The sequence below is a fragment of the Mycobacterium sp. AZCC_0083 genome (assembly GCF_014202335.1).
GTDB lineage: Bacteria > Actinomycetota > Actinomycetes > Mycobacteriales > Mycobacteriaceae > Mycobacterium.
Window position 1 is genome coordinate 1 of record NZ_JACHGP010000013.1, and the last position, 56,880, is coordinate 56,880.

Consider the following 56,880-nt stretch of genomic DNA (forward strand, 5'->3'; position numbering starts at 1 on the left):
ACACTGTGGGGCACCCTGTTCGCCACCGACGCCGCTGCGTTCGACCAACGACTGGACGCGCTGGCCTCCACGGTGTGCGACGACGACCCCCGCACACGCGATCAACTCCGCTCCGACGCGATGGGCGCCCTAGCGCACCGGCAAGACCGATTGGCCTGCCTCTGCGGCAACCAGCACTGCCTCGGCGGCATCGCCACCCCCAGCACCGTCGTCGTTCACGTCGTCGCGCACGCCGACTCCGTCGACACGCCCCTGGCCCAGCCTGAGCGGTCCGATGGTGGTGGCGCCCCGGCCAATTCGCCCACCGGTGTCGACGGCGGCACCGCCACACCCAGCGATGCCCAGGCCGAGTCTGGCGAGATGGCTGCCCGTGCGTCCGCGCAGCACGCCTCCCTGGACGGCGAATCACCCCCAATGTTGAGCAAGCCACTGCGCGAGATGACGCTGGCCGAGGTCATCACCGAAGCCAACGCCGACCCCGGCGAACCCCTGGCCACCCCGCCCGGAGTGATCATCGGCGGGCCGCTGCTGCCCGGACCCGTCGTGGCCCGCGCCGCCCTGCACGCCAAAGTCGTACCGGTCGTGCACCCCGGCAACGCCCCACCCGAACCCCGCTACACCCCCTCCAGGGCGCTAGCCGACTTCGTCCGCTGCCGCGACCTGACGTGCCGCTTCCCGCACTGCAACGTGCCCGCCGACCGGTGCGACACCGACCACACGATTCCGTACCCGAACGGGCCCACCTGCGCGTCGAACCTCAAGTGCCTGTGCAGGTTTCACCACTTATTGAAAACCTTCTGGGGCGGGCCACGGGGTTGGCATGACCGACAGCTACCCGACGGCGACGTCGTCTGGACCTCGCCGTCCGGGCAGAGTTACACCACCCGGCCGGGCAGCCGACTGCTCTTCCCCAGCCTGTGCCTGCCCACCGCACCAGTCACCGTCACCGAGACCCCCACCGCACACACCGCCGGGCTGACCATGCCACGGCGCACGACCACCCGCAGCCAAGACCGCCGCCAACGGATCGACGACGAACGCAGACGCAACGAAGCCGAGAACGAAGCCGCAGCATTCGACTCGATACCACCATTCTGAGCGCCGGGGTCGGCGAGCGTGTCCCTACCTCGCTCGGTGGGGTTCACTCGTGAGCTGCTTGTAGATCGTTCCGTTCTTCATGATCACGAGCAGGGTTCGGTCCGGGTCAGCGAGTAGCTGGAGGTCTTCGAGCGGGTTGCCGTCAACGAGAAGGAGATCGGCGAGAGCTCCCTCTTCGAGGACGCCGAGCCGCCCCGGGTAAGGGTTGCGCTGACCGGACATCGCACACAGTGCCGCATTGTCCGACGTGGCCATCTTGAGCACCTCTGCCGGTGTGAACCACCGCGTCATCTTGGCCAACTGGGCACCCTGCCGCGCGGCGAGCCCGCCGTCGAACAGCGTGTCCGTACCCCACGCGAGCCTGACCCCGTGCTTCTTGGCGAGTCCATATGCCTGGTCGGTTCCCGCGGTTACTTGGCGTAGCTTGGCTCGCTTCGCCTGCTCGGAGAACTGGATCGCGTCTTCGTCGTCGAGCATCGGCTGCAAACTCCACCAGGCGTCGCGCTCGGCGATCATCGCCGCCGTGGCGTCGTCCAGCAGGAATCCATGCTCGATGGACCGCACCCCAGCCCGCAGCGCCTGCTGCACGGCCCGCGGTGTGAAGGCATGAACCAGGACGTAGGTGCCCCAGTTCTCGGCCGCCTCCACGCCGGCGCGCAACTCAGCCTCGGTGTACTGCGTGACATCAACCGGGTCGTAGCTGGACGACACACCGCCGCCTGCCATCATCTTGATCTGCGTCGCCCCGAGCATCAATTGCTCGCGCACTGCCCGCAGCACTTCGTCGACGCCATCGGCGATCGTCGATAGACCCATGATTTCGATGTAACTGAGGTGGCCGCAGATCCCGCGTGGCACTGCGTGTGGCATGCGGAAGTCCCCGTGACCGGACGTCTGTGAGATGAACGCGCCTGACGGATAGATCCGCGGCCCCGCTACAGTTCCGTCGTCGATCGCCCGCTTGAGCCCGAACGATGGGCCCCCTGCGTCGCGCACGGTGGTGAATCCGCGGTGCAGCGTGCGGGTGGCCTGTACACCGGCGACGAGGTTGAGATACCCGACATCGGCGGTCATCATCGCGGCGATCGGCATCGACGCCAACATCGCGTGCCAGTGTGCATCGATCAGGCCCGGCATCAGCACTCGTCCACCGCCGTCGATCTCCACTAGATGCTCGCCGTGGACAGGGTCGATGGAATGGGTGGAGATCGACTCGATCGTCGAGCCGCGGACGAGGACGTTCGAGCCGTTCGACAGCACCGGAGATCGACCGTCGAAGATCCGGACGTTGCGGAACACCGTGGTGTTCTGTTCGCTTGACGACATCGACTGAGTCCTTGACCACTAGGCGTTCCCGTACGAAGCTCTCGTCAGAAAACAGTACCGCTCGACGCTTCATCGGTCCGGAATTATCTGGTTCACAACACGTTTCAGCGCACGTCCACGTCCACACCCGTCGCGAGGTCACCGCATTCGACGGCAACGACGTCGGAGCGGCCTGCGAGAAAGCGTCGGCCACCCTCGTCGCCGTGCAGGGTCTCCATCAGCGCCGCGACATGACTGCGTTCGATCACCACCGGGTGGCCGGGCCGCCCGCCGAAGGTCGCCCTGGCCAGGCCGGACACCGCAGACTGGGCCGCCTCCAGCACCCGCGCGATCACGTCGGCACCGACGTCGGGGGTGTCGACGAGGTGCAGCACCACGTACCGAGCACCGTCGGCTGCTGCCAGGCCGACGCGCAGCGAGCAGCCGATCCCCGAGGCCCAGTCCCGCGCCAGGACCGCGCGCGCCGGGCTCGGCACGTCGACCACGGCGGCGCCAAGCACCACCACGACGTCGCCACATCCACCGCGGTCCAGCGCGTCGACCGCGATCCGCAGCCACTCCCCTTGCTCGGCAAGGACTTTCGGCATGCCGTACCGCGTTCCCGCCCCCGCGGCAAGGAGAATGCCGACGACCCGTTGTTCCTCCGACATGCGAATAGTGTGAACCTGGCCGATTCTTGGAGGCATGCCCGCCCCATCGGCCGAGACGGCCGCGAAGCCCAAGAAGCGCGTGCACCCCGTCGACGAGGTGCTGCCGATCCCCAAGCTGGCGACATACGGCTTCCAGCACGTCGTGGCGTTCTACGCAGGGGCGGTGCTGGTCCCGATCCTCATCGCCAGCGCGATCAACTTGCCGAGCGAGGAACTCGTCAAGCTGATCACCGCCGACCTGTTCACCTGCGGCATCGCCTCGATCATTCAGGCCGTCGGGTTCTGGAAGATCGGCGTGCGCCTGCCGCTTCTGCAGGGCGTGACGTTCACCGGCGTCTCCCCCATCATCGCGATCGGACTCGCACACGGCGGCGGAGCCGCGAGCCTGCTCTACGTGTACGGCGCGGTGATCGTCGCGGGCGTCTTCACGTTCCTGATCGCACCGATCTTCGTCAAGCTGCTGCGGTTCTTCCCACCGGTCGTCACCGGCACGCTGATCACCATCATCGGGTTGTGTCTGGTGCCCGTCGGCGCCCACGACGCCGTGACCAACCCGCACACCGGCGAGATCGACGCATCGAACCTGCGCTGGCTGCTGTACGCGGCCGGCACGATCGCGATCATCGTCGGGATCCAGCGCCTGTTCCGCGGGTTCGTCGCCACGATCGCCGTCCTGTTGGGGTTGGTGATCGGCTGCGCGGCCGCGTTTGCGCTTGGCGACATGAGCTTCGAGAAGGTGGGCGCCGCGTCCGCGATCGGCTTCACCGAGCCATTCGTGTTCGGCATGCCCAAGTTCGACGTCGTCGCGTGCCTGACGATGATCATCGTGCTACTGATCACCGCCGTGGAATCCACCGGGAGCACCATGGCCACCGGCGAGATCGTCGGCAAGCGGATCAAGGCCTCCGACATCGGCAACGTGTTGCGCGCCGACGGCCTCGCGACCGCGATCGGTGGCGTCTTCAACTCGTTCCCGTACACCGCGTTCTCCGAGAACGTGGGCCTGGTCAGGCTCACCGGCGTCAAGAGCCGCTGGGTGGTGGCCGCCGCTGGCGTCATCATGATCCTGCTCGGCTTCCTGCCGAAGGTGGCGGCCGTCGTCTCCTCGATTCCGCAACCCGTGCTCGGCGGCGCGGCGCTGACCCTGTTCGCGACAGTCGCCGTCGTCGGCATCCAGACCCTCGGCAAGGTCGACTTCACCGACCACCGCAACCTGATCATCGTCACCACCAGCATCGGATTGGCGCTGTGGGTGACGTCGTATCCCGATGTGGCCAAAGCACTTCCGTCCGGCCTCGACCTGCTCTTCGGCAGCGGTATCAGCATCGGGGCCATCGCGGCCATTGCGCTCAACATCGTGTTCTTCCATCTGGGGTCGCGCGGCCCCCGGGTGGCGGGTGGCGGGTCGATCACCCTCGACGAAGTCAACGCGATGACCAAGGAGCGGTTCACCGAGGTGTTCGGCAGCGTGGTGCAGAACGTGCCATGGGCCGTGCAGCGTGCAATCGAACAGCGCCCGTTCGCCGACACCACGGCACTGCGCGAGGCATTCCAGGACGCCGTCCTGACCGGTTCCTCCGAACAACAGCTGCAGTTGATCCGGGCGTTCCCCGACCTCGGCGCCGAGGACGAGACCGGCCACGCGCTCGCCGTCGACCACGTCGCCTTGTCCAACCTCGACGAGGACGACCACGACGACGTCGTCGAGCTGTCCACCGCGTACCGGGAGCACTTCGACTTCCCGCTGATCATCTGCGCCAAGGAGACCGAACGCTTCGACCGGGTGCTGCGCAACGGGTGGTCTCGGATGGACAATTCGCCCGCCGCCGAGAAGGCGTTCGCACTGATCGAGATCGCCAAGATCGTCAACTACCGGTTCAGCGACCTCGTCGCCGACGCCAACCCCATCGCGGCCGCGCGGTTCAGCCGGTTCAGCGAGTTGCCATAGTTCACATCGATGACCACTCAACCCGCGCTCGGTCTCGACGGCTTCAATCGCAGTACCGAGCGCCAGCGCATGCACCTGCTGTTCGGCGTGTGCTCGTCGCCGATCTGGGCCCGCCGTGTCCTGGCTGGGGCGCCGTTCGCCGACGTCGACGCCCTGCTCGACCGCGCCGACCGGGTGCTCGCCGAGCTCCCGGACGCCGAGATCGACGCCGCGCTGGACGGACATCCCCGCATCGGGGCAAAGGTCGACAACGCCTCGTCAGCCCGGGAACAGGCAGGCATGACGGCGGCGGGCGACGACGTGCGCGCCGCCCTGGCCGTCGGCAACCGGGACTACGAGGAGCGGTTCGGCTACGTCTACCTGGTGTGCGCCAGCGGACGCTCCGCCGACGAACTTCTGGCGATCCTCACCGACCGACTCGGCAACGATCCCGACACCGAACGCCGCGTCATGCGCAACGAACTGGCCAAGATCAACCGGCTTCGCCTGAATCGGCTGCTGAGCGAGCCACCCGGCGAGGCAAGATCGAGCACATGAGCCTCTCCACGCACGTCCTCGACGCCGTGTCCGGCAGGCCCGCCCCGGGAGTGCCCGTGACGCTGCGCGACGCCAGCGACGTGGTACTTGCCAGCGCGGTCACCGACGCCGACGGGCGCATCGCGAACCTCGGCGACGACCTGGCCGCCGGTATCTTCCGGCTGCGCTTCGACACCGCGACGTACTTCGCCGCTAAGGAGATCACGGGGTTCTACCCGGAGATCGTCATCGCGTTCGAGATCACGGATGCCTCGGCAAGACATCACGTTCCGGTTTTGTTGTCGCCGTATGCGTATTCCACCTACCGAGGGAGCTGACACGTGTCGGGCATCATCCTGGGCAAGAACCAGTACGGCAAGGCCGAGAACCGCCTGGTGCGGATCTACCGCGATACGCCGCGCCACGAGATTCACGACGTGAACGTATCCGTCTGTCTGCGTGGCGATTTCACTGCGGCTCACCTGGCGGGCGACCAGTCCGAGGTGCTGCCCACAGATACCCAGAAGCAGACCGCCTACGCCTACGCCAAGGAGAAGGGCCTGCAGTCGATCGAGGACTACGCGCTCACCTTGGCCCGGCACTTCGTTGGCGACGTCGAGCCGGTTCTCGGCGCGCGGATCGAGATCGAGGAGTACGCCTGGGAACGCGCGATCGTTGACGGCACCGAGCACGACCACACCTGGGTACGCAAGGGCCAGGAGGTGCGCACGGCCGCGATCACCGTCGACGGCACCGACGAGTGGGTGATCGGCGGCCTCAAGGACATGGTGATCCTGAAGTCGACGGGGTCGGAATTCGCCGGCTTCCTGACCGACCCGTACACCGTCCTGGAACCCACCCACGATCGCGTGATGGCGACGTCGTTGGTGGCTCAGTGGAGGTATCACCGCACCGGCCCTGACTGGGACATAGCTTGGGAGGCGACCTACATCGGCGTCAAAGCCCAACTGGTGAAACAGTTCGCGGTCGTCCAGTCGCGCGCCTTGCAGCAGACGCTCTACGAGATGGGCAAGGCCGTGCTGGAGACCTACCCCCAGATCGCCGAAATCAGGCTGTCGGCGCCCAACAAACACCACTTCGTCTACGACCTGTCCCCGTTCGGGCTGGAGAACCCCAACGAGGTGTTCCACGCCGACGACCGGCCCTACGGCCTGATCCAGGCCACCGTCACCCGTGACGATGCGCCCGCACCTGGGCCGGCGTGGGATCTGCAGCGCGGCTGGCTGGGCTGAATCATTAGATTCGTCTTAGTTAGCAGGTCAAGGTATCCGGATCGGCGTACCGTTTGTGCAGGTTGGACAAACAGCCGAGCAAGAGCGTCATCCCACGGCTTTGAGACGCAGGGCCCATCGATTCCTTGGCGTGCCACGTCCCACTGATGGAGTCAGAGTGTCTTCGTTCGAATCGCCCCGCCCGGCCAAGCCGGACTCCGTAACCGTCTGTCATAGCGCCCAATTCGCGACGCGCTGGCTGCATCCCTCCATCCTCATCGTCTCCGCGCACGGCGAGCTCGACGCGGCCAACGCACAGGAGTTCGCCGAGTACGCAATCCGGCACACCGACGCGGTGAAGCGCCTGCTGCTAGACCTCAAGGGCATCGAATTCTTCGGCACGGCAGGCTTTTCGGCGCTGCACAGCCTCAACGTGCGGTGCGCCGCGATCGGCGCTGACTGGGCGATGATGCCCAGCAAGGCGGTGACGCGGTTGCTGGGTATCTGCGATCCGGACGCGACGCTGCCGGTGGCGCCCACCATCGAAACCGCGCTCGCCGTCATTCACGGTGAACCGCGGCAGCCGCTACTGCAGCTGGTCCCGGAGCCGCGCTAGCGACTTGGCCAGCAGCCGGGATACGTGCATCTGGGAGATGCCCACCCGCTCGGCGATCTGAGTCTGCGTCAGCGACTCGAAGAACCGCAGGACCAACACCGTGCGTTCCCGCTCGGGCAGCGCTTCCAGCAGGGGCCGCAACGCCTCCCGGTTCTCGATCCGGTCCAGGTTGGTGTCGACGTCACCGAGCGTGTCCGCAATCGCGGGAGCGTCTTCGGTACCGCTGCCGCCGTCGATCGACATGGTGTTGTACGAGCTCCCGGCGATCAGACCCTCGACCACCTCGTCGCGATCCATCTCGAGCTCCGTGGCGAGCTCCGACGGAGTGGGGGCGCGGCCGAGCCGCTGCGACAGATCCGCCGTCGCGGCACCCAACCGCAGATGCAGTTCCTTGAGCCGACGTGGCACCTTGACCGACCAGCTGTTGTCCCGGAAGTGCCTGCGGACCTCGCCCATGATGGTCGGCACCGCGAACGATACGAAGTCCGATCCTGCGTCTACGTCGAACCGGATCACGGCGTTCACCAGGCCGACCCTGGCGACCTGCACCAGATCGTCGCGGGGTTCACCGCGGCCGTCGAACCGCCTGGCGATGTGATCGGCCAGGGGCAGGCACCGCTCGACGATGGCATCGCGCTGGCGGGTGATCTCAGGGGCTTCGGGGGTCTCGGAGGCGTCGCCGCCGAGTTCCTGCAGTTCGCGGAACATGTCGATGACGTCGGCGTATTCAGAGTTCGATCGCGCCGACGAACCCCGAGGGGACGAGGTCGTCACCGCAGCGAGCTCGCTCGTCTCGTCGTCATGGAGATGCCGAACACCGCGCCCTCGTCGAGTGCCTCGCCGTTCTGGAACGTCGTCACGTCGTCCATCAACGAGCTCAGTACGTGCCAGCTGAAGCTGCCGGGCGCCATGATGTCGGGTGACGTGCACGTGGTGGACGCATCGATGACCACGTCGTCGTCCTGCGGGCGGACCACGACGATGAGCGTGGAGCCCGGAACGGCCGACCGGATCAAGCGGGTGCAGGCTTCGTCCACCGCCAGACGCAGATCGGCGACGGTGTCCATGTCGAGGTCTTCGAAGGTACCGACCGCCCCGATCAGCGTGCGCACCACGGCTAGGTTCTCGAGCTTGGCCACAACCCGGAACTCGACCTCGTTCTCCACACGACCTCCTGCTGCTGTCGGGATGAGACTACCCTCGGAATTCCAGCTAACCATGAATGCAACGATCACCAGCGCTCACGGTGCTGAGGCAACGGCACCTGTTCACGAGTTCCGCAACTTGGAGTCAGCTTCTGCTTGGAATCGCCCTGCCGACGCAGGTCCTCGTTCGACTTCTCGTGCTTGATCGACGCTCCTGGCATGTCACGACCTCCTAGTGGAAACTGCAGCAGGGGTGCCCGCACCCGTGCCAGCCGAAACCCACTTGTCGAATGTCGTTGGCCGTGGCCAATGGACCCCACGAACTGCCTTGACCAGCAACGTGATTGGCTCTAGATGCGGAGATGTGCGGTCAGGAGCAACCGGTCGTATTCGACACGGCTGGGCAGCACCTCGTCATAGGTGAGTCCGAGGAAGTCCTTCACCACCTGCTCGGCCAGCACCCGCAGCTTGACGTTGGCCTCCTGCGATCGCCACTTGAGCAGCTCGAACGCCGAGTCCGCGGTGATCTGATAGATCAGCATCAGCATGCCCTTGGCCTGCTCTATGCCCCCGCGGGCCTCGGCGATCTCGGCGACCGCTTCGGTGACGCGTTCCTCCCTGGCTTCGGTGATCGACGGCGTGACGTCGACGTAGTAGCCGTCGGAGCCGATCACCGTGTCCGCATCGTCACGCATCTGCTGACCGATCACCACCACGTGGTGGATCTGGCCCTTGGTGTCGACGATCCGGTGTCGGGTGCTGAAGGCGCCGGCGGTCAGCCGGATCTGCTCGATGGTGGCGGCCACCTGGCCGTAGTCCTCGGGGTGTTTGTGCGACAAGACCAACGCCGTGGTGGGCTGTACCGAGCCAGGTTCGTAGCCGTGCATCCGCTCGACCTGAGGCGACCACTCCCACCGCTCGTCGGCGAAGAAGAAACGGAACCAGCCGACCCGCTGCGGCGCACCGCCGGCAAGTGCGTACTCGACCGGCGGTAGCTCGGCGTCACCATCTGGATCTCGCCCCTCGAAGTCGGCGAGTTCGTCCGTCATGACCAAGAGATTAGCGTTCAATCCGCCGTTTCGGCGATGCGCTTGATGGCATCGAGGCGCCGGTCCCAGCGTCTGCCGATGACTTCGAGATCATTTGCCAGAGCGCTCAGGCGCGCACCAAGCGCGCGGTACCGGATTTCCCGTCCGGCACGGACAGACTCCACCAGACCGGCCTCGGCCAGCACGGCGAGGTGCTTGGCGATGGCCTGCCGACTGACGGGCAGCCGGCCGGCCAACGCACTGGCGGACAGATCCGCGGCGCCGATCTCGGACAGGATCCGCCAGCGGGTCTCGTCGGCGAGCACCGACAGCACCCCTGGCATCGTCACGGTTTCGTCAGTCACCGGGATTCCAGGAACTCCACGAGTTCGCCGAGCTCGGCCAGCCAACCGCCGGTGTTGTCGTCATGCGCGGACTGCGGGTCGGCGAGCTCGTCGAATCCCGTTTCGAGAAGCGTGAGCCGGGTGCCGCCCGCGGATTCGGTGAGGTCGAACCGCACGACGGTCGAGTTGCCAGGTACGGGGTCGACGCCCTGTTCCCTGGCCCACCGGTAGATCAGCGTCTTGGGCCGGTCGGCGTGTTCGACGACCACGCGGAACGTGCCGTGCGCCGTCCAGCCGAATGAGCCGGCGCCACCAGGTCTCGGGTCGAATTCGCACGTGTCGCCGAACCACTGGGCGATCAGATCGGGCTCGGTGAGCGCTGCCCACACCTTCTCGGCTGGCGCATTGATGTCGATGCTGCGGGTGATTTCGAGCGTAGTCACGGGTGCCTCTCGGGGTCGGATTGATGTGCAACTTCAGAATTGCACATGGTGCGAGTTGAGCGCAACCCCTCGGTTGCACTTGTATTCCATGGCCGGGTCGGACATGCGCAGGCGGTGATGCTTGACTACCGTCGATCGGTGGACCTGAACACCATCGAGGCGGTCGTCACCCCGCACCGCCGCGACGAGGTGTGGCCGCTGGCCCCCGGCGACGCGTTGCTGGCCGGCGGCACGTGGCTGTTCTCCGAACCACAACCACATCTGCGCCGCTTGGTGGACATCACCGGCCTTGGCTGGCCACCGATCACCTTGGGCGACAACGAGATCGAGCTGAGCGCGACCTGCACCATTGCCGAGTTGTCGGCGTTGTCGACCCAGCTGAGATCGAGCAGACCGGACTGGCAGGCGGCACCGCTGTTGCACCAGTGCTGTACGGCACTGCTGGCGTCGTACAAGATCTGGAGCACCGCTACCGTCGGCGGCAACATCTGCCTGTCGTTTCCCGCGGGCGCGATGATCTCGCTGGCCTCCGCCCTCGACGGCGAACTGGTGGTGTGGCGGCCCGACGGTGGCGACTACCGCCTGCCGGTCACGGAATTCGTCACCGGGAGTTCTGCGAACGTGCTGGCCGGTGGCGACGTGCTGCGCTCGATACATCTGACGACCACGGCACTGCGAGCGCGCACGGCCTACCGCAAGATCGCCCCGTCGCCGCTCGGCCGGTCCGGTGTCGTGGTGATCGGCCGCCGCGACATCGCTGCCGACGGAGGCCGTTTCGTGCTGTCGGTGACGGCGGCCACCGTGCGCCCGTTCGTCTTCGAGTTCGCGTCCGTCCCCAGCCCCGACCAACTCCTCACAGCCCGCGACGGCATACCCGATACCGCCTGGACCGACGATCCACACGGTGACCCCGACTGGCGAAGGGCCATGACCCTGCTACTCGCCGAACAGGTGCGGGTGGAGCTGTCGTGACGATCATCGTGAACGGCGAAGAGCTTCGGGATGATCCGTGGCCGGGGCAATGCCTGCGCACGTTCCTGCGCGAACACGCCCACTTCGATGTGAAGAAGGGCTGCGACGCGGGCGACTGCGGCGCCTGTTCGGTGCTTGTCGACGGCGCCGCCGTACATTCGTGCGTGTTCCCCGCGTTCCGCGCGGCTGGTCACGTGGTCACCACCGTGGCGGGACTGGGGACCCCCGACGACATGCATCCGATGCAGCGCAGGTTCGTCGAGGCTGCGGGGTTCCAGTGCGGCTTCTGCACCGCGGGCATGGTCACCACCGCCTCGGCACTGTCCGAGGACCAACTCGCCGATCTGCCACAGCAGTTGAAGGGCAACCTGTGCCGGTGCACGGGCTATCGGGCCATCACCGATGCGCTGGCCGGGCGGGCCAACACCGAGAAGTCCGGCGGGACATCGGATGCCGGCCGATCGATCGGCGCGCCCGCCGGTGTTCGGGTCGTCACCGGCACCGAGCAGTACACCATGGACCACCTGCCGCAGGGTCTGCTGCACATGGCCGTGCTGCGCAGCCCGCTCCCCCACGCCCGGATCCTCTCGATCGACACCTCGGCAGCCGAACGGATGCCCGGCGTGCAGCTGGTCCTCACCCATCGCGACAGCCCGGCGGTGGCGTTCTCGACCGCCCGGCACGACAATCGACTCGACGATCCCGATGACACCTACGTGTTCGACGAGATCGTTCGGTTCATCGGGCAGCGGGTGGCCGCCGTCGTCGCCGACAGCGCGGCCATCGCGGAAAATGCCTGCCGCGCAATCGCCGTCGAGTATGAGCGGCTGCCCGCGGTGTTCGATCCCGAGGCCGCGCGGTCACCTGGCGCACCGTTGGTGCACGGCGACAAGGGCAGGGACGCCCGCATCGCCGACGTGTCCCGCAATGTCGTGGCCGAACTGCACGGCGGGGTCGGCGACGTCGACGGCGGGTTGGCGGCCGCCAGCGCCGACGGCGGCGCAGTGGTCACCGGGCGCTGGACGACACAGCGCGTTCAGCATGCGCACCTGGAGACACACGGCTGCACCGGATGGCGGGACGAGCACGGCCGCTTGGTGATTCGCACCAGCTCGCAGGTGCCCTTCCTGGTCCGCGACGAGTTGTGCCACGTGTTCGGCCTCGACCGCGCCGAGGTCCACGTCTTCACCCGGCGGGTTGGCGGGGGCTTCGGCGGCAAGCAGGAAATGCTGACCGAGGACGTCGTCGCGCTTGCGGTGCTGCGGCTCGGCAAGCCGGTGCGCTACGAGTTCAGCCGAACCGACGAGTTCGTCGCGACACCGTGTCGTCACCCCTTCCGGGTCGATGCCACGGTCGCCGCGGGGGCTGACGGGGTGCTGACCGCGTTGGCGGTGGACGTGCTGCTCGACGCGGGCGCGTACGGAAACCACAGCCCCGGCGTGATGTTTCACGGCTGCAGCGAGTCGATCGCGGCGTACCGGTGTGCGAACAAGCGCGTCGACGCCCAGGCCGTGTACACCAACAACCTTCCGTCGGGCGCGTTCCGCGGTTACGGACTGGGGCAGATCATCTTCGCGGTCGAATCCGCGCTTGACGAACTGGCGGAGCGGCTCGGCATGGATCCCTTCGACCTGCGGCGCCGCAACGTCGTGGTGCCTGGCGACGCGTTCACCGACTCCCACGTCGCCGACGACGACCTGACGTTCGGCAGCTACGGGCTGGACCAGTGCCTCGACCTGACCCAGCAAGCACTTTCGACGGGCAACGGGGTGGCGGCACCCGACGGCCCGCAATGGCGGGTCGGCGAGGGCATGGCGATCGCGATGATCGCGACCATACCTCCACGTGGTCACTTCGCCGAGGCGTCGATCTCGGCGGATGCCGACGGCCAGTACACCCTGTCGGTCGGCACGGCGGAGTTCGGCAACGGCACCTCGACCGTGCACGCCCAACTCGTCGCCACCGCGTTGAACACCACGGTCGAGAACGTGCGGATCCACCAATCCGACACAGATGCAACGGGTTACGACACGGGCGCGTTCGGTTCGGCAGGCATCGTGGTGGCCGGCCTTGCGGTGCAGGCCGCGTGTGGTGACCTGCTGGCTCAGATCGCGGCTGGCGGCACCGCACCGCTGGTCGGCCGGGGCCGTCACGACGGCACCCCACGGTCGGTGGCGTTCAACGTGCACGCGTTCCGGGTCGCGGTCAACGTCGAGACCGGCGAGGTGACGATCCTGCAGTCGGTGCAGGCCGCCGACGCAGGCGTGGTGCTGAACCCCGAACAGTGCCGCGGGCAGGTCGAGGGCGGCGTGGCGCAGGGGATCGGCTCGGCGCTCTACGAGGAGATGCGAGTGAGTCCCGACGGTGTGGTGATCACGAAAGACCTTCGCAACTACCACATTCCGCAACTGGCCGACGTGCCTGTGACGGAGGTCTACTTCGCCGACACCTACGACGCGCTCGGGCCGCTTGGTGCGAAGTCGATGAGCGAGTCGCCGTACAACCCGGTCGCTCCCGCGCTGGCCAACGCCATCGCCCGCGCGTGCGGTGCCCGGTTGCATCAGCTGCCGATGACACCGGCGCGGGTGTGGCGCTCGCTGCAGTAGCTTCTGGCACGTGGGCCATCTGCGCCGAAAGTACGGTTGTTGTACTCAAAACCCGAGTGACCCCGCGAACAACCGTACGTTCGGTGAGGCTCTAGTCCGGAAATCCGCGCTGCACTAGTGCCAGGCGCGCGCGCTGAACTACCTCGGCACGCTGGTGACGCAACTGCGTGGCGCTCACTCGCACGATCGTCCACCTCTTCGAGGCGAGGAACTCCAGGCGCTCGATGTCCTTGGCGTAGTCGTCGGGGTTCGTGAAGTGCTGCTCGCCGTCGTACTCGACGCCCACCATCCATTCCGGCCAGCCCATGTCGATTCGCCTGACCACTCGCCCCTTCTCGGCGGTCACCGGGATCTGCGTCACCGGCCGCGGGAGCCCAGACTGCACGAGCAGCAGTCGCAGCCGCGTCTCCTGCGGAGATTCAGCACCCGCGTCGACCAGGTCCAGCGCCATCAACAACCGCCGTATGCCCCGTGCGCCGCGATGGCATTGGGCAATTTCCTCGACGGACTCCGGCGTCGTCGCGGTCGCATTGAGTAGGGCATCCATGCGAATCACCGCCGTCTCCAACGGCAACCTGCGGCCCAGGTCGTAGGCCGTTCGGGCGGCAGTGGTGCAGGTGATGCCGCCGATCGTGCGAACGTCGTTGACCCGAAGCTCGTCGCTTCGCACAATGATGCCTCGGGGCGCCGCCCTGCGTGAGTGGGCGATTTCAACGGGGGCATCAGTCGGTATCCAGCGACTGCCCAGCAGCGCCGCCGCCGAGTGCCCGACCAGCGTCGCCGTCCGCCCCGACCACAGCCACCCGGCGTAGGCCCAGTCGAGTGCCGTCAACTCGGCTCCGTTGCGGACGTACACATTGCGGTAGAGCTTGGTGTACCGACGGTTCAAGTCGCGACGGGTGAGCTGTCCCGAGGCAATGACCTCTGTCGCGACGACGATCTGCGGTGGGCACTGCTGCACCAGGCAATCGTCACCCGGGCCAGACTGCCCTCATGACACCAATTCAATCCCTGCCGAACGTACGCATGTTGTACGCATCGCCCGAGAGGCCCCGCGAACAACCGTACGTTCGGCGGGGTCGGGCTCGCCGCGCAGTGACCACGCCTGTCGGTGCGGCCGCTTAGGGTTCGCACCGTGTGGAAGCTCTACGGAATCCTCGGTGTCGCCGCGGGACTCACGGCGTACCTGAGCGGCCTTGGCCTACCGTGGAGCATCGCGATCGGCGTGCTGGCGTCGGCGGCGCCTGCCTTCCTCGTGGGCGTTCTGCGCGGCGCGGCCACACCCGCTCCCGACGAGGACCCCGCGGCCGCGCTGTCGGAGATGTCGGGCACCGACTTCGAGGATCACGTCGCGAGGATCGCCAGAAAATCCGGTGTCCCAGTCATCATGACCCCGCTGACCGGCGACTGGGGCGTTGACCTCATCGTCGGGCGCCGACCGGATCGGCTTGCCATTCAATGCAAACGGCAGTCCCGCCCGGTTGGCGCTGGCGCCGTGCAGGAGGTGGTGGCCGGCGCGCCGATGCAGGACTGCACCCAGACGATGGTCGTGACGAATCACGAATTCACGCCTGCCGCACGCAAACTCGCCGAGTTGCACGGCTGCATCCTCGTCGGAGGCACGGAACTCGCCCGGTTGGGGTCGACGATCCGCCGACTGGTCACGCCGGACGGCGTCAGATAGGCATCTCGGTCAGCACGGCGCGCACGGCGTCGACGGCGGCGTCGATCTCGTCGCGTGACACGGTGAGCGCGGGCCGGAAGCGCACGCTGTCCGGTCCGCTGGCCAACATGATCACCTTCCGGTCCCACAGCCGGGAGACCAGATCGTCGCGCAACGCGGCTGTCGGCATGCTGAACGCGCACATGAGTCCACGGCCTCGGGGGTCGAGCACCACTGCAGGGAACTCGGCGGCCAGCTCGTCGAGCCGGTCTTGCAGGTGGCGGCCGGCCTTCGCCGCATTGGCCAGCAGGCCGTCGGCCTCGATGGTCTCGAGAATCCGCCGGGACCGCACCATGTCGGTGAGGTTGCCGCCCCACGTGGAGTTGATCCGGGAACTGACGGCGAAGACGTTGTCGTGCACCTCGTCGACGCGGCCACCGGCCATCACGCCGCACACCTGGGTCTTCTTGCCGAAGGCGACCACGTCGGGCTTGACACCCAATTGCTGGTAGGCCCAGGCGGTTCCGGTCATGCCGCAGCCGGTCTGCACCTCGTCGAAGATCAGCAGCGCGTCGAACTCGTCGCACAGCTCGCGCATCGCGGCGAAGAACTGCGGCCGGAAGTGCCGGTCGCCGCCCTCACCCTGGATGGGCTCGGCGAGGAAGCAGGCGATGTCGTTCGGGTACGCCTCGAAGGCGGCCCGCGCCTGGCGCAGCGACTCGGCCTCCAGCGCGTCCATGGCTTCATCGGTTAGGCCAGCCTGGAACACTGGCGCGTCGATGCGCGGCCAGTCGAACTTGGGGAACCGTGCCACCTTGTTCGGGTCGGTGTTGGTCAACGACAGCGTGTAGCCGCTGCGGCCGTGGAAGGCGCCGCGCAGGTGCAGCACCTTCGTGCCGAGCTCCGCATCGACCCCGCGGGACTCGTTGAGTCGGCTCTTCCAGTCGAACGCAACCTTGAGTGCGTTCTCGACGGCGAGGGCGCCACCGTCGACGAAGAACAGGTGCGGCAGCGCCGGGTCGCCGAGGACTCGCGCGAAGGTGTCGACGAAACGGACCATCGGCACGCTGTAGACGTCGGAGTTGCTCGGCTTGTTGACCGCGGCGGCGGCGAGCTCGGCGCGGAACGCCTCGTCGCCTGCGAGCGCCGGATGGTTCATGCCCAGCGCAGACGACGCGAAGAACGTGAACATGTCCAGGTAGCGCTCGCCGGTGCGGGCGTCGACGAGGTAGGAGCCTGCCGACCGTTCGACGTCGAGAACGAAGTCGAGGCCGTCGGCCAGGATGCTGCGACCCAGCACCTCGCGGACGTTGTCGGGGGCGATGGCCAGTTCAGCGCGGGTACGCGGCGAGAGGACAGCGGTCATGCTGCCATCTTAACGTATTTTTTACGGCCTCTGCCAGCCCCGGCAGGATTATCTACGGTATGGAATCGCGTCCTTCGTAAAAAGTCTGTAAGATTATGGTGCTTCGGGTGCGCACGTTCGCCGCCGTGCGGATCTGTTGCAGCAGGTCTTCGAGCGCGCGCGCCGACCGGACGCGCACCAGGAGCACGTAGCTTTCCTCGCCAGCCACCGAGTGACACGACTCGATGGCCTCGATGTGTTCGAGCCGGTGGGGTGCATCATCGGGTTGAGACGGATCGATAGGGGTGATGGCGACGAACGCCGAAAGCATGTTCCCGACGGCCTCGGGGTCGATCCTCGCGCGGTACCCGGTCACCACGCCGCGGGACTCGAGCCTGCGCACCCGCGACTGCACCGCCGACACCGACAGGCCTGCGCTGACCGCAAGATGGGCCAGCGTGGCCCGCCCGTCGGCGACCAGCTCACGCGCCAGGGTCCGATCGATGTCGTCGAGCTCTTCGCCGGCTTCGGTCATGGCCGGAGACTATCGCAGCGACTTACCGCTTCGGGGCGCCGAATGAGTGCATCTGCGAACTTCACGGAAACCTGGCGCCTGCGGGCCGGATTCGCCGCCGCGCTATCGCGGATGTACGGCGCCGAAGTTCCCGCCTACACCACGCTGGTGGACGTCGCCACGGCCATCAACCGAGACCACACAGGCGACGAGCGACTTGGCTCGCTGAACCGGGTCACCGCCGAACGTCACGGCGCCATTCGCGTGGGCAGCGTTCGCGAACTCGCGGAGGTGGCCGATCTGTTCGCCGCATTCGGCATGTACCCGGTGGGCTACTACGACCTACGTGAGGCCGCCTCACCGGTCCCTGTGGTGTCGACGGCGTTCCGGCCGATCGACGCGGACGAGTTGGCCCACAACCCGTTCCGGGTCTTCACTTCGATGCTGGCCACCGCCGACCCCCGGTTCTTCCCCGACGACCTGCGCTCCCGAGTGGAACGGTTCGTCGGCGACCGACAGCTCTTCGATCCCGCCCTCATCGCCGACGCGCGCCGTATCGCGGCGGCAGGTGGTGTTGCCGCTACCGAAGCGGACGACTTCATCGCACGTGCGACGGCCGCGTTCGAACTGTCCCGCGAGCCGATCGACACCGGGTGGTACACCGAGTTGTCGCAGGTGTCCGCGGTCGCGGCCGACATCGCCGGCGTGGGGTCGACCCACATCAACCACCTCACGCCGCGGGTCATCGACATCGACGAGCTGTACCGGCGCATGGTCGCCAAGGGCACCGTCATGACCGGCAAGATCGAGGGGCCACCTCGGTGGGACGGGCCCGACGTGCTGTTGCGCCAGACGTCGTTTCGGGCGCTGGGAGAGCCACGCTGGTTCCGCGACTCCGAGGGCACCGTCACGAAGGGCAGCCTGCGGGTTCGGTTCGGTGAGGTCGAAGCCCGCGGCGTCGCGCTGACGCCCAAGGGGCGGGAACAGTACGACGCGGCGATCAGTGCCCCGGATCCGGCGGCCACCTGGAGCCAGTACTTCCCCGACACCGATGCCGGCATGGCCGCTCGGGGCCTGGCCTACTACCACGGCGGAGATCCATCGAAACCCGTTGTCTACGAAGACTTCCTGCCCGCATCGGCGGCAGGCATCTTCCGGTCCAATCTGGACACCGACGGCGCTGCCGTCACCGCGCCCGACGATTCCGACTACAGCCTCGACTGGATGGCGGGCTCCATCGGCCACCACGTCCACGACCCTTACGACCTCTACCAGAAAGCGGCATCATCATGACCACCATGCAAACTCCGACGACCGCACTGCCCTCCGCGGACGACCTGCGGATGCGGGTGCGCACCGCGCTGCAGGCCATCGGCACGCATACCGAGCTCGGTGAGCCCGGCGTACTCGGCGTGCCCGCGAGCACCCCGATCACCGGTGACGTGCTGTTCAGCGTCGCTGAGACCACCACCGAGCAGACCGACGCGGCGATCGCCGACGCGGCAGCCGCCTTCGCCACGTGGCGGATCACACCTGCGCCGGTGCGCGGCGCGCTGGTGGCCCGGCTCGGTGAGCTGCTCGTCGAGCACAAGGCCGATCTGGCGACGCTCGTCAGCGTCGAGGCGGGCAAGATCACCTCCGAGGCCCTCGGCGAGGTGCAGGAGATGATCGACATCTGCCAGTTCGCCGTCGGCCTGTCGCGTCAGCTGTACGGCAAGACCATCGCCTCCGAGCGTCCCGGTCACCGGCTGATGGAGACGTGGCATCCCCTTGGCGTGGTCGGCGTCATCACCGCGTTCAACTTCCCGGTCGCGGTGTGGGCGTGGAACACCGCCATCGCGCTGGTCTGCGGTGACACCGTGGTGTGGAAGCCCTCCGAGTTGACGCCGTTGACGGCGGTCGCGTGCCAGGCGCTCATCGAACGCGCCGCGTCCGATGTCGGTGCCCCCAAGTCACTCGCCCGGCTCCTCCAGGGCGGCCGCGAGATCGGCGAGCAGCTGGTCGACGATCCCCGCGTCGCGCTGGTATCCGCGACCGGCTCGGTGCGGATGGGCCAGCAGGTCGGCCCGCGGGTCGCACAGCGGTTCGGCAAGGCCCTGCTCGAGCTTGGCGGCAACAACGCGGCCATCGTCACCCCGTCGGCCGACCTCGACCTCGCGGTGCGCGGCATCGTGTTCTCGGCAGCGGGTACGGCCGGGCAGCGATGCACCACCATGCGCCGGGTGATCGCGCACCGGTCGGTGGTCGACACCCTCGTCGAGCGGATCACGACGGCGTACCGCAGCCTGCCCGTGGGCGACCCGTCCTCGGACGCCACGCTGGTCGGGCCGCTCATCCACGAGCGCTCCTACCGCGACATGGTCGGCGCCCTTGAACGGGCCAAGGCCGACGGCGGCGAGGTGACCGGCGGTGAGCGTCGCGACCTTGGCGAGGGTTCGTACTACGTCGCGCCCGCGGTGGTGCGGATGCCGTCGCAGACCGCGGTGGTGCACGACGAGACCTTCGCGCCCATCCTCTACGTGCTCACCTACGACGACATCGACGAAGCGATCGCACTGAACAACGCTGTACCGCAGGGGCTTTCGTCCGCGATCTTCACCACCGACATGCGCGAAGCAGAGCGCTTCATGGCGGCCGACGGGTCGGACTGCGGCATCGCCAACGTCAACATCGGCACATCGGGTGCCGAGATCGGCGGAGCGTTCGGCGGCGAGAAGCAGACCGGTGGCGGCCGCGAGTCGGGATCCGACTCGTGGAAGGCCTACATGCGCCGGGCCACCAACACCGTCAACTACTCCTCCGAGCTGCCGCTCGCCCAGGGGGTTCAGTTCGGCTAACTGGCCTGGCACGGTAAGAATGGCCTCATGCAGATCGAGGGCACCGTCGCCGTCGTCACCGGCGCCGGGTCGGGCATCGGGCGAGCGCTGGCCGTCGCGTTGGCCGCGGCGGGCGCCTCCGTGGTGGCCGGCGACATCGACGACGCAGGTGTTCAACAGACCGCCGGTCAGATCCTGTCCACCGGCGCCGCGGCGCTGGGGGTGCGAGCGGACGCCAGCTCGACCGACGGTGTTGCAGCCCTGATCGCCTCGGCGCGAGACGAATTCGGACCCGTCGACGTCTACGTGGCCAACGCGGGCATCATCGGCCCACCCGGGCTGGGTGACGACGAGCGCGAGTGGGACCGCATCTTCGACGTCAACGTTCGCGGGCACGTCCGGGCGGCCAAGGCGCTGGTCCCCGAATGGCTCGACCGCGGCCGCGGGCACTTCGTCACCGTCGCCTCGGCAGCCGGACTGCTCACCCAGATCGGCGCTGCCGGCTACGCGGTGACCAAGCACGCCGCCGTCGGATTCGCGGAGTGGCTGTCGATCACCTACGGCGACAACGGTATCGGCGTGACGTGTGTCTGCCCCATGGGCGTCGACACCCCGCTGCTGAAGAACATCTCCGCCTCAGCCGACCCCGCGATACGGGTCGGGGCGGCTGCCGTCGTCAACGCCGGTGAGGTGGTCAGCCCGGACCGGGTGGCCGAGATGACCGTCGAGGCCGTCCGCGAGGACCGGTTCCTGGTGCTGCCGCATCCGGCGGTGCTCGACATGTACCGGCACAAGGGCGGCGACTACGAGCGCTGGATCGCCGGGATGCGTCGCTATCAAAAGACTCTCGGATGATCAGCATCGACGCAGACCGAGCCGGAACCCACTTGGCATCATGGTGAGGCGTTCCGCGATCGCAAGCTGGTAGTCAGGATCGGCAATTAGATCGTAGCGCCTGATCACGGCGCCGAGAATCAGAACGGCCTCGTGCAGCGCGAACTGTCTTCCAATACAGGATCTTTCACCGGTGCCGAACGGCCGGTACAGACCGCCGGGACGGGCCCGCACCCGGTCGGACTCGAAGCGGTCGGGGTCGAACGCGTCAGGATCGGGACCCCACCGCGGGTCGCGGTGCAGCGTCGACGTCAGCGCCAGCACCCAGTCGCCCTTGCGCATCGGATGAATCCCGGCAAGCACCGTGTCCTCGCGTGCGGCCCGGTAGTACCCCGGCACCGTGGGTTGTAGGCGCAGCGACTCGTCGAGCACCCGTCGGACGTACCGCAGCTTGGCGATCTGTTCGAACTCGGGACGCTGCGCGTCGCCCAAGACCTGGTCGATCTCGGCGCGCGCACGGGCGAACGCCTCGGGCTCGCGGGACAGGTAGTACAGCGCGAAGGACAATGCGCCAGAAGTCGTTTCGTGGCCGGCGACGAGGAAGTTGATCAGCTGATAGCGGATGTTCGCAACGTCGAGGTCGGAGTCCAGCATGAGGTCGAGCAGGTCACCCGAGTTCTCCGAGCGTCCTGCGACGCGGTCGGCCCGCCGGGTGGTGATGATGTCGTCGGCGACGCCCGGCCAGCCTGGCCAGGAACTTCGGCAGGTAACTCCCCCGTAGCGCGCCGACGCGATCGGCACCCTTGAGCCCGGCCACCATGTGCTCGACGAAGGGGTGTGCGACGTCGGTGTCGAACACCCCGAACGAGTACCCCGCGGCGCAGCGTCCGATGGTCTCCAGGGTGACGTTGGTGGTGTCGGCCGACATGTCCACCGTCACCCTCCCGGCGCGGTAATCCCACCGCGTGGTCAGCTCTGCCGCGACGTCGAGCATCGTGGCGTGGTAGCGCCGCATCGCTGCCTGGCTGAATGCCGGCATCAAGAGATCGTGTGCGGCACGCCAATTCGGCTCGTCGTTGTAGGCGGTGAAGAGGCCGTCACCGCCGAGGACGCGGAGCGCCTCGATGTCGGGTCCGATGTGCTTGCAGAACCGGGTCTCGTCGTTGACGTCCATCACGACGTCACCACCTGCGGCCACGACGTAGCGCGAGCCGAGCACGTTGAACTCGTAGATCGGCCCGAGTTCCACGGCAAGAGCGATCGCCGATTGCGTGGGCATGTCCATGTCGAAGGCGAAGACGTCGCCGAGCAGTGGCATCCGGCGGAGTGAATGCGGCAACGGCGGATACGTGCGCGACGAATCGATCTTGGTCATGCCGCCAGCGTCCACCGCTATTACACACGTGTCAAGTAATGGCAGGGAGCTTCTTGGCGCGGCAACGGCACCCCACCAGCCAACGAACGGCAGCGCAATCACCCCCGTTACGGTGCACCGGGCGGTACCGCTGCCGTGGGGATGGCGTTGTCGATGAGGACGACTGCGATGGCGGCGGCGGTGGCGAAGGTTTCGGTGTCGAGCACTCGGTTGCGGGCGGAAGCGCCATCCAAGAGCAGGGCCAGTTGTTCGCCGAGCTGTTCGGGGTTGGCGGCGCCGGCCTCGCGCGCGGTGTCGGTGAGCCGCGCGGCAAAGGCCTTCTTGTAGTCGCGGGCGTGCACGCGTGCCGGGTGGCCCGGATCGTGGATTTCGACGGCCGCCGCGATGAACGGGCACAGGGGCGCGTGAACGTCGAAGGCGGCGAGGAGCCGTTCGCGGGGTGTGAGGTCGGTGCGGTCGAACACCTCCGGCAGGATGTCGGGATCGAATCGGCGTAGGTGCTCGGCGATCAGCTCATCCTTGCTGGTGAAGTGCTGGTAAAACGTGCGCTTGGACACCTGGGCCACCGCGCAGAGCTGGTCCAGGCCGGTGCTGTTGATGCCTTGATCGCGGAACAGTTGTCGTGAAGCGCCGAGAATGCGCTCCCGTGCGCCCCTGCCGCGGCGCAGCCCTCGCGGCCCCTTCTCCAGCTCCGTCATACACCCAGCGTAGCCCAGTCGGGTACGGATCGGTGTACATAGCTTGCATTTCCCCCGGCCCTTCGATACGTTAAGTACACAGACCGGTGTACATAATATCGGCACATCGAACGAATGGAGTCATCATGGGAAAGCTAGACGGCAAGGTCGCGGTGATCACCGGCGCGACGAGCGGCATGGCGCTGGCCGGTGCGAAGTTGTTCGTTGACGAAGGAGCTCACGTCTTCATCACGGGCCGACGGAAGGACGAGCTGGACCAGGCCGTCGAACTGATCGGGCGCAACGTCACTGGCGTGCAAGGTGATTCGGCCGACCTCGACGATCTGGACCGTTTGTTCGACACGGTCAAACGGGAAAAGGGTGCGATCGACGTGTTGTGGGCCAGCGCCGGGACGGGCGCGCAAGCCAAGCTCGGCGAGATCACCGAGGAGGACTTCGATGCCGCCTTCGGGCTGAACGCGCGCGGCACGCTGTTCACGGTCCAGAAGGCGATACCGCTGTTCAATGACGGCGGCTCGATCTTCATGACCGGGTCGAACGCCTCGCTGCGGGGTTACCCCAACTGGAGTGTGTACGCGGGAAGCAAGGCCGTGCTGCCCGCCTACGCCCGGGTGTGGGTGTCCGAGTTGCGGGACAGGAAGATCCGGGTGAACGTGCTGACCCCCGGCCAGGTCGCCTCGCCGATGTTGGCCGAAGTGATGGACGAGGCCGCGAAGGCGCAGTTCGAGTCCGTGATCCCGCGCCGAGAGATGGGCCGCCCCGAGGAGATCGCGTCGACCGCGTTGTTCCTCGCCTCCGACGACTCGAGCTACGTCAACGGCATGGAACTGGTGGTCGACGGCGGCACCACGGTGATCTAGCAAGCGACGACTGCACGTAGGCCGACGAAGACGTCGCTCACCGTGGCGCTTACGGGAACTGATCGCATCGGTTCTCGATCGGAGAGTTCATCTCGCACCGCTATGACACGGCACACCGACTCGAAGCGGGCTGGCACCGTTCAGGTCTCACCAACCACGAGCAACAAACGACTCAAGGAGTAATCATGACCAATTTCGCCCCGCACCGCGACACCGTGGAGGCCTTCGTCGACCGCATGCACGGCGGCGCCGACAAAGAAGCCCTTTCCGGGATTTTCGCCGAGGACGTGGTGATGTACAGCCCGCTCGGCGATGAGCCAACCACTGGCCGCGAGGCAGTCCTGGCAGCCATCCGGGAGGTCGGCGGGTGGGCCGACCTCACCTACAAGGAAGTGCTCAGCGGAGAGACGCACCACGCCGCGTACTTTCGGCTGCAGATCGAAGACACCGCGGTCGATGGAATGGACTACATCCGGCTCGACGCGGACGGCAAGATCGCCGAAGTGACCATATTTTGGCGCCCGCTGCCGTCAGGCGTCCAGATGCAAGGACGCCTTGCGGATGGACTCGGCATGCAGCCCTGGGAACTGCTCGCGCACACGAAGTAACGGCGAAGCCCGCTCCCGAACGGGCAAGTGCGCCACCTCCAGGGCGGACATTTCGGACCAAGTTCGGCCACCAACCCCAAACGTCACCCACCCAGTCCACGGGCCACCGGGGACGATCGAGACAAAGCGGAAGATCGAGACCGCAGAAGAGAGCACATCATGACCAGCGTCAGCATCATCGGCTCGGGAAACATGGCCAGCGCAATCGGCGCCCTGGCCGTCAAGGGCGGCAACACCGTCGAAATCATCGGTCGCGATCAGGCCAAGGCCGCGGCCCTGGCGAGCGCTCTCGGCAACGGCGCCACGGCCGGAACATGGGGCGACGCCCCAGCCGGTGACATCGTGATCCTCGCGGTGCTGTTCGACAGCGCCGTTCCGGTCGTCAACGAGTACGGGAACGCCCTGGCCAACAAGATCATCGTCGACATCACCAACCCCTTCAACCCCAGCGCCACCGGACTTGCCGTCCCTCACGACACCTCCATCGCGCAAATGGTCGCCGCGGCCGCCCCGACGAGCGCCTATGTCGTGAAGGCGTTCAACACCCTGTTCCGCGACGTCCTTGCTGCTGGCGGTCCGCTGGATGTATTCATCGCTGGCGACGACGCGCAGGCCAAGGCGAGTGTGTCGGCGTTCATCGAAAGCCTCGGACTGCGCCCGCAGGAAACCGGCGAGCTGAGCATGGCGCACTGGCTGGAGGGCGCGGGCCTGCTGTCAGTAGGCCTAGCCAACCATGGCGTGGGGAACCTCAACTTCTCCCTTGGCGTCAACGTCGGCTGAGACTCGGGGACTAGCGAGCCGGGGCAAGCCGCGTGTCGGAACCGGCGGAGAAAGACACGACACTTCATCGCGGCACCGGGCGTACCGTCCCGGCTCAGGGCGTTTGCGACGCCGGCGTCGCGGCGAAGGCGGCGAGTAGCTCAGCCAACGCAATCGGTGATCAACTCCCGCTCGCGACGGCGGATCGCGTTGTAGCCGAACGGATCCCACGCCGTCCCGCGGACTCGGCGCATGGCGTGGAGCACCCGGAAGGTCGGGAGGCTGCGCGGCCCGAATGACAACTTCTGCGTCATGCCCATCGACCGCAACATCGGCGGGTGGCGATCTCTCACACTCCGCCGCCGGTTGGCTTCGCCACCTCATTCCGTCGGTGCGGTGGGCGCCTTGACCGCCTCCAAGCACACGGTGACGTCGACGGTGTCCCCGACCATCAGCCCGCCTCCAGCGAGTACGGGAGTGTCGTCCAGAACGCCGAAATCACTACGCTTCAGTTTGATCACGCCTTCGAACCCGGCCACCTCACCGTGACCCATGCCGGCACTCACCCCGAGAAACGAGAACGCCAGTGGTAGGCGTTTCGTGATTCCGCGCAGGGTGAAATCAACCACGAGCACCCAGTCGCCCTTCCCGGTGCCGTGCATGTCGACCGAGGCGAGGGTCGCGGTGGGGAACTCGTCGGCGCCGAAAATGCTGGGTGCCCGGAGGTGCTCGTCGCGGTCGGGGTTGCCGGTATTCACCGACCCGACTGCTATGGTGGCCGAAATGCTCGGAGTTCCGTTCTCGGGCACCGTGATCGCACCGGTGAAGTCGCCGAACCGCCCCCGTACCTTGCCGACCGCGAGGTGGCGAACCGAGAACGTGATGGACGAGTGGACGGGGTCGATCGTCCACGTGCCGGGGGTGAGTTCCCGCCCAACGGACGAGGTCACTTGAATGTTCTCTTCGACCTCCGACGGCAGTTCGTAGAGTTCGCGCAAGACCAGGGCGTTGCGCGCTTGGATCAGTACGCCGCCCTCGTCGATACGTCCGAGTTGTATTGGGGCCAAGCCGAGATCAGTGCACAGCCCTGCTACTACTGCGCTCGCCGCGGGGTCGTTGCTGGACACGAAGACCACACGTCTGCCGAACTCGGGCGGGCGCTTCTCGGCGAACTGCCTGGCAGCGGTTTGGTTGAATGACTTGACCACCGCGGCGCCCGGGAAGGCCTCGGCGTTGAACTCGGTCGACAAGCGGCCGCCGAGGATTTGCTCGGAGTTGGGCACCAGGAACGCGTTCGTCGTGTCGACGACGATCTTGCCCAACCAGTCCGAACGGGACTTGCCCAACTCACGGACCTTCAGGAACGGAATGGCCAGGATGATCACGTCCGCCTCCAGGGCCGTGTCGAGGGTGACCGGCCTGATCGAGGCGGACAGTTCGGTGAGGTCGATCGTCTCCGGACCTCGCGTGTTGGCGAACAGTGCCGGAACGTGGTGGTCGGAGAATCGTTGCGCCAGAACCGTACCGATGCTGCCGGTACCCACGATGGCGTACTGCAGACCGTTGGTCATCGCACGACCTCCACGGCCCGAGCGATCGCGATGAAGACCGCCAGCGCCAGGAACACGGCGTTCACGGGCCACTGCTTGTACTCCGCGCGTCGACCGTGGAACACCGCAGCGCCCACCTGCAGCAGCGCCAGGCCCACGGCGGCTGCGGGCGTTAGGATCGGCGCAATGCCGGTGAGCCACGGGAGGATCAGACCGACGGCACCGGCGACCTCGACGCCGCCGATGAGCTTGATCGACGTCGCGGAGAACGCCTCGGCGGCGCCAGCCATGGAGGGGTTCTCCGCTAGGCGCTCCTTGGGCGTCACCAATTTGGTGCCACCTGCAAAAAGATATGCGGCGGCAAGTAATCCGGACGCGATCCATACCGCGACGTTCACGTGAGCTCCTCGAAGGCGTATGTGTGGATGGGACCGATGACCGACCGGTCGAACCTACGAACCTCGTATCCGCGTGGTCATCCGTTTAGTTGATGCATCAATTATTCTAAGATCATTAACATGACGCGTCAATAAATGCCTTTGGGCTCACTCACGCTGTGATTCACACTGTGACGACTCGACGACGATCGGACGGCGTCGCCGATGCCAAGACGGAGCCGTCGCCGGTCGTGAAGTGACATTGACGCTTGACACTCGAACTATCCTTCGGGTGGAGGAGGTCCGGATGAGGGTTGGACGATCGGAAACCATCAGGTGGTCGTGGTGACGCGGCCCGCGCGTAGGCGTCGTCAGACCGAAACGGTGTGGCTTGACGACGATCAGCAGCGTGCGTGGCGTCAGATCCTTTCGATGATGATGGAGCTTCCGGCGACTCTGGAAAGCGATCTGCAGCGCACTACCGGACTGACCGTCTTCGAGTACCTCGTGCTGGCGAATCTCTCGGAAGCCGACGACGGGACGCTACGAATGTCGGAACTCGCCTCCAGGGCGAACTCGTCGTTGTCGCGGTTGTCGCACGTGGTCCGCCGCCTCGCCAGCAGCGGGTTGGTGGTGAAGCAGGTCTGTGCCGATGACGCCAGGGTGAGCGTGGTCGTGCTGACTAAGGCGGGGATGAGGAGGGTCGTCGCCGCAGCCCCCTTGCACGTCGCGAAGGTGCGCGAACTGGTGGTGGAGCCATTGACGAAGGACGAACTTGTCGGGCTCGGTCGCGCCGCCGAGGCCATTACCGACCGGATCGCCGAATCGGGCTAGCCCTGGGCTAGCCCATCGGCTCCGCCGTCGACCGTGACGCGTGGCCTGGCCGGGTTCGATAGCCTCACAAGGCATCTGGAGAACGTCCTCCTCCGTGGGCGAAATCACTGCCGCGTGACGAGTCGTCAGATAGTTGATGCATCACTAACCTAGAGTCACGTTCATTGATGTGTCAACAAATGTAGCACTCGGCTCGGACGTCGCGTCCGATGCGTGCTGACAGCGTCCGTCTCGTCGATCGTGAGCATATCTCTTGCGGCGTCAGACCTTGTACCGCAATCGCTTTCATGAAATGTGTCAAACATGATGACCACCATCGTCCGCGAGGGCCCAAACTCGAGGCTGAGCCGCCTTTGGACCGCAGTCGGCCGCGAGGGCAGCGCCTTCGGGCGTGGTGGTCGGAGACGCCTCGGCGGCGGACGTCGTCGTGGTCGCCGCGGACGGCAGCCGATCACGGCCGCGACCTCGACTCGGAGGATCCGGTATCTGCCACATGGTCATGTGCGTTCGCGGGTTACCTGCTCGCGTACGGCCGGGATCAGTTCGGCGGCAAAGCGTTCGAGCACCTCGAGTTCGTCGCTGACCAAGATGAAGGTGCTGACGCCGTCCTCCAGTGCCATTCTCGTCAGTGCCTCCGGCGTCTGGTCCGGGAAGATGTTGAGTAGACGGGTGATCTCGTGGGGATCTCGGCCGGCCGCCTGCGCGGCGTCGTCGATGATGGCGTTTCCTTGTTTGAGGCCGCCGGGTTGCATGACCGGCAGAGATGGTAGCCAGCCGTCGGCTTTGCGGCCGACCAGATCCAGCATCTGTGGCTTGTAGGCGCCGAGCACGATTGGGATCTGGTGTGCGGGTGCGGGTCCGCGCTCGGCGTCGCCGATCTTGTAGTACTCGCCTTCCACAGGAAGAGCGACGGGATCGTCGGCGTCCCAGATGGCGCGGATCACGTCGATGGCCTCGCTGAGCGCCTCGACCGCTTGCCGTGGCGTCAATCTGCGTCCGCCGATCGCTTCGATGGAGTCCCAGTAAGTCCCGGCTCCGATACCGAGAATCATTCGGCCATTGGAGAGCAGGTCAAGGCTGGTAGCTGCGCGGGCGAGCACGGCGGGTGGTTGGCGCAAGGGCAGGTTGAGGACGTTGCCGGATACACCGATGCGTTCGGTTTGCGCGGCTACCCAGCTGAGCAGGGTCCAAGTGTCGAGAAAGTTGGACAGGTAGGGGTGATCCTGGAAGGTGACCAAGTCGAAACCGAGTCGCTCGCTGTGCTGAGCCACCTCGACCGGACGGTGTGCAGGAGAGTTGGTGGGGGAGATGAACGTCCCGAATTGCAGCGGATGGCCATAGTCAGACACTGTCGACGGGCTCCGCTTCGTGCGGTCGAAGCTTGACTATCTCGCCGGCCTGGACGGTACTCCGGCCCTTCGCCCCTCCGTCGCCGGCAATCTTCCTCTTGCTGATGGCGCTAACACTATTTTCGATTTCTACTTTCATCTTTCATCCTTTTCGATGTGGCTTGCTGATCCGGCTCAGCCAGAGAATTCGGTGGCGCTGAGTGCGACGTCGAAGTTATCCACCCCAAGACGGGCGAGACCCATCAGGACCAGGCCCGTTCCCTCCAGCCAGTGCGCCATGTTCAGGCCGCCCACGTCCAGTGGGCGCAGCTCGAGGCTGGCGATGAACTCCGACACGCCCGCTTTGGCGCGCTCGTCGTCGCCGGCGAAGAACACGTCCAACGTCCGGCCCTTCTTCAGCACGTGACCGAAGACGGTGTTGAAGGCCTTCACCACGCTGGCGCTGGCAGGGGCCGCCGCGGCGACTTGCTCTGCGCTCGAGGTGTCCTCGGGGGTGGCGAGCCCGTCGGCCGCGGCGTTGAAGGGGTTGCTGATGTCGATGATCACCTTGTCCGCCAGGGCGTCTCCGTACTGGGTGACGACCGGAACGACGTCGGCGTATTTCAGCGCCACGATCACGATTTCGCCGGCCGGGACGGCGCCGAACTCTCCCGTGGTGGCCCCGCCGAGAGCCGCGGCCAGGTCAGCCGCCTTGGACTGATCGCGGCCGACGATCTCGACGGTGTTGCCGCCCGCGACTGCCAGCGTGCCGATGGCGCGGGCCATGTTGCCGGTGCCGATGATGCTGATGCTGCTACTCATGTGATGTCCCAACTTCTCTCGTGAATAAAAGGTTGACTACTCCACCATATGCGAATTGGCTTGCTTGTCAACCAATTTCGGACCGTAGAGGTGGATGGGGCGGAACTGGGCGAGCCCGTGTGATCACCGTGCGTCGGCGAGTCTTCGGGCACGCCCGGCTCACACCTTGGCGCGCAGTCGGGAGGTCTGTCGTGAACCCACCGGGACCGCGTGCCCGCCCGCGGGGCGCAGGGCTCGGTCGTGGTCGTCACCGCTCGTTCGTGCGTAATTCCCAGGGCGGCATGCCGATTGCCTCCGCGAGGTTGCGCTGCAGCGCAATGCCGGCAGGCAGCGTGCGGTAGAAGATGCTCACCTCGGCGATCTTGCCGCCCGCGTCGAGCAGGACGAAGAAGATTCCGTTGACCGCGGCGTCTCCGACTTGCAGCCGGAAGTGTGCGGCGTGGTGGGTCTCGCCGCTGAGGACCTCCAGATAGGTGTCGTCGGAGGACAGTTTGTTGACTTTCTTGATGGTCTGCACGGCGGCGTCGCGGCCGACGACTGGGTCATCGCCGAACGGGCCGTATAGCCGCACGTCCTCGGCGAGCAAACCGGTGAGGACGTCGTTGTCGACGCCGCCGTGGATGCAGTCGACGAAGGACTCCAAGGTGTCGCGGTGCGGGGCGAACGTGGTCATGGTTACTCCTCGTAGTATGGGGAATTCGGTTGGTGCGCCTAGGCCGTCAGCTGGCGGAGAAGTAGTGTCCGTTGTCCAAATCGGCGAACAGGCCGGGCTCAGCGGGTTCCCAGCCCAGCGCCTCGCGGGTAATGAGGCTGGACGCTGGGAGGTCCATCGTGACCAGATTCGTGAACATGCCGAAGTATCCCGGCAGCATCAGTGCATCCACGGGAACGCTCACCGCGGGCAGGCCCAGACGGCTGCCAATGGCCTCGGCGATCTCGCGGAACGGGACGCCCCCATCCTGAACCGCGTGCCAATATCTACCAGCCGGACCCTTCTCCAACGCCAGGCGGAACACGGTGGCGACATCGCGGATGTGGACGGCGTTCCACGAATTCATGCCGTCTCCGGGGTAGCCGGCGAAGCCCTTCTCCTTCGCGAGCGCGATCAGCCCGGGGAGGAAGCCAGCGTTATCGGTCGTGCCGTGCGCGACGAGCGGAAGCCGCACGATCGAAGACCGCACTCCCCGCTCGGCGAGGCCAACTACAGCCCGTTCCACGACGTTGCGAGCCCGCAGCGTGCCCTTGTCCTCCTCGCTGCCGGGGAGCGCCGGATCCTCCTCGGTGGCTGGTCGGCCCAGGCTGCCAGGCGAGCCGATGCTGCCTGCGGCGACCAGCGGCTTTCCGGTCCCTTCCAGGGCCTCGCCGTAGGCAAGCATGATCGGCAGCTCCGCGGCGGCCACGGCGTCCATCCCGCCAGTCGGAAGCAGGTCTTGCCGGTGCGCGACGTGGATGACGCCATCGGAGTCCGCGGCCGCCTGCTTGAGCCCGTCGAGGTCCTCGAGGCTGCCGCGACGCACCGTCGCGCCGAGCGCGGACAGGGCCTCTGCGGATGCGTCCGACCGGGCCAGACCGGTGACGTCGTGCCCGGCGGCGATGAGCTCGGGGATGATGTGCGAACCGGCATGGCCGGTCCCGCCGGTGACTAAAACGCGCATGGTGCTCTCCTAATTGTTGTGGGTGTTGATGATTGGTGGTTGCGCGATCAGCTGAGAATGTTGACGCCGAGGAAGAAGTTGGTGTGCTTGACGGAGTGGGCGACGAGGCCCAGATGCAGCAGGGTGGCGTTCTCCAGGGCCCGCGCCATCGACAGCTGTCCGGTGTCCAGCGGGCGCAGTCCCAGGCTCTCGACGAACTCCGACACACGTGCCTTGGCCTGCGCGTCGTCGCCGGCGATGAACACGTCCATTGGGCGCCCCTGGGCTGGGCGGGCCGCCAGAATGTCGGAGGGCAGGGTGTTGAACGCCTTGACGACCTTCACGCCGGCACCGGCGGCTTTGGCGATCTCCTCTGCGCCGGAAGTGCCCTGCGGGGTGAGGAAGCCGGTGAAATCGGGGGTGATGGGGTTGGTGATGTCGACGATGACCTTGCCTTGCAAGGCATTCCCGTACTGACCAATCACCGCCGCCGCGCTGGCGTACGGCACGGCGAGGATGACGGTGTTCCCGGCCGGGGCGCTACCGGCCGTTCCGACGGTGGCGCCGCCGAGCGCGGCGGCCACTTCCTTGGCCTTGGTCAGGTCGCGGCCGATGATCTCGACTGCGTTGCCGCCGGCGACTGGCCGGCCGGCCAGGGTGCTGGCCATGTTGCCGGTGCCGATGATGCTGATGCTGCTCATGGCACATCCCATCTAGACTCTCAGATGAAAAGGTTGACTCCTCCACCATAGGAGATTTGGTAGAGTTGTCAACCAAACCGGTAGAGCCGTCAACAAACCAAGAAGCGTGGAGGCTGATGGAACCGAATTGGCTGAACGCGCGTGAAGCCCATGCCTGGCGAACCTTCGTCGATGCGCACTATCGACTCGAGTTCCACCTGGCCCGACGCCTGCAGGAATCGGGCCTGTCCGGGGCCGACTACGAGGTCCTGGCGGTGCTCTCGGCTCTCGACGGTGACCGCATGTCCGCCCGCGACCTGTGCAACGCACTGGGCTGGGAGAAGAGCCGTCTCTCCCACCAGGTGCGGGGCATGCAGAAGGACGGGTTGATTAGCCGCGAGCCCAATCCTGGTGACGCCCGTAGCACCATGGTCTGTCTGCTGCCGGCTGGTCTCGCCGCAATCGAGAAGGCGGCGCCCGGGCACGTGGACGATGTCCGCAGGAACTTCGTCGACCTGATGACCCCAGCTGAACTGGACATGCTCGCCGCCCTCAACCAACGAATCCTGGACCACCTGGCCAAGAACGGCGACTCCCCCGCCAAAGACGAGACCTCATAGCCTTCATCAGCGGTAGCCACTTCAGAACCCGCATCCCATGTCTTCCCGGCCGATCGCCTGCAGCTGCAGGGTGACGTCATTGCCATGGGCACGCCGGCGGGGTCGGAACGACTAGCGCAGGACCGGATCGGTTCCAGGTTGGCAGAACCGCTCCACGTCGCTCAACGTCGGACTCGACTCCCAGTCGCCCGGCGTCATACACAGCATGGCGCCGCAGGCGTTCCCGCGGTGCAGCCGTCCAGGAACGTCGAGCTCGTGCAACAGTCCGCTGAGGTATCCCGCAACGAATGCGTCCCCGGCGCCGACCGTGTCGACCACATCGACGGCGAAGCCGGGACTGTCGACAACGCCGTTGGATGAGTACGCGGTCGCCCCGGAAGCCCCCTTCTTCAGAACGACTTCGCTGCAGCCAGAGCGCAGCAGACGCTCGGCGGCGTCGACGGCATCGCCCTCAGGGAACAACAGGCGCAATTCCTCAGCGCCTCCGAAGACGAGATCGGCGGCCTCGGCGATCTTTCGCAATAGCGGGCCGGCGACGTCGGGCGGCGCCAGAGTCGAGCGGTAGTTCACGTCGAAGCTCACCCGCACACCGGCGGCCTGCGCGCGGCTGATGGCGGCCAGAACGCAGTCGCGCGCGCTGTCGGACAACAGCGCGGTGATACCGGTGACATGAACGACTTCGACGTCCTCGATCCAGCCCGGAGGGACGTCGTCTGGCTGCAGTCGCGATCCGGCCGCACCGGTCCGGTAGTAGAAGACGGCCGTCGAGCTGGGCGATGGTCGCTCCTTGAGCATCAACCCGGTCGGAGCCTGCGTGTCGATGACCCCACGGACGTCCACCCCCTCGGCCCGGATTTCGCGAGTGACACGCTCCCCAAGGGGGTCGTCACCGACACGCCCGAGCCATGCGACGTCGATACCCAAGCGGCGCAATCCGATTGCCACGTTGCTTTCCGCACCACCGACGCCAAGGACCATCTCCGAGACGTGCCGCAGCGAGCCGATGTCCCGAGTTCGCATCAGCGCCATGGTCTCGCCGATGGTGGCGATTCGTGCGCTCACGTCGGCTGCCCGCAGGCTGCCACGAACTCGGCCGTCCTGGCGCGAAGCGCATTCATGTCACCGCCGCGCAGCGCGTCGCCGAGCAGTGGTCCTCCCACACTGACCGCTGCCGCACCGGCTTTCAGCCATGCCGCAGCGCCCGGGAGGTCCACGCCGCCGGAGGGAATCGCGGCGATGCCGGGGAAGGGTCCGCGCAGATCCTGAAGGTAGCCGGGGCCGACCTGGTTGGCCGGGAAGATCTTCACCGCGGCCGCACCGGCGCGCCATGCACCGAAGAGTTCGGTCGGAGTCAAGCCACCCGGCACGATGGGCACCCCTGCACGAGTGGCCGCATCGACGAGATCCGGGTCGCTGATCGGGGTGACCAAGTAGTGCGCCCCAGCTCGGACGGCGGCGGCCAACTGCGCGCTGTCGGTCACGGTGCCGACGCCGATGTCGGCCACATCCCCGAACCGGGCGAGCAGTTCTGGTAGCCGATCAAGGGTGCCTGGTGTGGTCAAAGTGAGTTCGACACTGCGGATTCCGGCCTCCACCAACACGTCGAGAACCTGGTCGTAGTAGGTCGCATTCGGTGCGCGCACCACCACGATCAACTTGCCGGCCGCGGTGCGGCCGGGGATTGCGAGCCGGGTCGGCGCCTGCGGAGGCGTGAGCGTGTCACCAGTCATGGACGGTCCCGTCCTGCAGCCGGTTCACCGGCAGGTACGCGGCGGTGTACTCGAATGCCGAGGCTGCCTGTTCGTCGAGCTCGACGCCGAGGCCGGGCGAATCCCCCGGGTGCAGGAAGCCGCGGTCGAAGGTAAACGACGTGTGGAACACGTCGAGCGTGGTGTCGCTGTGCGGCATGTACTCCTGGATCCCGAAGTTGTGGATCGCCAAGTCGAGGTGCAGTGCGGCCGCCATGCCGATCGGGGACACGTCCGTCGGCCCGTGAATACCGGACTTGATGCCGTAGATGCCCGCGAAGTCCAGCAGCTTCTTCATGGCGGTGATACCGCCGGTGTGGGTGACCGCTGATCGCACGTAGTCGATGAGCCGCTCGGTGATGAGTGTCTGGTAGTCGTACACCGAGTTGAACACTTCGCCGATGGCCAGCGGTGTCGTCGAATGCTGGCGCACCAGGCGCAACGCCGCCTGATCCTCTCCTGGCGTGCAGTCCTCCAACCAGAAGAGATCGTAGGGCTCAACGTCTTTGGCGAATCGCGCGGCTTCGATGGGCGTCATTCGGTGGTGCCCGTCGTGCAGTATCCGGACTCCCCTCCCGAAGTCCTCGCGAATTCGACCGAATACCCCTGGCATGTGGGACAGGTAGGCGCGGGTGTCCCAGACCTCCTCGATCGGCGCGGTCGCCGCGCTTCCGTCAGCGGCGCGGTGGGCCGGCTCGTAGTCGTATCTGCCGCCGGGTTTGTTTGTGGACACCCCATAGATCTGCCCGAGTCCGGGCACACCGCTCTGCACCCGCACGGCGGTGTACCCGGCGTCGAGGTAGCCGCTGATGGCGTCCTTGAGCGCGGGGTAGTCGCTCCCGGAAGCGTGGCAATAGGCCCGAATGTGGTTGCGGCTGGCGCCACCGAGCAATTGGTAGAGCGGCATCCCGGCCTTCTTCGCCTTGATGTCCCACAGCGCCATGTCGACGGCGGCGATGGCGGCCATCGTCACCGGCCCGCGCCGCCAGTAGGCGCCCCGGTAGAGGTACTGCCAGGTGTCTTCGATGCGGTCTTCGTCTCGACCGATCAGCGTGGACGCCAGGTGTTCTGACAGGTAGGCAGCGACGGACAGTTCGCGCCCGTTGAGCGTGGCGTCGCCCCAGCCGACCACGCCGTCGCTGGTGACGATCTTGAGGGTGACGAAGTTGCGGCCCGGACTGCAGACGTTGACGTCGATGGTCTCGATGGTCATGGTTCTCTTTCGTTGTGACGGTTGTCTTTTCGATCCATCACATGGCAGGTAGTGGGTCGGTGAGATCGCGCCCGGTCCAGTCCTTCGCCCATACGGCGACAATCAGTGCCGACAACGAGTACAGAACCAGCATCACCATGATCGGGATGGGGCTGCCCGTCGTGGCGGCCACCCAGGCGGTGACGAGCACGGGACCGATCCCGGTGGCGACCACCGCGGCGATCTCGCGGACGACGGCGGTGAGCGTGTACCGATTGCGGGCGCCGAAGATCTCGGGGATCGAGACGTTCTCGAGAGAGGCCGGGCTGAGCACCGCGACGTTGTGCAACACGACGTAGCCGACGAACACCCACAGCAGGTTCTTGGAGTCGATCGCCGTCATGGCGGGAACGACGACGACCAGTGCCGCCAACATGACGATGATGTACATCCGGCGCCTGCCGAATTTGTCTCCGAGCCAGCCGATCAGCGGAATCGTGAGGAATCCGACCAGTGAGGACACGATGACGACGTTGGCGCTGAGACTCTTCTGCAGAACGAGCGTCAGGGTCATGAACGAGATCAGGTACGTCTGGATCAAACCCGAGTTGCCAGCCTGCCCGAACCGAAGGAAGAACGCCACCGCGATGGCCTTGATCGGCTTGCGCTGCAGCGCTTCCACCGTTCGGGTCTCGGCCTGATGCCCGGCCTGCGCCAGAATCTCTTCACGGGACAGTGCGCGCCCGTCGACGACGTCCTCGCGCTCCTCGAAGACCGGGCTTTCCTTGAGGTTCAACCGCACCCACACCGCGAACACCATCACCACTGCGCTGGCGATGAACGGGATGCGCCATCCCCAGGCGATGACGTCGCTCTCGACCATCACTCCCAGCAGGATGGCCCAGATCGCCGATGCGAACAGCGTGCCGCAGTTGGTGCCGAGGCCGACCAGGGAGGCGACGAAACCGCGCCGCTTGACGGGTGCGTACTCGGCGAGCATCACTCCCGCACCGCTGATCTCGGCACCGGCGCCGAATCCCTGTAGCAGTCGCAAGGTCACGAGCAGAATGGGCGCCAGCACACCCACCTGCTGGTAGGTCGGCAGGACTCCGATCAAGGTCGTGGCCGCGCCCATCAAGGCGATGGTGTAGAACAGCACCTTGCGTCGACCGATGCGGTCACCGAGCCGTCCGAAGAAGAGGGCACCGAGGGGGCGGGCGATGTAGCCGACCCCATAGGTGGCCATCGACAGCACGACCGCCATCCCGGCACTCTCGCCGGAGAAGAACAGCTGGCTGAACACCAGCGCGGCGGCCAACGAGTACAGCTGGAAGTCCATGAACTCCAGTGCCGTGCCCAGCCACCCGGATACGGCGGCCCGCACCAGGTCGGCCGTGCTGCGTTGGGCGACCGGCGGATGCTCGGCGGCCCGGGGTTCTGGGGTTTGGGCTGTGGTCATCGTCTTTCCTCTGGGTGAGTACAGCGGTTGCGGTGGACGGGATTTCAGAGTTGGAGCATGACCTTGGCCGACGCTGACGCGTCGCGGGCCACGGCGAAGGCGTCCTCGGCGTCGGCCGCCGGGATCACGTGGGAGATGACCGTGTCGAGGCGATCGGAGGCGGCCAGCAGCGCTATCGCGTCGTCGATCTCCGTGGAGAACCGGAACGCGCCGATCAGGCTCACTTCCTTGGCCAGCATCGGTGCCAGGTTGATGCCGATCTCGGCGTTCGGCAGCATGCCGACCTGCACGACGGTGCCGGCTCGACGCGCGGCTCGCACGGCCTGGGTGACCGAGACGCCGACACCTGAACATTCGAAGACGACGTCGTAGGACTCGTCGTCGATGACGTCCCGGCCGACCAGAGAAGTTTCGTTGGCGCCCAACGCGACTGCGCGCTCCAGCGGCTCGGGTCGCAGGTCACTCACGCCGATGTCGGTCGCCCCGGCGTCTGCGGCGGCCGCAACGACCAGCAGGCCGATCGGGCCTGCGCCGATGACCAGAACACGTCGGTCGGACAGGTCGGGGGCCAGATTGACCGCATGCATGGCCACGGCGAGCGGCTCGGCCAAAGCGGCGCGCTTCAGCGGCAGTCCGGCGGGAAGTGCACGGACCATGTGATTCTCGACGACCAGCAGTTCGGCGGCACCGCCCTGGCGGTGCGGGAAGGTAGCCGCGCTGCCCAGGTAGTCACCCCCGGGGCACAGGTGGGGGCGCTCGCGCAGGCCCGCCACCGGGGCTCCGTAGCGCGCCGGGTGCACGGTCACCGGCGAGCCTGCCGGATATCGGCCGGACGGATCGAAGTCCACGACCGCCGACAACTCGTGCCCGGGTGTGAACGGCTCGCGAACGACGTTTTCACCGTTGGCTCCGTGAAAGTAGTAGTGCAGATCCGAGCCACAGATGCCGACGTAGCCGACGCGCAGCCGCACCTGTCCCTCGGCCGGCTCCGGCTCGGCGCGGTCTTCCCAGCGAATGTCCTCTTTACCGTGTATTGCAAGCGCTTTCATGACACTCCCCTGTAGTCGACCGTCCTGACGGCGTCCTGTGCCGCCGCGCGGACACCGCTGCGCGCGATGATGGCGACGAGATCGGCCACCCGGTCGGTGAACGCGTCGTGGGCGACCAGGTCGTCGGGCAGAAATCCACTGCGCAGCACCGCCATTGCATGATCGCGCGTACTGGACGCCCCGCGGGTCACCTCGGCGAGTCGGTCCCGAGCGGGTTCCCGTATCTCGGCGGCATGGGGTCCGGGATCGAAACCCGCAGGCGGGGCCACTGAGGCGATCCAGCCGGCGACCGTCAACGCCAGGAAGTGCGGAGTTCTGCCGTCGCGCAGCGCCATCAAGGCGGGCTCCGGGATGCGCTGCAGCAGTTTGACCGAACCGTCGGTGCCGACCTGCGAGGTCCGGTGATCGAGCGCGGCGTTGGCCCATCGGTGTGAAAGCGAGTCGAGATAGGCGTCGACGTCGAAGCCCCTCGGCAGCGCGATCGTCGGCAGGTACTCGCTAGTGATGCAGGCGTGTACGCCGTCGCGAATGAACGGCTGCGCCCAGGCGTCGGCGATGGTGGCCCGACCGTCCAGGATTCCGAGGTACGCGATCAGAGAGTGAGATCCGTTGAGCAGGCGCAGTTTGACCAGTTCGTAGGCCTCGACCTCGTCGCTCATGACCGCTCCGGCGCGGTCCCAGGCGGGCCTGCCGGAGGCGAAGTCGTCTTCGAGCACCCACATGGTGAAGTCCTCGGCCGGCACCGGGCAGCGGTCGTCGACGCCGAGCATTTCACCGACGATGTCGACGGTTCGGCTGGTCGTCGATGGCACGATTCGGTCGACCATGGAGTTCGGGAACGTGACGTGGTCTCTGACGAATTCCAAGACGTCTTCCGCCGCGGAGCTCGCGTGAAGGAACTCGGTGAGGACGGCACGGGTGACGTGTCCGTTGGACTGCAGGTTGTCACAGGACAGCACGGTCATCGGCGTGCCGTCGGCGGCGCGAACGGCCAAGCCACGGGCGATGAGACCGATCGTGCTGCGGGGATGGGCGGGGTCGGCGAGATCTGCACGGACGTCGTCGAGATCGAGGTCGAGGCCGCCGTTGCGCGGCGAGCGGCAATAGCCGACTTCGCTCACGGTCAGCGTCAGGATGCGATTGGTGGGGGCGGCAACCGCCGAGATGAAGGATTCTGGTTCGTCCGCGAGCACGCCGAGGCCGCGGTGGACGTCGACGACGGCGGCACTACGTCCCCGCTCGGAGAGCTCGAGGATCGAGTAGCGCCCGTCCTGGGCCCGCATCGCCGTGACCACGTCGTGCGAGCGGTTGGCGAAGCCGTGGATGCCCCAGTCGCCGGGCTCCGAGGCGAGGGCCTGCGCGGTATAGGCCGCAGCATGGGCGCGGTGGAAGTTGCCAAGACCCAGGTGAACGATTCCCGTGGCATCGCCGGCCGATGCACCGAGCAACGCACCCTTCGGGGTGGTCTGGCGAGAGAGTCTGGGCATCTATCTCTTCCGTGTTCGAACCTTGCACGCTGTTCCGTATTATGAACCGCACGTATCGTTATGTGAACCACACTGACACGCGGGTCGAATTGTGTCAAGGGTCACCAATTTCGGTGTGCCAAGCTCTCGGTACGGCTGCGGAAGGAAGGGGCACGTGATGATGAATGGCGACTTGCCGTCCCCGGTCGGAAGCGTCGACAAGGCCCTCGCGTTGATCGAGTTGCTCGCCGATGCGGGGCCCGACGGCCTGGCGCTACGTGACGTGGTCGAGGCAAGCGGGCTCAACAAGGCCTCCGCGCACCGAACGCTGCAAGCGCTGCAGCACCGAGGATTCGCCGAGCAAGGCGAGAATCAGCGCTACCGATTGGGTTCGCGCCCAGCGCTTTTGGTGGAACGCTTCCAGCGCGAGGAGAACCTGCCCGCGCTCTTCCGCCCAACGCTGCTCGCCATCTGCCAAGAAGTCCAAGAACTGGTGCACCTGGGCATCCTCGAAGGCCGCGACGTTCTGTACCTGGACAAAGTGGAACCCGACCGCACTCTGCGCGTGTGGTCCCGGGTAGGCCGTCAGGTGAGTGTGCTCACCACCGCACTGGGGCGCGCCATGGTCGCCGGCGAGGGCGCCTCGGATGCTCAGCTGTCGGCGTACACCGCCGATGGGGAACCCGCGGTGGTCGACAATTTCCGCCGAGCGGTCGACGAGGCGCGGCTATGCGGATTCGCCATGGAGCGCGAGGAGAACGAAGCAGGGATCTGCTGTGTGGGCGTAGCGCTGCGGCGGCCCACCGGTCGCCCCGTGGCGGTGAGCATCACCGGACCGAGCAGCCGCATGGACGGCGACCGGCTCGACCGTCTGGGGCACCGGCTGCGCGAAGTGCTGCAAGTTTCGGCGCCGCCAGGGTTTTCCGTTGCGCCGACGTACGACATGCTGGATGGCGTTTAGCAACGCATTCCCGTCCCTGCATTCGCCTGGGCACTCGGTCGGAAATCAGCGACGTCAGGTCAGGCGCACGCCGGTCACCCGATCGAACAGATGTATCGCGTGCCCGTCGGCGGTGACGTGCACCGTGTCGCCCGTCCCGACGCGTTCGCGGTTGCCGATGCGGGCGATGACGTCGGCATCACCGCCCTCGACTCTCGCGGTGCCGTAGAGGTACGCGTCGGCACCCAAGGTCTCGACCACCCCGATGGTGACGGCGATACCGGTGCCTGGGGTCGTCAGCCGCCAGCCCTCCGGACGCACTCCGACGACGACCGGGCCATCGTGGCCACCAAAGGATGCCAACGGCATCGAGTGTCCGCCCACCGTCACCGAGGCACCGTCGAGGTCCGCGTCGAAGAACTTCATCGCAGGCGATCCGATGAACCCGGCGACGAAGACGTTCGCAGGACGATCGTAGAGTTCCATCGGCGCGCCAACCTGTTGCAGAACACCGTCTTTCATGACGCCGACGCGATCACCCATCGTCATTGCCTCGGTCTGGTCGTGGGTGACGTAGACGGTGGTGACGCCGAGGTCGCGTTGCAGCTTGGCGACGTCGGTGCGGGTCTGCACCCGCATCTTGGCGTCCAGGTTGGACAACGGCTCGTCCATGCAGAAGACCTGCGGATTGCGCACGATGGCCCGACCCATCGCGACCCGCTGCCGCTGGCCACCCGACAACGCCTTGGGCTTGCGGTCGAGGTACTCGGTGAGCCCGAGCGTCTTCGCGGCCGCCGCCACTCGGCGCTTGCGTTCGTCGCGGGACATCCCGGCGTTCTTGAGGCAGAACTCCATGTTGCCTCCCACGGTCATGTGGGGGTACAGCGCGTAGTTCTGGAACACCATCGCGATGTCGCGGTCCTTGGGCGCCGTCGTCGAGATGTCCCGGTCGCCAAGGTAGATCGACCCCGCGGTGAGCTCTTCGAGGCCGGCCAACATCCGCAGCGTCGTCGACTTGCCGCAGCCGGACGGGCCGACCAGCACCATGAACTCGCCGTCGGCGATGTCCAGGTCCATTCCGGCCACCGCGGCCGCCGGCGCATTGGGATACCAGTGCTGGGCCTTCTCGAATCGGATGGCGGCCATGGGATTTGCTCCTGTGAGTCGTGGTGGGGACGCGGTCAGCGCGACGAGATGCCGCCGACCATGCCGTTGATGAAGCGCTTCTGCAGCGCGAAGAAAAGCACGGCGATGGGCAGTGCGACCATCACCCCGGCCGCGGCCAGCAGTGAGTAGTCGGTCAGGTGTTGACCCTGGAACAGTGCCAATCCCAGTGGGGCGGTACGCCGACTGTCCGAGACCACCATGACCAGGGGCAGCAGGAATTCGTTCCAGGTCCACATCGTGATGACGACGGCCATCGTCATCATGGGTGCCAAGGACGGTGGTACGACGACCCGCCACAGCACCCGCAGGTCGCTGCAGCCGTCGAGGCGTGCGGCCTCGATGATATCGCCGGGAAAACCCCGAAACTGGTTGCGCATCCAGAACACGGCGAAGGCCAGCGACTGCGCGGTCTGCGGCAGGATCAGTGCCCAGTAGGTGTCGGTGAGCCCGATCGTCCGCAGGTTGAAGTACAGCGGGATGATGAACGCCTCCGTTGGCAGGGTCAGCCCGATCAGAAGCAGGTAGAACAGCACCGAGGAGCCACGAAAGTGCATGCGGGCGAACGCGTATCCGGCGAACGTCGCCAGGACGACGCTCAGGATCACCACCGCGGCGGTGACGAGCACGCTCGAGAAGAGGTAGCTGCTGAAGTTGCCGCGACTCCATGCCACCCCGTAGTTGCCCAGGTCGACGGAGTCCGGGATCGCGAACCCGCCGGAGTTCTGGTTCGCCGGGGTCACCGACGACAACAGCACTCCCAGTAGCGGAACCACCGCGAACGCAGCGAAGACGGCCAGGATCAGCTGGTTGACGATCCTCTCGGCGCGGGAGATGTTCACTCGGCCTCCCGCGGGGCGATGCGACTGATCGACACCGTCAGCACGACGATCACGACCGTCAGCACGACGGCGATGGCCGAAGCCAGCCCGACCTGACCGGTGTTGAACGCACGGTTGTAGGCCTCGAAGGCCGGAACGGACGTGGCGTTCCCCGGCCCACCGCGGGTGGTGATGAAGACCAGGTCGAAGGTCTTCAGCGCGGACACCACTGTCAGCGTCAACGCGACGGCGATCTGACCGCGCAACGACGGCAGCGTGATCGCGATGAATTCCCTTGCCCGCCCGGCCCCGTCGAGGCGCGCGGCCTCGAAGAGTTCGGGGGCGATGTTGCCGATGCCGGACAAGAAGAGCACCAGGCACAGACCGATGTTGAGCCACGTGCCGACAAGACCGATCGCGATGAGGGCGAAGGTGTGGTCGCCCAGCCACACGCGGCTGAGCGAGTCGAGCCCGACCAGACGCAAGGTCTGGTTGAGCAGACCGTCCTGAGAGTAGATCGAGATCCAGATGGTCGCGATCACCACGGTCGCGATGACCTGCGGCAGGAACAGCACCGTCCGAAAGAACGACATGGACCTCATCGCGTGCGCCCGAGAGATGAGCGCACTGAGGAACAACGCGATGAGAACCGGTGCGGCAGCGTAGAACAGCATCAACACCCCGGCGTGCAGGAAGGAGTCCCGCAGCCGTTCGTTGGTGAACACGGCGACGTAGTTCGACAGGCCGGCGATGGTGGACCTGCCCATGCCGTCCCAGTCGTAGAACGAGTACTGCACGGTCTGCACCACCGGAGCACCCAGGAAGGCGGCGAAGACCAGGAATGCAGGCGCCACATACAGATACGCCTTCTTGGAGCGGCGGGCCGGTCGCCTCCGAGTAGCAGCCACCGCCTCGCCGTCACTCGGTCCGGTGATCGCCCGTTGCTCGGGTCGATACAGCGTCACGGGCTACTTCTTGCCCGCCAGGAAGCCTGCGTAGTCCTTCTGCAGGGTATCGACGAACTGTTGTGGGTCGGACTGGCCACCGACGAGTTCCTGCATTCCCGCGGTGATGGTGTCGTAGAAGGTGGGGGTGGAGTAATCCAGATACGGCACTTCGCCGTTGGCCTTCTGGACGTCGCGGTACTGGGTCGCGATGTCGACGGCGACGGTGCCCGGCTGTGGCTGGTAGTCCGCAGGCAACACGGTGGGCAGGTTGCCAGTGTCCAGGAGAGTCTGGGCGGCCTTGGCGTTGGTGATGAAGTCCACGTAGGCGGCCGCGACGTCGGGGTGTGCCGACTTCGACGTGATCGCCCACGCCAGTCCCTGACCGCCGGTGGTCGCCGGTTGGCCGTCCGTGGAGGTCAGCGTCGTGAAGCCGGCGTTCGGACCGAGGTCGTCCTGCATCGTCTGCTGCAACCACGTGCCGGTCAACGTGAACAGGGCCCCGCCCTTGCCGAATCCCGCGACGGCGTCGTCGCGGGACACCCCGTTGGCGCCGGGGGTCAGATACCCCTGCTTGCTCCAGTCGGCGATCTGTTGGGCTGCCTTCAACGACGCCTCGTCGGTCCACGCGCCGCCTTGGCCGCTGACCAGCTCGTTGACCGCAGGAGCGCCGGCCAGTGCGGCCTGGACCACGCCGAACAGGTGGATTCCCGGGCTCTTGTCGAGGTTGCCGAAGGCCATCGGCAAAATGCCCTTGGCCTTGGCAGCCGCCATCGCAGAGTTCAAGTCCGAGAGGGTCTTTGGCGCCTGCAGCCCGAGGGAGGACAGTAGCTGCCGGTTGTAGTAAATGCCGACCACCTCGCCGGTCTGGGACACACCGAACAGCGTGTCGCCCTGCCAGGTCTTGCCGTCGCTGCTGAAGCTGTTCTGCTTGAGCAATGCCTCTGGGTAGTAGCCGTCCCAGCCGTAGAGCTTGGCGTAGTCGTTCATCGGGCGCAGCATCCCGGCGGCGACGAAGGCGCCCATGTCGGGATAGCCCTGGTTGGCCTGAACGACGTCGGGCGGGGTGTTGCTCGACAAGGCCAGCTTCAGGGTGGTCTTCAGATCGCTGAACGACTCCACGGTCCGCTGAATGGTGACGTTCGGATACAACTCGTGAAACTGGGCGTTCAGCTGGTCTTGGGCCTTGGAGATGCCGCCGTCGGTGTTCTGGTCCCAGACGGTCAGCGTCACCGGGCCCGCGGACGAGATGTCCTTGGACGCCTCGTTGGTCGGCGACGGGGCCGTCGTGTCGCCGGAAGGCCCAGGGGCGCAAGCAGACATCGACAACACCACGCCGGCCGCGGCAACGGCGGCGCCGAGTCGGAACAGTCGGTTTTTCGTCATGGCGTCAGTGCTCCTGGGGTTGCGGGGACGGGTGAATGGCAGCGTTGTTCGGCCCACTGCCGGACCGGGGTCCAGCCGGGGTCGGAGTGGTGGTCGGCCAGCAGGTGCGCGATCTCGACGGGGTGGGGTGCGCTACGCGCTCCGCCGGCGCTGCGCACCGAGCAGGTGGCGCAGACGCTGGCCAGCCGCAGCCGATCACGCAGCTCCCAATCCCATGCCGTGGCGGCCATGAACGCCGCGGCAAACGCGTCCCCGGCGCCAGTGGGGTCAACCGCGTCCACCACGATCGCGGGCACGTGCAGCCGGGCGGATCCCCGCGCAGCCACCGCACCGCGTGGGCCGAGGGTCACGACGACCGTGTCGACCACCCGGGCCAGGACGTCGAGAGCGGCGTCCACCGTGCCCGCTCGGGTGTACTGAACCGCTTCGTGATCGTTGACGATGAGGACGTCGACGCCTTCGAGATGGTCGAGGAGGGTCTCCGACCACTGCCCCGAGGGATCCCATCCGACACCGCCGACGATCGTGGTTCCGTTGGCGCGCAACCGTGCTGCCTGAATGGGAACGGGACCGCGGCCGAGGCCGACGTGGGCAACTCGCACCGGGGTGGAAGCTGGCCAGGGCGGTAGTTCCCCGGAGTGTTCGTAGGTGACGAACGAGCGCTCGTGGCCGTCGGTGATCGCCACGGAGATCGGGATCTGGTAGTCCGCCCGCTGGACGGCGAAGCGCAGATCCAGGTCGGGCTCGGCGCGCAGACTCCGCGCGACGATGCATCCGATGGGATCGTCACCCAGCTCGGAGACCAACGCGGTGCGAGCCCCGAGCCGCGCGGAGGCAACCGCGCGGTTGGCAGCACCACCGGGTGAGATCGCGAATCCGTCGGCGTACACCTCGGCGCCGGGTTCGGGCGCGTGCACTCCGGTGAAGACCAAGTCGGCGAAGACCCGACCCGCCACTAGGACGTCGATGTCACGATCGGTCACTCGCCGCTACCTCCACGGTCTGACGTAGTTTGACGTTCTGCGCGCCCTCATCCTGCGTTCACTGCGTGACGATAGCGTTGCGGTCGTGAATCCGCCCGATATCGGAGATATTCCGCCCAAAGTTGCGCAGAGTCGCGCAGACTCGGTCACGTCGTGGGTACCATTCCCGCATGTTCCTCGCCCAGCGCCATGAACGAATACTCGCTGCGCTCAGCAGCGGGGGGCAATCGGTCGTGCAACTTGCCGGGGCGCTGGGCGTCAGCGAATCCACCATCCGCCGCGATCTGGACGTCCTGGCCAAGGGCGGCCGACTCGAGCGCCTCTACGGCGGAGCGATGCTCACCCAGGGCAGCCGTGCGAACATCACCGACTCCGGCGGTGTCGAGGACCCCTTTCTCTCCGAGACCCGAGCCGACTACGAGCTACGGCAGCGGATGGCGGTCGAAGCTGCCCGGCTCGTCGGTGACGGCGACGTCGTCGTGCTCGACATCGGGTCGAGCACTCCCCTCGTCGCACGGGAACTCCGTGGCCGTCCCGTCACCATCATCACGTCCAATCTGGCGGTGCTCGACGAGGTGCGCGGTGACGACGCGGTGGAGCTGGTGTTGTTGGGTGGTGTGCTGCGCCGCAACCAGCAGTCGCTGGTGGGGCCGCTGGCCGAACAGGTCCTCGGCCAGCTCAGCGCCGACGTGATGTTCCTGAGCTGCACCGGTGTTCGCGGCGGACGGGTGCTGGACAACATGGCGGTCGAGGCCCCCATCAAACACGCGATGATCGCCGCGTCCCATCGCATCGTGCTGCTGGCCAGCGAACTGAAGTTTCCCGGATCGGGGGCGCTCCGGCTGTGCTCCCTCGACGAGGTCGACGTGCTCATCACCACCCCCGGCACCCCGGAGGAAGAAATCTCTGAGCGCCGCGAAGGCGGCGGAAAGGTCATCGTCGCATGAAGCTAGTGATCCTCGGTGGCGGCGGATTCCGCACCCCCTACGTCTGGCAAGCCCTCATCCGCGATCAGGGGTCGCCCCGCGTGACGGAGGTCGCCCTGTACGACGTCGACGAGTCGCGGCTGGCGACCATCACCGCCATCCTCGACCAACTCGCCGACGGATTCGCCGACGTACCCACCCTGCGGACCCACAAAAATCTCGAATCTGCCTTGGACGGAGCCGACTTCGTGTTCGCCGCCATCAGGGTCGGTGGTGTCGAGCAACGCTGCTGCGACGAGCACGTCGCGCTCGATCTCAACGTGCTTGGCCAGGAGACCACGGGGCCGGGCGGTATTGCCTACGCCCTGCGCACCCTGCCGGTGATGCTCGACATCGCGACGACCATCCGCAGGGTGGCCCCGAAGGCCTACTTCCTGAACTTCACCAACCCGGCCGGCATCATCACCGAAGCACTGCAGAGCGTGCTGGGTGACCGTGCGCTCGGAATCTGCGACACGCCATCGGGTTTGGGCCGACGGGTGGCCGGCGTGCTCGGCTACGACCACACCCGCATCCAGATGGACTACGTGGGCCTCAACCACCTGGGGTGGATGCGACGGGTCCTGGTCGACGGCGTCGACGTCCTACCCGCGCTGCTTGCCGACGATCGACGACTGGCTCGGATGGAGGAGACCCAGGTATTCGGCGCCGAGTGGCTCCGGACGCTCGGATTGATCCCCAACGAGTATCTGTACTACTACTACTTCAACCGGGACGCCGTGCGGCGCATCCTCGAATCCCCGCAGACCAGAGGCGATTTCTTGCTGGAAACCCAGGGCCGGTTCTTCGGCGAAGCCGCCGACGACCCCGACCATGCGGCGAAGCTGTGGACGGGTGCGGTCGACGAGCGTGGCGCCAGCTACATGGCCGAGGCCAAGGGCGGCGTCCAGGGCGCGCCCACCGTCGAACGGGATCGCGAAACCGATCCCGCGCATCTCGGTTATGCCGGTGTGGCGCTAGCGGTGATGACGGCGATCAGCCGTGACGAGAGGCGCACGATGATCCTCAACGTGCGCAACCGCGGGACCATCGCCGGCCTGCCCGACGACGCGGTCGTGGAGGTGCCGACCTTGGTCGACGCCAACGGCGTGCACCCCCTGACGCTGGAGACCCAACCCGACCTGCACCAGCTGGGATTGATGCAACAGGTCAAAGCCGTTGAGCGGCACACGATCTCCGCGGCCCTGACGGGATCCGTCTCGGAGGCACTCAAGGCCTTCGCATTGCACCCGCTCGTCGACTCGGTCACCGTCGCGCGCGAACTGCTCGCCGGCTACCTCGCGGCCAATCCGGACCTCGCGCGGACGTTGACGGAGCGGTCTCCGGCGGCGTGACGGCGCCCCTTGGCGCTGGCGACGAATGCCAGCCTCGAGAATCTCGCCGGGAACTCGTAGCCGGCGTTCCACCGCGTCGTTGTGACGGCGTCGTCACCAGTGCAACGCCATTAGTGAAGTCGGCCGCCTGGTCGATCGACCCGTTGTCGACGTAGGCACGGTGGGTTGGCGGCCCGACGGACGCGCGTGATGATTCCGACTCAAGCTCCCAGGATTTCGTGTTCGTAGTCGCGGCAGTTGACGTGCTCTGGCGTAGGCGCGGCGCGGACGCTCGTGTTGAGTGCGATCGTCGGCAACCGCCAGCCTCCGCGGCTGTTAGACACGTGTCCAGTAGTATGTCCGCGTGGCTGATCGTAGGAGATTGTCCCCCGAGGACCGTCGCAACGAACTCTTGGCGCTCGGCGCCGAGGTGTTCGGTCAGCGCCCGTACGACGAGGTGCGCATCGACGAGATCGCAGAACGGGCAGGCGTCTCCCGCGCACTGATGTATCACTACTTCCCCGACAAGCGCGCCTTCTTCGCGGCGGTGGTACGCGCCGAGGGTGAGCGACTGTTCGAGGCCACCAACACTCCGCCACTGCCCGGCCTGAGCCTGTTCGATCAGCTGCGTGCAGGCGTGCTGGCCTACGTGTACTACGACGAGCACCACCCGCACGGCGCATGGGCGGCGTACGGAATGGGCCGCTCGGATCCGGTGCTGCGCGGCATCGAGGACACGGACAACGAACGACAGGCCGACCGCATCATGGCCAGGATCATCGAGGCCGCAAGCCGACCACTGGACTCCAAGTTGGAGCGCGACGTCCGGGTGATCGTCTACGGCTGGCTGGCCTACACCTTCGAGCTGTGCCGACAGCGCATCATCGACCCGTCGATCGACGCGGGATACATCGCCGACTCCTGCGCACATTCGCTGCTCGACGCCATCGCGCGCGTCCCCGGCATCCCCACCCTCGAGTGATTTCGGGGTGCTCAGTTGCGGTGAGCGCAACTGAGCACCCCGAAATCGCAGGGGGTTGTCGGTGGGTGGGGGCACCATGTCAGGGTGAGCACCATCGATCCGCTCGAGCGCTTCGGCGCGCTGACGCGCGAGTGGTTCACCGGCACGTTCGCCGCGGCGACGCCCGCGCAGGTCGAGGCATGGTCGGCCATCGCGAGCGGGGACAACACCCTGGTCATCGCACCCACCGGCTCCGGCAAGACGCTGGCCGCGTTCCTGTGGGCCATCGACCAGCTCGCCGCCGCGGAACCCCGCCCCCCGAAGGCGGGTACCCGGGTGCTCTACATCTCCCCGCTCAAGGCGCTGGCGGTCGACGTCGAACGCAACCTCAGTACCCCACTCACGGGCATCACCCGGGTGGCCGAACGGCTGGGCCTGCCGGCGCCGCAAATCAGCGTCGGCGTGCGCTCCGGTGACACCTTGCCCGCGCGCCGCAGGGAGCTGATCGCCAGGCCCCCCGACATCCTGATCACCACGCCGGAGTCGCTGTTCCTGATGTTGACGTCGGCGGCCAGGGACACCCTCGCCGAGGTGACGACGGTGATCGTCGACGAGGTGCACGCCGTCGCTGCCACCAAGCGCGGCGCGCACCTGGCGCTCTCCCTCGAGCGGCTCGACCAGCTCCTAGAAAAGCCTGCACAGCGCATCGGGCTGTCGGCGACGGTCCGGCCTGCAGAGGAGGTCGCGCGGTTCCTCGCCGGAACCGCCCCCGCGACCGTGGTCGCGCCACCGTCGGGCAAGACCTTCGACCTGTCGGTCCAGGTGCCGGTGCCCGACATGGCCAATCTCGCCGAGAACTCGATCTGGCCCGACGTCGAGGGCCGCATCGTCGACCTGATCGAATCCCACAACTCGACCATCGTGTTCGCCAACTCCCGGCGGCTGGCCGAGCGACTCACGGCCCGCCTCAACGAGATCCACGCCGAGCGCACCGGCGTCGAACTCAGCGACGAACGAAACCCCCAGGTCGGCGGTGGCTCCCCAGCGCACATCATGGGCAGCGGTCAGACGTTCGGAGCGGAGCCCGTGCTGGCCAAGGCGCATCACGGCTCGGTCAGCAAGGAGCAGCGGGCGCTCGTCGAAGACGATCTCAAGAGCGGACGCCTTCGCGCCGTGGTCGCCACCTCCAGCCTGGAACTGGGCATCGACATGGGCTCGGTCGACCTGGTCATCCAGGTGGAGGCGCCGCCATCGGTGGCCAGTGGGCTGCAACGCATCGGGCGGGCCGGCCACCAGGTCGGCGAGATCTCGCGCGGCGTGCTGTTCCCCAAACATCGCACCGACCTCATCGACTGCGCAGTCACCGTGCAGCGCATGCTCGCCGGTCAGATCGAGACCATGCGGGTGCCCACCAACCCGCTCGACATCCTCGCTCAGCACACCGTCGCCGCGGCCGCGCTCGAGCCGCTGGACGCCGACCGCTGGTTCGACGCCGTACGGCGCAGCGCACCCTTCGCGACCCTGCCCCGCAGTGCATTCGAGGCGACGCTGGACCTGCTGTCCGGCAAGTACCCGTCCACCGAGTTCGCCGAGTTGCGCCCGCGTCTGGTGTACGACCGCGACGCGGGAGTGCTGACCGCACGGCCCGGCGCCCAACGGCTCGCGGTGACCTCCGGCGGCGCGATCCCCGACCGCGGCCTGTTCACCGTGTACCTGGCATCCAACGCCGACTCCGAAAAACCATCCCGCGTAGGCGAACTCGACGAGGAGATGGTGTACGAGTCGCGGCCGGGGGACGTCATCTCACTGGGCGCCACCAGCTGGCGCATCACCGAGATCACCCATGACCGCGTGCTCGTCATCCCCGCCCCCGGCGAACCCGCCCGGCTGCCGTTCTGGCGCGGCGACGGCGTCGGCAGGCCCGCCGAGCTTGGCGAGGCGATCGGTGCGTTCACAGGCAAGCTGTCGGGCATGGCGCGCGAGGAGTTCGATACCCATTGTCACACCATGGGTTTCAATGACTACGCCACCGACAACCTGTGGCAGCTGCTCGACGAACAGCGTCAAGCCACCGGCGCCGTGCCCACCGACACCACGTTCATCGTCGAGCGGTTCCACGACGAGCTTGGCGACTGGCGGGTCATCCTGCACTCCCCCTACGGTCTTCGGGTGCACGGACCGCTGGCCTTGGCGGTCAGCCGCAGACTGCGTGAGCGCTACGGCATCGACGAGAAGCCCACCGCCTCCGACGACGGCATCATCGTGCGACTGCCCGACACCGATCTGGATTCGGGCGGGGCGGTCACGTTCGCGGATCTGTTCGTCTTCGACGCCGACGAGATCGATCCCATCGTCACCGACGAGGTCGGCGGCTCGGCGTTGTTCGCGTCGCGGTTCCGCGAGTGCGCGGCAAGGGCATTGCTCCTCCCCCGGCGGCATCCCGGCAAACGCTCACCGCTGTGGCACCAGCGCCAACGCGCCTCACAGCTGCTCGACGTCGCCCGCAAGTACCCCGACTTCCCGATGGTGTTGGAGACGGTCAGGGAATGCCTGCAGGACGTCTACGACGTGCCGACGCTGCGCGATGTGATGAATCGCGTTGCGCAGCGTCGCATTCGGTTGCTCGAGGTCGAGACCGCGACCCCGTCGCCGTTCGCGGCCTCGCTCCTGTTCGGGTACGTCGGCGCCTTCATGTACGAGGGCGACAGCCCTCTGGCCGAGCGCCGGGCTGCCGCGCTGTCGCTGGACAGCGTGCTGCTCGCCGAACTGCTTGGCCGCGTCGAATTGCGCGAACTGCTCGACCCGCAGATCATCGCGTCCACCATCGCCCAACTGCAGCACCTGACCGCCGAACGCGCGGCGCGCGACGCAGAGGGCGTTGCCGATCTGCTGCGTCTGCTCGGCCCGCTGACCGAGGACGAGATCGCTCAGCGGTCCACCGCCGACGACGTGGGCGGCTGGCTCGAGGGCCTTCGCACAGCGCGACGGGTGCTGACGGTCTCGTTCGCGGGCCAGACGTGGTGGGTGGCGATCGAAGACGTCGGGCTGCTGCGCGACGGCGTCGGCATCCCGGTACCGGTAGGCGTGCCAACGAGTTTCACCGAGTCGGTGCCAGATCCGCTCGGTGAACTGCTCGGCCGGTACGCCCGCACCCACGGACCGTTCACCACCCACGACGCCGCCGCCCGGTTCGGGCTCGGGTTGCGCGTCACCGCCGACGTGCTTGGTCGGATGGCCGTCGACCGGAAGCTGTTGCGAGGCGAGTTCCTCACCACCGGCGAGTCCGAACAGTGGTGCGACGCCGATGTATTGAAGATCCTGCGCCGCCGGTCACTGGCCGCGTTGCGCGCACAGGTGGAGCCGGTGAGCACGGCGGCCTACGCCCGGTTCCTGCCCGCCTGGCAGCAGGTCGGCAAGGCCCAGGTGTCGGGCATCGACGGTCTTGCCACCGTGATCGAACAGCTTGCGGGCGTGCCCATTCCGGCGTCGGCGGTCGAACCTCTGGTGTTCGGGCAGCGGGTCCGCGACTATCAGCCCGCCATGCTCGACGAATTGCTGGCGGCGGGCGAGGTGACGTGGTCGGGCGCCGGCCAGATCGGAGGCAACGACGGCTGGATCGCCTTCCACTCCGCCGACTCGGCGCCGCTGACGATGGCCGCGGCGGCCGAGATCGAGTTCACCGACGCCCACCGGTCCATCCTCGACACCCTCGGTCACGGTGGCGCGTACTTCTTCCGGCAGCTCGGCGATCGCCGCGTCGCCGATTCCGAGCAACTCAAAACGGCTCTCTGGGAACTGATCTGGGCCGGCTGGGTCACCGGTGACACGTTCTCCCCAGTGCGCGCACTGCTGCACGGCACGGGCCGGCGCGGCGGCACACACCGCCAACGCCAGCGTCCACCGCGGCTGAGCCGCTACAGCGTCGCGCATGCCCAGACCCGCACGTCCGAGCCGACAGTTGCGGGCCGCTGGTCCGCGCTCCCGCCCGCCGAGCCGGAATCCACGGTGCGTGCCCACTTCCAGGCCGAGTTGTTGCTCAACCGCTACGGCGTCCTGACCAAGGGGTCCTCCGAGGGACTGCCCGGTGGGTTCGCGATGCTCTACAAGGTGCTCAGCGCCTTCGAGGACGCGGGCAAATGCCAACGCGGCTACTTCGTCGAATCACTGGGCGGCGCCCAGTTCGCGGTGGCCTCCACCGTGGACCGGCTGCGCACCTACCTCGACGACGTCGACCAGGAGCGGCGTGCCTATCAGGCGGTCGTACTCGCTGCGGCCGACCCGGCCAACCCGTACGGCGCCGCCCTGCCGTGGCCCGGCGACGGCGCACACCGCCCGGGCCGCAAGGCCGGCGCCCTGGTGGTGCTGGTCGACGGGGAGCTGGTGTGGTTCCTGGAGCGTGGTGGGCGCACGCTGCTGTCCTACTCCGACGACGCGCAGGCGAATCGGTCCGCAGCGGCCGCACTTGCGGAGGTGGTCGGCGGCCGTCGGCTGCAGTCGTTGTTGGTGGAGAAGGTCAACGGCGTCGCGGTGCTCCATCCGAGTGTTGACGACCGTCTGTCCGCCGTGCGCGACGCCTTGACCGCCAGCGGCTTCGCCCGCACCCCACGGGGCCTGCGGCTGCGCTGAACTCCCTCGCCAGAACGGGTTTCGCCGATAGACTCCGTTGGTATGACCACCGATGGCGAGCACGGCGGTGAGCTCTCCGACGTCGAGCTGCGGGTGCGGGCACTCGAATCGATCCTGACCGAGAAGGGCTACGTCGATCCGGCCGCCATCGACGCCGTGGTCGAGGCCTACGAGACGCGGATCGGACCACGTAACGGTGCTCGGGTGGTCGCCAAGGCGTGGGCCGATGGCGGGTTCGCGCAATGGCTGCGCGATGACGCCACCGCGGCGATCAGCTCGCTCGGCTACACCGGCCGCCAGGGCGACACGATGGTCGCCGTCGAGAACACCCCAAGCGAGCACCACATGGTCGTCTGCACCCTGTGCTCCTGCTACCCGTGGCCGGTGCTGGGCCTCCCGCCGGTCTGGTACAAATCGGCGCCGTACCGCTCACGCGCGGTGTTCGATCCGCGCGGCGTGCTGGCGGAGTTCGGCGTGACACTTCCGGAGGTCACTCGGATCCGGGTCTGGGATTCGACGGCGGAGGTGCGCTACTTGGTGATTCCGATGCGCCCCGCCGGCACGGACGGTTGGAGCGAGGAGCGCCTCGCCGACCTCGTCACCCGCAACTCGATGATCGGCACGGGCCTGGCCCTCTCCCCAGAGCAGGTGCCCGCGTGAACGGGGCTCAGGACATGGGTGGCCAGATGGGTTTCGGGCCCGTCGAGGCAGAGACCGACGAGCCAACGTTCCACGCGGACTGGGAGGCTCGGGTTCTCGGACTCACCATTGCGATGGGCGCCGCCCGCGCGTGGAACGTCGACATGGGCCGCGCCGCACGCGAATCGCTGCCACCGGCCGAGTATCTGTCGTCGAGCTACTACCAAATCTGGCTCAGGGGTCTGCAGAAGCTCCTGGTGCAGAGCGGCCTGGTCGCTCAGGACGAGCTCGATGCCGGCCGTTCGCTCGTGCCTGGTAGGCCGGGCACGGGCGTGCTCAAGCCGGAGAACGTACAGCGCGTTCTGACCACCGCCGTGTCCAACGAACGCCCCGTCGCAACGCCGGCCCGCTTCGCGGTCGGCGATGCCGTCGTCACCCGAAACATGAACCCCCTTGGCCATACTCGGCTACCGCGTTATGCGCGCGCCAAGCGCGGCATCGTCGAACGGATGCACGGGGCCCAGGTGTTCGCCGATGCGAATGCAACCGGCCGCGAGGATCCGCAATGGCTCTACACCGTGAGCTTCACCGGGGTGGAGCTGTGGGGCGACGATGCCGACCCCTCGCTGGTGGTCTCGATCGATGCGTGGGAAAGCTATCTTGAAGCCGGCTGACGCCCTGCTCGCCGCGGCCGACCCCGTCGCACCGATTCCGCGTGATGCCGATGGCGCTCTGGTCTTCGAAGCACCCTGGGAGGCCCAGGCTTTCGCGATGACGCTGGTGCTCTACGAACGCGGCCTGTTCACCTGGACCGAGTGGGCATCGACGTTGGCTAGCGAGATCACGCGTGCCCAGGCCGCGGGCGATCCCGACGACGGCTCGACGTACTACCGGCATTGGCTGGCTGCCATTGAGCACATCGTCGTCGACAAGGGCGTGGCCACCTCGGGGCACCTCGACGCGCGTCGCGCCGCATGGGATCGCGCGGCGCACGCCACGCCGCACGGTCAGCCGATCCTGCTGGACAACGATCCGTCCCCCGACCGCTAGGACGATTCTTTCGTCAAAAATGACAAAACTTGAGCGATACCGCCCATACTGAGGGCATGGTCTCACTCATCGTTCACGCCCTCCTCGGCGTCCTCGTCATCGTCTGGATCGTGCGGGCCAATCCGCACGTCTTCGCCCGCCCCAGCACCGGCCCGGCGTTCTCGGCGCTGGAGATCGCGTTCTACGTCATCGGCATCGCATCGATCGCGCTCGGCTACTACTTCAACCACCAGTTCGTCGCGCAATACGCCATCGAAGGGGGCAACCCGATCTGGGGCCCCGGCAGCTGGCAACAGTTCATCGCGCTCGGCTACGCCAACCCGGCGGCGGCGTCGGCCAGCCAGGACTACACGATCATCAACGTGATCCTGCTGCCGCTGTTCACCGTCGTCGACGGCTACCGCCGCGGCATCAAACGGCCGTGGCTGTTCTTCGTGGCCAGCCTGTTCACCAGTTGCGCGTTCTCCTACGCGTTCTACTTCGCCGTGGTCGAGCGCCAGCACCGCCAGGAGAAGGCGGCCAACGGACTGAACACCGTCTCGGCCTGAATGCTTCGACGCCCGTCGAACCATCGACGATGCACCCTTGAGGCATGGACGAAAACGAAGTCGAAGCGGTGGCCCGCTCATGGGAGGAAGCCCTCGCCAACCACGACGTCGAGGGGCTACTGGCCTGCTACGCCCCGGACGCGACATTGGAGAGCCCGGTCGTCGCGCACATCCTCGGCGGACGCGGCGTGTGCCAAGGCCACGCGCAGCTTCGACCGTTCGTCACCGAGGTCGTCGCGCGAACACCCAATGAGCGGCACTACCACCGTGCCGGGTTCTTCACCGACGGACACCGTGCGATGTGGGAGTACCCGCGCAGCACGCCAGAGGGTGAGCAGATGGACTTCGTGGAAGTCATGGAAAT

The 56,880-nt window shown here is 66.8% G+C and carries 57 protein-coding genes and 1 pseudogene (1 of these 58 only partly in view); 27 read left to right on the forward strand and 31 right to left on the reverse strand.

All coding sequences use genetic code 11. From position 1 onward, the window contains the following. A partial coding sequence (locus HNP02_RS28560; RefSeq protein ID WP_255507057.1) for an HNH endonuclease signature motif containing protein occupies positions 1-1,098 on the forward strand: 1,098 nt, incomplete at its 5' end. A gap of 24 nt (positions 1,099-1,122) precedes the next feature. On the opposite strand, the gene HNP02_RS28565 is transcribed toward HNP02_RS28560, so the two are convergent. Beyond that, complete coding sequence (locus tag HNP02_RS28565) at positions 1,123-2,424, reverse strand: amidohydrolase family protein (protein ID WP_184444013.1); 1,302 nt, start codon at positions 2,422-2,424, stop codon at positions 1,123-1,125. Between the two features lie 104 nt (positions 2,425-2,528). Further along, positions 2,529-3,074: an NTP transferase domain-containing protein gene (locus tag HNP02_RS28570; protein WP_184444014.1), complete on the reverse strand. Its 546-nt coding sequence runs from the start codon at positions 3,072-3,074 to the stop codon at positions 2,529-2,531. A 34-nt stretch (positions 3,075-3,108) separates the two neighbouring features. Between HNP02_RS28570 and HNP02_RS28575 the strand changes: the two genes are divergently transcribed. The 5 genes from HNP02_RS28575 (at position 3,109) to HNP02_RS28595 (ending at position 7,386) form a co-directional block, all read left to right on the forward strand. Continuing rightward, positions 3,109-5,022 carry a solute carrier family 23 protein gene (locus tag HNP02_RS28575; protein WP_184444015.1) on the forward strand — a complete coding sequence of 638 codons (1,914 nt, stop codon included), beginning with the start codon at positions 3,109-3,111 and terminating at the stop codon, positions 5,020-5,022. Between the two features lie 9 nt (positions 5,023-5,031). Beyond that, positions 5,032-5,559 (forward strand): 2-oxo-4-hydroxy-4-carboxy-5-ureidoimidazoline decarboxylase, encoded by a 528-nt coding sequence (gene uraD, locus HNP02_RS28580; RefSeq protein WP_184444016.1) that lies wholly within the window; start codon positions 5,032-5,034, stop codon positions 5,557-5,559. Continuing rightward, entirely contained in the window at positions 5,556-5,876 is a 321-nt protein-coding gene (gene uraH / locus HNP02_RS28585; RefSeq protein ID WP_184444017.1) for a hydroxyisourate hydrolase, read from the forward strand. Before uraD ends, uraH begins: the two co-directional genes overlap by 4 nt. Positions 5,877-5,879: 3 nt before the next feature. After that, positions 5,880-6,791: a factor-independent urate hydroxylase gene (pucL, locus tag HNP02_RS28590; protein WP_184444018.1), complete on the forward strand. Its 912-nt coding sequence runs from the start codon at positions 5,880-5,882 to the stop codon at positions 6,789-6,791. 157 nt (positions 6,792-6,948) lie between these two features. Next, positions 6,949-7,386, forward strand: coding sequence for an STAS domain-containing protein (locus HNP02_RS28595; RefSeq protein WP_184444019.1), 438 nt, complete (start codon positions 6,949-6,951; stop codon positions 7,384-7,386). On the opposite strand, the gene HNP02_RS28600 is transcribed toward HNP02_RS28595, so the two are convergent. From HNP02_RS28600 to HNP02_RS28620, 5 genes are all read right to left on the reverse strand, one after another. Continuing rightward, a complete protein-coding gene (locus HNP02_RS28600; protein WP_255507087.1) occupies positions 7,357-8,094 on the reverse strand; it encodes an RNA polymerase sigma factor SigF in 738 nt (245 codons plus the stop codon). The two genes, HNP02_RS28595 and HNP02_RS28600, sit on opposite strands and share 30 nt — an antisense overlap. 62 nt (positions 8,095-8,156) lie before the next feature. After that, entirely contained in the window at positions 8,157-8,606 is a 450-nt protein-coding gene (locus HNP02_RS28605; RefSeq protein WP_375373717.1) for an ATP-binding protein, read from the reverse strand. Between the two features lie 275 nt (positions 8,607-8,881). Further along, positions 8,882-9,580, reverse strand: coding sequence for a PAS and ANTAR domain-containing protein (locus HNP02_RS28610; protein WP_184444022.1), 699 nt, complete (start codon positions 9,578-9,580; stop codon positions 8,882-8,884). Positions 9,581-9,597: 17 nt separating this feature from the next. Then, positions 9,598-9,903 (reverse strand): helix-turn-helix transcriptional regulator, encoded by a 306-nt coding sequence (locus HNP02_RS28615; protein WP_184444202.1) that lies wholly within the window; start codon positions 9,901-9,903, stop codon positions 9,598-9,600. Between the two features lie 17 nt (positions 9,904-9,920). Further along, a complete protein-coding gene (locus tag HNP02_RS28620) occupies positions 9,921-10,346 on the reverse strand; it encodes an SRPBCC family protein (protein ID WP_184444023.1) in 426 nt (141 codons plus the stop codon). 138 nt (positions 10,347-10,484) lie between these two features. Between HNP02_RS28620 and HNP02_RS28625 the strand changes: the two genes are divergently transcribed. Then, positions 10,485-11,318: an FAD binding domain-containing protein gene (locus tag HNP02_RS28625; RefSeq protein WP_184444024.1), complete on the forward strand. Its 834-nt coding sequence runs from the start codon at positions 10,485-10,487 to the stop codon at positions 11,316-11,318. After that, positions 11,315-13,924: a molybdopterin-dependent oxidoreductase gene (locus HNP02_RS28630; protein WP_184444025.1), complete on the forward strand. Its 2,610-nt coding sequence runs from the start codon at positions 11,315-11,317 to the stop codon at positions 13,922-13,924. Before HNP02_RS28625 ends, HNP02_RS28630 begins: the two co-directional genes overlap by 4 nt. Positions 13,925-14,015: 91 nt before the next feature. Here HNP02_RS28630 and HNP02_RS28635 read toward each other — a convergent pair whose 3' ends face one another. Next, on the reverse strand, positions 14,016-14,885 hold the full coding sequence (locus HNP02_RS28635) for a hypothetical protein (RefSeq protein ID WP_309241727.1): 870 nt from the start codon (positions 14,883-14,885) through the stop codon (positions 14,016-14,018). 174 nt (positions 14,886-15,059) lie between these two features. Here HNP02_RS28635 and HNP02_RS28640 point away from each other — a divergent pair, with 174 nt between their 5' ends. Further along, complete coding sequence (locus tag HNP02_RS28640; RefSeq protein ID WP_309241728.1) at positions 15,060-15,608, forward strand: restriction endonuclease; 549 nt, start codon at positions 15,060-15,062, stop codon at positions 15,606-15,608. Here HNP02_RS28640 and lat read toward each other — a convergent pair. Both lat and HNP02_RS28650 read right to left on the reverse strand, forming a co-directional pair. Beyond that, the gene (gene lat, locus HNP02_RS28645) at positions 15,601-16,953 is read right to left on the reverse strand and encodes an L-lysine 6-transaminase (RefSeq protein WP_184444027.1); all 1,353 of its coding nucleotides are present in this window, start codon (positions 16,951-16,953) and stop codon (positions 15,601-15,603) included. The two genes, HNP02_RS28640 and lat, sit on opposite strands and share 8 nt — an antisense overlap. Before the next feature lie 52 nt (positions 16,954-17,005). After that, complete coding sequence (locus HNP02_RS28650; RefSeq protein ID WP_184444028.1) at positions 17,006-17,467, reverse strand: Lrp/AsnC family transcriptional regulator; 462 nt, start codon at positions 17,465-17,467, stop codon at positions 17,006-17,008. 42 nt (positions 17,468-17,509) lie between these two features. Between HNP02_RS28650 and HNP02_RS28655 the strand changes: the two genes are divergently transcribed. From HNP02_RS28655 to HNP02_RS28665, 3 genes are read left to right on the forward strand one after another with little or no spacing between them, the layout of a single operon-like run. Then, the gene (locus tag HNP02_RS28655) at positions 17,510-18,739 is read left to right on the forward strand and encodes a VOC family protein (protein WP_184444029.1); all 1,230 of its coding nucleotides are present in this window, start codon (positions 17,510-17,512) and stop codon (positions 18,737-18,739) included. Continuing rightward, positions 18,736-20,283 carry an aldehyde dehydrogenase family protein gene (locus tag HNP02_RS28660; RefSeq protein WP_221318154.1) on the forward strand — a complete coding sequence of 516 codons (1,548 nt, stop codon included), beginning with the start codon at positions 18,736-18,738 and terminating at the stop codon, positions 20,281-20,283. Before HNP02_RS28655 ends, HNP02_RS28660 begins: the two co-directional genes overlap by 4 nt. 27 nt (positions 20,284-20,310) lie before the next feature. After that, positions 20,311-21,117 carry an SDR family oxidoreductase gene (locus HNP02_RS28665; protein WP_184444030.1) on the forward strand — a complete coding sequence of 269 codons (807 nt, stop codon included), beginning with the start codon at positions 20,311-20,313 and terminating at the stop codon, positions 21,115-21,117. Here the strand turns inward: HNP02_RS28665 and HNP02_RS28670 are convergent. Beyond that, positions 21,118-22,471 (reverse strand): annotated as a pseudogene (locus HNP02_RS28670) (cytochrome P450). 107 nt (positions 22,472-22,578) lie between these two features. Beyond that, positions 22,579-23,169, reverse strand: coding sequence for a TetR/AcrR family transcriptional regulator (locus HNP02_RS28675; RefSeq protein WP_184444031.1), 591 nt, complete (start codon positions 23,167-23,169; stop codon positions 22,579-22,581). 125 nt (positions 23,170-23,294) lie between these two features. On the opposite strand from HNP02_RS28675, the gene HNP02_RS28680 reads away from it, so the two are divergent. From HNP02_RS28680 to HNP02_RS28690, 3 genes are all read left to right on the forward strand, one after another. After that, complete coding sequence (locus HNP02_RS28680; protein WP_184444032.1) at positions 23,295-24,029, forward strand: SDR family NAD(P)-dependent oxidoreductase; 735 nt, start codon at positions 23,295-23,297, stop codon at positions 24,027-24,029. Positions 24,030-24,214: 185 nt separating this feature from the next. Continuing rightward, complete coding sequence (locus tag HNP02_RS28685) at positions 24,215-24,637, forward strand: nuclear transport factor 2 family protein (protein ID WP_184444033.1); 423 nt, start codon at positions 24,215-24,217, stop codon at positions 24,635-24,637. Between the two features lie 159 nt (positions 24,638-24,796). Continuing rightward, the gene (locus tag HNP02_RS28690) at positions 24,797-25,417 is read left to right on the forward strand and encodes an NADPH-dependent F420 reductase (RefSeq protein ID WP_184444034.1); all 621 of its coding nucleotides are present in this window, start codon (positions 24,797-24,799) and stop codon (positions 25,415-25,417) included. A gap of 140 nt (positions 25,418-25,557) precedes the next feature. Here the strand turns inward: HNP02_RS28690 and HNP02_RS28695 are convergent, their stop codons facing one another. The 3 genes from HNP02_RS28695 to HNP02_RS28710 are packed head-to-tail and all read right to left on the reverse strand — an operon-like array spanning position 25,558 to position 27,344. Next, a complete protein-coding gene (locus HNP02_RS28695) occupies positions 25,558-25,728 on the reverse strand; it encodes a DUF6537 domain-containing protein (RefSeq protein ID WP_309241737.1) in 171 nt (56 codons plus the stop codon). 48 nt (positions 25,729-25,776) lie between these two features. Next, entirely contained in the window at positions 25,777-26,967 is a 1,191-nt protein-coding gene (locus tag HNP02_RS43830; protein ID WP_221318155.1) for a YceI family protein, read from the reverse strand. Further along, positions 26,964-27,344, reverse strand: coding sequence for a DoxX family protein (locus HNP02_RS28710; protein ID WP_184444036.1), 381 nt, complete (start codon positions 27,342-27,344; stop codon positions 26,964-26,966). The genes HNP02_RS43830 and HNP02_RS28710 overlap by 4 nt, the downstream gene beginning before the upstream one ends. Before the next feature lie 324 nt (positions 27,345-27,668). Here HNP02_RS28710 and HNP02_RS28715 point away from each other — a divergent pair, with 324 nt between their 5' ends. Then, positions 27,669-28,157 carry a MarR family transcriptional regulator gene (locus HNP02_RS28715; RefSeq protein WP_309241729.1) on the forward strand — a complete coding sequence of 163 codons (489 nt, stop codon included), beginning with the start codon at positions 27,669-27,671 and terminating at the stop codon, positions 28,155-28,157. A 497-nt stretch (positions 28,158-28,654) separates the two neighbouring features. Here HNP02_RS28715 and HNP02_RS28720 read toward each other — a convergent pair whose 3' ends face one another. From HNP02_RS28720 to HNP02_RS28740, 5 genes are all read right to left on the reverse strand, one after another. Next, positions 28,655-29,506 (reverse strand): LLM class flavin-dependent oxidoreductase, encoded by an 852-nt coding sequence (locus HNP02_RS28720; protein WP_184444037.1) that lies wholly within the window; start codon positions 29,504-29,506, stop codon positions 28,655-28,657. Between the two features lie 174 nt (positions 29,507-29,680). Continuing rightward, on the reverse strand, positions 29,681-30,307 hold the full coding sequence (locus tag HNP02_RS28725; protein ID WP_184444038.1) for an NADPH-dependent F420 reductase: 627 nt from the start codon (positions 30,305-30,307) through the stop codon (positions 29,681-29,683). Between the two features lie 247 nt (positions 30,308-30,554). Then, positions 30,555-30,980, reverse strand: coding sequence for a hypothetical protein (locus HNP02_RS28730; protein WP_184444039.1), 426 nt, complete (start codon positions 30,978-30,980; stop codon positions 30,555-30,557). 46 nt (positions 30,981-31,026) lie between these two features. Beyond that, positions 31,027-31,962: an SDR family oxidoreductase gene (locus tag HNP02_RS28735; RefSeq protein WP_184444040.1), complete on the reverse strand. Its 936-nt coding sequence runs from the start codon at positions 31,960-31,962 to the stop codon at positions 31,027-31,029. Between the two features lie 47 nt (positions 31,963-32,009). Then, positions 32,010-32,642: an NADPH-dependent F420 reductase gene (locus tag HNP02_RS28740; RefSeq protein WP_184444041.1), complete on the reverse strand. Its 633-nt coding sequence runs from the start codon at positions 32,640-32,642 to the stop codon at positions 32,010-32,012. Between the two features lie 116 nt (positions 32,643-32,758). On the opposite strand from HNP02_RS28740, the gene HNP02_RS28745 reads away from it, so the two are divergent. Further along, positions 32,759-33,241, forward strand: a complete 483-nt coding sequence (locus tag HNP02_RS28745; RefSeq protein WP_184444042.1) for a MarR family winged helix-turn-helix transcriptional regulator — start codon at positions 32,759-32,761, stop codon at positions 33,239-33,241. A gap of 111 nt (positions 33,242-33,352) precedes the next feature. Here the strand turns inward: HNP02_RS28745 and HNP02_RS28750 are convergent, their stop codons facing one another. The 6 genes from HNP02_RS28750 to HNP02_RS28775 are packed head-to-tail and all read right to left on the reverse strand — an operon-like array spanning position 33,353 to position 40,176. Further along, on the reverse strand, positions 33,353-34,303 hold the full coding sequence (locus HNP02_RS28750; protein WP_221318156.1) for a sugar kinase: 951 nt from the start codon (positions 34,301-34,303) through the stop codon (positions 33,353-33,355). Then, a complete protein-coding gene (locus tag HNP02_RS28755) occupies positions 34,300-34,971 on the reverse strand; it encodes a bifunctional 4-hydroxy-2-oxoglutarate aldolase/2-dehydro-3-deoxy-phosphogluconate aldolase (protein WP_184444043.1) in 672 nt (223 codons plus the stop codon). Before HNP02_RS28755 ends, HNP02_RS28750 begins: the two co-directional genes overlap by 4 nt. Further along, complete coding sequence (gene manD, locus HNP02_RS28760; protein ID WP_184444044.1) at positions 34,961-36,202, reverse strand: D-mannonate dehydratase ManD; 1,242 nt, start codon at positions 36,200-36,202, stop codon at positions 34,961-34,963. The genes HNP02_RS28755 and manD overlap by 11 nt, the downstream gene beginning before the upstream one ends. A 37-nt stretch (positions 36,203-36,239) precedes the next feature. Beyond that, positions 36,240-37,640: an MFS transporter gene (locus tag HNP02_RS28765; RefSeq protein ID WP_184444045.1), complete on the reverse strand. Its 1,401-nt coding sequence runs from the start codon at positions 37,638-37,640 to the stop codon at positions 36,240-36,242. A 44-nt stretch (positions 37,641-37,684) separates the two neighbouring features. Beyond that, positions 37,685-38,689, reverse strand: coding sequence for an L-idonate 5-dehydrogenase (locus tag HNP02_RS28770; RefSeq protein ID WP_184444046.1), 1,005 nt, complete (start codon positions 38,687-38,689; stop codon positions 37,685-37,687). Further along, positions 38,686-40,176 carry a mannitol dehydrogenase family protein gene (locus tag HNP02_RS28775; RefSeq protein WP_184444047.1) on the reverse strand — a complete coding sequence of 497 codons (1,491 nt, stop codon included), beginning with the start codon at positions 40,174-40,176 and terminating at the stop codon, positions 38,686-38,688. Before HNP02_RS28775 ends, HNP02_RS28770 begins: the two co-directional genes overlap by 4 nt. A gap of 157 nt (positions 40,177-40,333) precedes the next feature. On the opposite strand from HNP02_RS28775, the gene HNP02_RS28780 reads away from it, so the two are divergent. Then, a complete protein-coding gene (locus HNP02_RS28780) occupies positions 40,334-41,116 on the forward strand; it encodes an IclR family transcriptional regulator (RefSeq protein WP_184444208.1) in 783 nt (260 codons plus the stop codon). A 54-nt stretch (positions 41,117-41,170) separates the two neighbouring features. On the opposite strand, the gene HNP02_RS28785 is transcribed toward HNP02_RS28780, so the two are convergent. From HNP02_RS28785 to HNP02_RS28805, 5 genes are read right to left on the reverse strand one after another with little or no spacing between them, the layout of a single operon-like run. Continuing rightward, positions 41,171-42,241: an ABC transporter ATP-binding protein gene (locus HNP02_RS28785; RefSeq protein ID WP_184444048.1), complete on the reverse strand. Its 1,071-nt coding sequence runs from the start codon at positions 42,239-42,241 to the stop codon at positions 41,171-41,173. A gap of 35 nt (positions 42,242-42,276) precedes the next feature. Next, the gene (locus HNP02_RS28790; RefSeq protein ID WP_184444049.1) at positions 42,277-43,101 is read right to left on the reverse strand and encodes a carbohydrate ABC transporter permease; all 825 of its coding nucleotides are present in this window, start codon (positions 43,099-43,101) and stop codon (positions 42,277-42,279) included. After that, positions 43,098-44,045 carry a sugar ABC transporter permease gene (locus tag HNP02_RS28795; protein WP_309241730.1) on the reverse strand — a complete coding sequence of 316 codons (948 nt, stop codon included), beginning with the start codon at positions 44,043-44,045 and terminating at the stop codon, positions 43,098-43,100. Before HNP02_RS28795 ends, HNP02_RS28790 begins: the two co-directional genes overlap by 4 nt. Before the next feature lie 3 nt (positions 44,046-44,048). Then, a complete protein-coding gene (locus HNP02_RS28800; RefSeq protein WP_184444050.1) occupies positions 44,049-45,410 on the reverse strand; it encodes an extracellular solute-binding protein in 1,362 nt (453 codons plus the stop codon). Beyond that, a complete protein-coding gene (locus HNP02_RS28805; protein WP_184444051.1) occupies positions 45,407-46,393 on the reverse strand; it encodes a PfkB family carbohydrate kinase in 987 nt (328 codons plus the stop codon). The genes HNP02_RS28800 and HNP02_RS28805 overlap by 4 nt, the downstream gene beginning before the upstream one ends. Positions 46,394-46,563: 170 nt before the next feature. Between HNP02_RS28805 and HNP02_RS28810 the strand changes: the two genes are divergently transcribed. The 9 genes from HNP02_RS28810 to HNP02_RS28850 all read left to right on the forward strand — a co-directional run. Next, entirely contained in the window at positions 46,564-47,340 is a 777-nt protein-coding gene (locus HNP02_RS28810; RefSeq protein ID WP_184444052.1) for a DeoR/GlpR family DNA-binding transcription regulator, read from the forward strand. After that, the gene (locus tag HNP02_RS28815) at positions 47,337-48,713 is read left to right on the forward strand and encodes a 6-phospho-beta-glucosidase (RefSeq protein ID WP_184444053.1); all 1,377 of its coding nucleotides are present in this window, start codon (positions 47,337-47,339) and stop codon (positions 48,711-48,713) included. The genes HNP02_RS28810 and HNP02_RS28815 overlap by 4 nt, the downstream gene beginning before the upstream one ends. A gap of 343 nt (positions 48,714-49,056) precedes the next feature. After that, entirely contained in the window at positions 49,057-49,674 is a 618-nt protein-coding gene (locus HNP02_RS28820) for a TetR/AcrR family transcriptional regulator (RefSeq protein WP_184444054.1), read from the forward strand. Between the two features lie 84 nt (positions 49,675-49,758). Then, positions 49,759-54,279 carry an ATP-dependent helicase gene (locus HNP02_RS28825; RefSeq protein WP_184444055.1) on the forward strand — a complete coding sequence of 1,507 codons (4,521 nt, stop codon included), beginning with the start codon at positions 49,759-49,761 and terminating at the stop codon, positions 54,277-54,279. A 42-nt stretch (positions 54,280-54,321) separates the two neighbouring features. Continuing rightward, on the forward strand, positions 54,322-54,939 hold the full coding sequence (gene nthA / locus HNP02_RS28830; protein WP_184444056.1) for a nitrile hydratase subunit alpha: 618 nt from the start codon (positions 54,322-54,324) through the stop codon (positions 54,937-54,939). Then, positions 54,936-55,592 (forward strand): nitrile hydratase subunit beta, encoded by a 657-nt coding sequence (gene nthB, locus HNP02_RS28835; RefSeq protein ID WP_184444057.1) that lies wholly within the window; start codon positions 54,936-54,938, stop codon positions 55,590-55,592. The genes nthA and nthB overlap by 4 nt, the downstream gene beginning before the upstream one ends. Then, the gene (locus tag HNP02_RS28840) at positions 55,579-55,968 is read left to right on the forward strand and encodes a nitrile hydratase accessory protein (RefSeq protein ID WP_221318158.1); all 390 of its coding nucleotides are present in this window, start codon (positions 55,579-55,581) and stop codon (positions 55,966-55,968) included. The genes nthB and HNP02_RS28840 overlap by 14 nt, the downstream gene beginning before the upstream one ends. A gap of 56 nt (positions 55,969-56,024) precedes the next feature. After that, a complete protein-coding gene (locus tag HNP02_RS28845) occupies positions 56,025-56,516 on the forward strand; it encodes a DUF2834 domain-containing protein (RefSeq protein ID WP_184444059.1) in 492 nt (163 codons plus the stop codon). Positions 56,517-56,560: 44 nt separating this feature from the next. Then, on the forward strand, positions 56,561-56,880 hold the 5' portion of the coding sequence (locus HNP02_RS28850) for a nuclear transport factor 2 family protein (protein WP_184444060.1). 88 nt of this gene lie beyond the right edge of the window; 320 of the gene's 408 nt are visible here — the first part of the coding sequence; it begins with the start codon at positions 56,561-56,563; its stop codon lies off the right edge, out of view.

Coding starts and splice junctions, on each gene's coding strand:
- HNP02_RS28755 (WP_184444043.1), bottom strand. CDS start 34,971: ATGACTGGTGACACGCTCACGCCTCCGCAGGCGCCGACCCGGCTCGCA.
- HNP02_RS28685 (WP_184444033.1), top strand. CDS start 24,215: ATGACCAATTTCGCCCCGCACCGCGACACCGTGGAGGCCTTCGTCGAC.
- HNP02_RS28735 (WP_184444040.1), bottom strand. CDS start 31,962: ATGCGCGTTTTAGTCACCGGCGGGACCGGCCATGCCGGTTCGCACATC.
- HNP02_RS28745 (WP_184444042.1), top strand. CDS start 32,759: ATGGAACCGAATTGGCTGAACGCGCGTGAAGCCCATGCCTGGCGAACC.
- HNP02_RS28810 (WP_184444052.1), top strand. CDS start 46,564: ATGTTCCTCGCCCAGCGCCATGAACGAATACTCGCTGCGCTCAGCAGC.
- uraD (WP_184444016.1), top strand. CDS start 5,032: ATGACCACTCAACCCGCGCTCGGTCTCGACGGCTTCAATCGCAGTACC.
- HNP02_RS28665 (WP_184444030.1), top strand. CDS start 20,311: ATGCAGATCGAGGGCACCGTCGCCGTCGTCACCGGCGCCGGGTCGGGC.
- HNP02_RS28575 (WP_184444015.1), top strand. CDS start 3,109: ATGCCCGCCCCATCGGCCGAGACGGCCGCGAAGCCCAAGAAGCGCGTG.
- HNP02_RS28775 (WP_184444047.1), bottom strand. CDS start 40,176: ATGCCCAGACTCTCTCGCCAGACCACCCCGAAGGGTGCGTTGCTCGGT.
- HNP02_RS28815 (WP_184444053.1), top strand. CDS start 47,337: ATGAAGCTAGTGATCCTCGGTGGCGGCGGATTCCGCACCCCCTACGTC.
- lat (WP_184444027.1), bottom strand. CDS start 16,953: ATGACCGCTGTCCTCTCGCCGCGTACCCGCGCTGAACTGGCCATCGCC.
- HNP02_RS28655 (WP_184444029.1), top strand. CDS start 17,510: ATGAGTGCATCTGCGAACTTCACGGAAACCTGGCGCCTGCGGGCCGGA.
- HNP02_RS28725 (WP_184444038.1), bottom strand. CDS start 30,307: ATGAGTAGCAGCATCAGCATCATCGGCACCGGCAACATGGCCCGCGCC.
- HNP02_RS28680 (WP_184444032.1), top strand. CDS start 23,295: ATGGGAAAGCTAGACGGCAAGGTCGCGGTGATCACCGGCGCGACGAGC.
- HNP02_RS28675 (WP_184444031.1), bottom strand. CDS start 23,169: ATGACGGAGCTGGAGAAGGGGCCGCGAGGGCTGCGCCGCGGCAGGGGC.
- HNP02_RS28650 (WP_184444028.1), bottom strand. CDS start 17,467: ATGACCGAAGCCGGCGAAGAGCTCGACGACATCGATCGGACCCTGGCG.
- HNP02_RS28610 (WP_184444022.1), bottom strand. CDS start 9,580: ATGACGGACGAACTCGCCGACTTCGAGGGGCGAGATCCAGATGGTGAC.
- HNP02_RS28690 (WP_184444034.1), top strand. CDS start 24,797: ATGACCAGCGTCAGCATCATCGGCTCGGGAAACATGGCCAGCGCAATC.
- HNP02_RS28660 (WP_221318154.1), top strand. CDS start 18,736: ATGACCACCATGCAAACTCCGACGACCGCACTGCCCTCCGCGGACGAC.
- HNP02_RS28570 (WP_184444014.1), bottom strand. CDS start 3,074: ATGTCGGAGGAACAACGGGTCGTCGGCATTCTCCTTGCCGCGGGGGCG.
- HNP02_RS28800 (WP_184444050.1), bottom strand. CDS start 45,410: ATGACGAAAAACCGACTGTTCCGACTCGGCGCCGCCGTTGCCGCGGCC.
- HNP02_RS28770 (WP_184444046.1), bottom strand. CDS start 38,689: ATGAAAGCGCTTGCAATACACGGTAAAGAGGACATTCGCTGGGAAGAC.
- HNP02_RS28845 (WP_184444059.1), top strand. CDS start 56,025: ATGGTCTCACTCATCGTTCACGCCCTCCTCGGCGTCCTCGTCATCGTC.
- HNP02_RS28780 (WP_184444208.1), top strand. CDS start 40,334: ATGATGAATGGCGACTTGCCGTCCCCGGTCGGAAGCGTCGACAAGGCC.
- HNP02_RS28785 (WP_184444048.1), bottom strand. CDS start 42,241: ATGGCCGCCATCCGATTCGAGAAGGCCCAGCACTGGTATCCCAATGCG.
- nthA (WP_184444056.1), top strand. CDS start 54,322: ATGACCACCGATGGCGAGCACGGCGGTGAGCTCTCCGACGTCGAGCTG.
- HNP02_RS28765 (WP_184444045.1), bottom strand. CDS start 37,640: ATGACCACAGCCCAAACCCCAGAACCCCGGGCCGCCGAGCATCCGCCG.
- HNP02_RS28605 (WP_375373717.1), bottom strand. CDS start 8,606: ATGGTTAGCTGGAATTCCGAGGGTAGTCTCATCCCGACAGCAGCAGGA.
- HNP02_RS28600 (WP_255507087.1), bottom strand. CDS start 8,094: ATGTTCCGCGAACTGCAGGAACTCGGCGGCGACGCCTCCGAGACCCCC.
- HNP02_RS28565 (WP_184444013.1), bottom strand. CDS start 2,424: ATGTCGTCAAGCGAACAGAACACCACGGTGTTCCGCAACGTCCGGATC.
- manD (WP_184444044.1), bottom strand. CDS start 36,202: ATGACCATCGAGACCATCGACGTCAACGTCTGCAGTCCGGGCCGCAAC.
- HNP02_RS28730 (WP_184444039.1), bottom strand. CDS start 30,980: ATGACCACGTTCGCCCCGCACCGCGACACCTTGGAGTCCTTCGTCGAC.
- HNP02_RS43830 (WP_221318155.1), bottom strand. CDS start 26,967: ATGACCAACGGTCTGCAGTACGCCATCGTGGGTACCGGCAGCATCGGT.
- HNP02_RS28695 (WP_309241737.1), bottom strand. CDS start 25,728: ATGTTGCGGTCGATGGGCATGACGCAGAAGTTGTCATTCGGGCCGCGC.
- HNP02_RS28740 (WP_184444041.1), bottom strand. CDS start 32,642: ATGAGCAGCATCAGCATCATCGGCACCGGCAACATGGCCAGCACCCTG.
- HNP02_RS28615 (WP_184444202.1), bottom strand. CDS start 9,903: ATGCCAGGGGTGCTGTCGGTGCTCGCCGACGAGACCCGCTGGCGGATC.
- uraH (WP_184444017.1), top strand. CDS start 5,556: ATGAGCCTCTCCACGCACGTCCTCGACGCCGTGTCCGGCAGGCCCGCC.